Genomic DNA, 57671 nt, shown 5'->3' with positions numbered 1-57671 from the left:
TCGCGCTCGCGGGCCTGACGGTCGTCGGGATCCCGTTCCTCGGCGAGATGGGTGTCGCCGCCTCCGTGACGGTCGCGATCGCGGTGCTGATCGCGCTGACCCTGCTGCCCGCCCTGCTCGGTTTCGCCGGCACGAAGGTACTGGGGCGCAGGCGCGGCAAGCAGGACGTCGACGCACCCACCTTCGGCTCGCGGTGGGCGACCTTCGTCGCCAGGCACCGGGTACCCGTGCTGGCCGCGGCGATACTCGGCCTCGCCGTGGTCGCCATCCCGGCGGCATCGATGCAGCTCGGCCTGCCCAACGACAGCACCGCGGCTCCCAACTCGACCCAACGGCAGGCCTACGACCTGGTCAGTTCCGGTTTCGGCCCGGGCGCCAACGGACCGTTGACCGTCGTGGTCGATGTCGCCGACGCGAGCGACCCGCAGGGTGCCGCCGCACAGGCGGCCGCGAATATCGGCGGCCTGGACGACGTCGCGACGGTGGCGCCGCCACAGTTCAACCCACAGGGCGACACCGCGCTGCTCAACGTGATTCCGAAGAGCGGCCCCAGCAGCGAGGCCACCGAGAACCTGGTGAGCACCATTCGCGACCAGGGCGCGAGCCTGAGTGAGAGCACGGGCGCGACCCTCGCCGTCACCGGGCAGACCGCGATGAACATCGACGTCTCCGACAAGCTCGCCAACGCCATGCTGCCGTACCTGGCGCTGATCGTCGGGCTCGCGTTCATCCTGCTGATGCTGGTGTTCCGTTCGGTGATCGTCCCGCTCAAGGCCACCCTGGGATTCCTCGGCTCGGTAGCGGCCACGTTCGGGGCGGTCGTCGCGGTGTTTCAGTGGGGCTGGCTGAACGACCTGCTCGGTGTCGAAGCCAACGGACCCATCATGAGCATGCTCCCGATCCTGCTCATCGGCGTCCTGTTCGGACTCGCGATGGACTACCAGGTGTTCCTGGTGACCAGGATGCGGGAGGAGCACGTACACGGCGCCGCACCCGACGATGCGATGATCACCGGCTTCCGGCACGGCTCCCGGGTGGTCGTGGCAGCCGCACTGATCATGATCAGTGTGTTCGCCGGGTTCGTGCTCTCGTCCGAGACGCTGATCCAGTCGATCGGATTCGCGCTGGCATTCGGTGTCCTGGTCGATGCCTTCGTGGTGCGGATGACCATCGTGCCCGCGCTGATGTCCCTGCTCGGCACCGGGGCCTGGTGGCTACCGAACTGGCTGAACCGGCTTCTGCCCAATGTGGACGTCGAAGGTGAGGGGCTGAGCCGCGCGCTGGACGGTGAGGACCAACGCGACAAGCGCGTCCTCGAGCCATCGCACTAGTGCCCAGTAGCGGAAGGGCGGTGTCAGCTGGTCAGCCAGACCACGGCACCGCCCACCGCTATGACCGCGGCCGCGGCCAGCAGCATGGCCATGAACTTCATGGACTTCCACGTGCTGTACACCCCGCCGACCAGAAACCCGGCCAGGGTGAGCAGCAGAACGGCGACGATCTCCTTCGGCACGGTTCGCGACGCTACCAGCGCTCACCGCTCGTCCGAGAACTCGGGCCCGCGATCGAGTCGCCCGCTCAGAGCACTCCCTTGGTCGAGGGGATGCCGCCCGCCCTCGGGTCGGGCTCGGTTGCGGCACGCAGTGCCCTGGCCACGGCCTTGTACTGGGCCTCGGCGATGTGGTGCGGGTCGCGCCCGTGGACCACTCGAACATGCAGCGCGATCTGGGCGTGGAAGCTCAGCGAGTCGAACACGTGCCTGGTGAGCACGAACGGGTAGTTCCCGCCGATGGTGAAGGCGTTGAACTGCTCCGGCTCACCCACGTGCACACAGAACGGCCTGCCCGACACGTCGATCGCGGCGTGCGCCAGTGTCTCGTCCATCGGGATCCAGCAGTCACCGAACCGGCGGATCCCCTTCTTGTCGCCGAGCGCCTCGCGAATCGCCTGGCCGAGCACGATCGCGGTGTCCTCGACGGTGTGGTGCGCGTCGATGTGCACGTCCCCGCTCGCTTGGATTCGCAGATCCAGCGAGCCGTGCGCACCGAAGGCGTGCAGCATGTGGTCGTAGAACGGGACCCCGGTGGAGACGTCCACCTTTCCGGAGCCGTCGAGATCGACCTCGACCAGGATCGAGGACTCCTTGGTGGTTCGTTCCACCTTGCCGATCCGGCTCACCTCGGCACCTCCTTGCTCGCGGTCAGAAACGCGTCGTTCTCCTCGGGCGTACCGATACTCACCCGCAGGTGCCCCGCGATACCGACGTCGCGGATCAGCACTCCATTGTCCACGTAGGCCTGCCACGCCGCAGCGGCGTCGGAGAATCGTCCGAACAGGACGAAATTCGCGTCACTGGGGACCGGCGTGAAACCGAGCCCCAGCAACGATTCCATCACCCGGTCCCGCTCGGCGGCGAGTGTCGCCACCGAGGCGAGGGTGGCGTCGGCGTGCCGCAGCGCCGCCCGGGCGGCAGCCTGGGTCAGCACGGAGAGGTGGTAGGGCAGGCGGACGAGTTGCAGGGCATCCACCACGGCGGGAGCCGCGGCCAGATAACCCAGGCGGCCGCCGGCGAAGGCGAACGCCTTGCTCATCGTGCGGGACACGACCAGCTTCGCGGGATAGTCGTCCAGCAGTCGCACCGCGCTCGGCCGGGCGGAGAACTCGGCGTAGGCCTCGTCCACCACCACGATGCCCGGCGCCACTCGCAGTACCGACTCCAGGCCGTCGAGCGGGACCGAGCCGCCGGTCGGATTGTTCGGACTGGTCAGGAAGACCACGTCGGCTGCGCTGCGGGCGACGAGGTCGGCCGCCTGATCGGTGTCCAGTGAGAAGTCGTCGCGCCGCGGCGCGGGGACCCACTCCGTCCGGGTTCCCGCCGCGATGATCGGGTGCATGGAGTACGACGGCTCGAAGCCGAGTGCGGTCCGGCCCGGCCCGCCGAACGCCTGCAGAAGCTGCTGCAGGATTTCGTTGGATCCGTTGGCGGCCCACAGATTGCGCTCGGTCAGCGGAACGTCCGTCGACTCCGAGAGGTACGCGGCGAGGTCCTGCCGCAGCCCGACGGCGTCTCGGTCCGGATAGCGGTGCAGCTGCGCCGCGACCCGGCGCGCGGCGTCGGCGACGTCGGCGACCAGCTCGTCCGGCGGCGGATACGGGTTCTCGTTGGTGTTGAGGCGCACCGGAACGTCGAGCTGTGGCGCACCGTACGGACTGCGGCCGCGCAGGTCCTCGCGCAGCGGCAGCTGTGCCAACGTCACGTCATCGGCGGTCACGAGTTCTCCTGTGCGAAACGGGCGGTCACGGCCTCGCCGTGCGCGGGCAGGTCCTCGGCGCCGGCCAGCGTGACGACCTTCCCGGCCACCTCGCGCAGGGCGTCGGCGCTGTAGTCGACGACGTGGATGCCGCGCAGGAAGCTCTGCACCGACAGCCCCGACGAGTGCCGGGCGAACCCGCCGGTGGGCAGCACGTGGTTGGATCCCGCGCAGTAGTCGCCGAGGGACACCGGCGCATAGGGGCCGACGAAGACGGCACCCGCGTTGCGCACCCTGGCCGCGACCGCGGCGGCGTCGGCGGTCTGGATCTCCAGGTGCTCGGCGGCGTAGGCGTCCACCACCCGCAGCCCGTCGTCCAGTGTGGACACCAGCACGGTGCCGGACTGCGGACCGCGCAACGCCTCCGCGACCCGGTCGCTGTGCTTCGTGGCGGGCACGCGGCGCACGAGTTCCGCCTCGACCGCGTCGGCGAGTTTCTCCGAGGTCGTGACCAGCACGCTCGCGGCCTGGGTGTCGTGCTCGGCCTGGCTGATCAGATCGGCCGCGACGTGGACCGGGTCGGCCGTCTCGTCGGCGAGGATCGCGATCTCGGTGGTGCCTGCCTCGGTGTCGATGCCGATCAGCCCACGCAGTGTCCGCTTCGCCGCGGTGACGTAGATGTTTCCCGGTCCGGTCACCATGTCGACCGGGTCCAGCGGCGACCCGTCGGTGTCGGTGCCGCCGTGGGCGAGCAACGCGACAGCCTGCGCGCCGCCCGCTGCCCAGACCTCGTCGACCTCGAGCAGTGCCGCGGCGGCGAGGATGGTCGGGTGCGGCAGGCCGCCGAACTCCGCCTGTGGCGGCGAGCAGACCACCAGCGACTCCACGCCTGCCGCCTGGGCGGGCACGACGTTCATCACCACGCTGGAGGGGTAGACGGCGAGTCCGCCTGGCGCGTAGAGACCGACCCGGGACACCGGGACCCAGCGCTCGGTCACCGTGCCGCCCTCGACGACCTGCGTCGTGACGTCGGGCCTGCGCTGGTCGGCGTGCACCTTTCTGGCTCGGAGGATCGACTCCTCCAGTGCCTCCCGAACGCCGGGGTCGAGCTCGGCGAGGGCGCGGTCCAGCTCGGCCGAGGGCACCCGGACGGACTTCGGCCGCACCTTGTCGAACCGCTCGGTGAACTCCAGGACCGCGTCGACACCACGATCGCGCACCGCCTCGATCACCGGCCGCACCTGATGCATGGCGGCGTCCACGTCGACCTCGGCGCGCGGCAGGGTGGCACGCAGCTCGGCAGGCGAAGGGACACGGCCACGCAGGTCGGAGCGGTTCAGCATGCCCTAGAGGGTACGAGGTCGCCGACCGTACGCCGCGCCGGCAGTGTCTACCCTCACTCGACCTGCCGCGAGCAGCCTCCGGGCCACCCCCGTCCGGCCGATCGTGAACAACCCGCACAATCGCGTATACCTGTTGTGGACAAGTCCGGGAAAGGAGCGGCCGTGCTGCGCGTCGCACTGTGTCAGCTGACGTCGAGCGCCGACCCCGCCGAAAACCTCGGCACACTCAGGACCCGGGTGGCGGAGGCCGCCGCGCAGGGTGCGCGCGTCGTCGTGTTCCCCGAGGCGATGATGGCCCGCTTCGGTACCTCACTGGCCCCACTGGCCGAGCCGTTGGACGGCCCGTGGGCGAGCGGGGTCGCCGCGATCGCCGTCGAGCACGACGTGCTGGTCGTCGCCGGGATGTTCACCCCTGCCAGGGAACAGGGCCCGGGTGGTGACCGGGTGCGCAACACCATTCTGGCCACCGGGTTCGGACAGCATCTCGGCTACGACAAGATCCACCTCTACGACGCGTTCGGCTTCCGCGAATCCGACACGGTCGAGGGCGGATCGGAACCACTGACCGTCGAGGCCGACGGCACCCTCCTCGGTGTCACCGCCTGTTACGACGTGCGCTTTCCCGAGCTGTTCCAGGAACTGGCCGACCGGGGGGCCGCCGCGGTGCTCGTCCCCGCGTCCTGGGGAGCGGGGCCCGGCAAGCGGCAGCAGTGGGAGCTGCTGATCCGGGCGCGCGCCCTGGACTCCGGTTCCTGGGTGCTCGGTTGCGGGCAGGCCGATCCGGCCGAAACCGCCGCGGACGTGCATCCGAAGGCGCCGACGGGCATCGGCTACTCCACCGTGGCGGAGCCGTTCGGCGAGGTGCACGCGCAGCTCGGTCCGGCACCGGAACTGCTGCTGCTGACCGATATCGACCCCGAACTCGCGGCGAACTCCCGCGCGGCCACGGCTGTGCTGCCCAACCGGCGCCTCGGCCGCACCCCAGGGTGAGGCAGGCGGTCACAGCGAGGCGAAGCCCTCTTCGATCGCCATGCGGGTCAGCTCGGTGCGGCGCCGGAGCCCGGTCTTGTCCCGGATCCGATCGAGGTAGGAACGCACAGTACGGACGCTGATCTCCATCTCATCGGCGATGTCCTGGTCACGTTCGCCCGCGGCGACGAGTGCGAGCACCTGCCGTTCCCGCACGGACAGGTCCAGGCGGGCGCTCTCGTAGCGATGCCGGGCGGAGTCCAGGGCGACACCGGCCAGTTCCGGCGAGATGTACGAGTCGCCTGCCCCGATCGTGCGAACGGCGTGCAGGATGTCCTCGGCGTCCGCGTGTTTCGAGAGGTATCCCCGCGCACCTGCCCCGATGGCTCCGAGAATGTCGGCGGGGGCGGCGTAACCGGACACCACCAGCACATGGTGTCCCATCGCGACCACCTCGGAGACCGCCGCCGCGTCGGCGATGCCACTCAACTTCAGGTCCAGGACGACGACGGTGCTCGCCGGCTCGTGCTGGGCGGCGAACTGCTCGACCGACTCCGCCACCGCGCCGAGCTCCAGGTCGACGGCGTTGGCGAGCACCCGGGCGAGCGCCGCGCGGTACAGCGGGTGGTCTTCGATCACGCCGACCCGGGTTCGCCCCCTCGGGCCGGACATCGGCACGGTCACGCTCCTGATTCTTCCGCACAGCGGCGGGGATGGGATGCCGCCGGACGGACGACACAGTAGCTCGTTCAGCGCATATCCATACCGAGATCCAGCGCGGGCGAGGAGTGGGTGAGCGCACCGACCGCCAAATAGTCCACTCCGGTGGCGGCATATGCCTTGGCGTTCTCGAGCCGCAGCCCGCCCGAAGCCTCGAGCCGGGTACCGGGAGCACGCTCGTTCCGTAGCCGCACAGCCGCGATGCACTGCTCGGGGGTGAAGTTGTCCAGCAGGACCTCGTCCGCCGCCGCCGCCAGCGCCTCCGCCAGCTGCCCGAGGTCGTCGACCTCCACCTCACACGCCAGGTCGGGCGCGTGCTCCCTGGCCAGCCGGAGTGCCTCGGTCACCGAGCCCGCGGCGACGACGTGGTTGTCCTTGATGAGCACCGCGTCGCCGAGGGCCATCCGGTGGTTCACGCCGCCACCGCAGCGAACGGCGTACTTCTGCAGCGACCGAAGGCCGGGCAGCGTCTTACGGGAGTCCCTGATCGCGCAACCCGTACCGTCCACCGCGGACACCCACGCGGCGGTCGCGGTCGCGATTCCGGAGAGGTGACACAGCAGGTTGAGCGCCGTGCGCTCGGCGGTCAGCAACCCGCGCACAGACCCGTGGACGACGACAGCGGGTTCGCCCACGTCGAGACGCTCACCGTCGGCACGGGACTCGCGCAGCTCCCAGCCGCTCCCGAGCACCGCTTCGAACACCGCCAGCGCGGCGGGGACCCCGGCCAGGACTCCTGCTGTGCGCGGGGTCAGCTCGGCGGTGGCCACGGCGTCGGCGGCCACCGTCGACTCGGTGGTCGCGTCCGGCCCGTAGCGCAGGTCCTCGTCGAGGGCCGTGCGTACGACCCTGGCGAGGTCTTCCCGGTCGAGTTCCACCGGCTCCCTGCTCATGCCGCGCACATCCTGTCCAGTGAATCCGTCAGCACGGCCTGGCCGGACGGGCTGAGCCGCAGCGACTGTGAGCGCTGCCAGGTGGCGTCGTCACGCTGCGGGAAGTCCGAGCGGACATGGCAGCCTCGCGACTCGGTGCGCCGGGCGGCCGCGGACAGCAGTGCGCCGGCGATCAGGGTGAGCGCGGCGTCCTCCACGGCACTTTGCGTCCACAACGGACTCTCGACGGTGGCCAGGTCGAGCACGGACCCCGCGACGGCCAGTCCTTCGGCGTCCCTGCCGATGGCGGCGTAGCGGCTCATCACCCGCTGCAGGGAGTCGCGTTCGGCGATGTGCACCAGTTCCCCGCCCGGAACCAGGCCGTGCCCGGGGTCGGCGAGCAGCCCGCCCGCGAGGTCGGCCGCGACCGCCTCCGCGGCCCGCTCCCCCACGACGAGTCCTTCGAGCAGGCTGTTGGACGCGAGCCGGTTCGCCCCGTGCAGGCCGGTGCGCGCCACTTCGCCCGCCGCGTAGAGGCCGGTCACGGCGGTGCGCCCTTCGGTGCCGGTCACCACGCCGCCGCAGGCGAAGTGGGCCGCCGGAGTCACGGGGATGGGGTCGCGAACGGGATCCACGCCGATCGCACGGCAGGCCGCGTGCACGGTCGGGAACCGGTTCGCGAAGTCCGCGATCATGGTGGCGTCGAGGAACACGTGGTCGTCCACGCCCCCGGGAGCCTGTGCCATACGCCGGGTGATGGCCGCCGAAACCACGTCGCGGGGCGCGAGGTCACCGAGCGGATGCACGCCACGCATGACCGGCGCGCCGGTGACGTCGAGGAGCACGGCACCCTCGCCGCGGACGGCTTCTGTGACCAGCGGGCAGCGGCCGCGGGCACCGGGGGTGTAGAGCACGGTCGGGTGGAACTGGACGAACTCGACATCGGCCACCGGGGCTCCGGCGCGCAGCGCGAGCGCGAGCCCGTCGCCGGTGGCGATCTCCGGGTTGGAGGTGGCCTGGTAGAGCTGCCCGAGCCCGCCGGTCGCGAGTAGGACGGCGGGGGCACGCAGAACGCCCGGCACGCCGTCGGGGTCGAGCACGGTCACGCCCGCGACGGCGCCGAGCGGGGTGCGCAGGGCGTCCACCGCGATGTGCCGCTCAAGGACGGGTACCTGCCTGCCGGTGCTCTCGGTGACGAGGGCACGTTCGACCTCGGCGCCGGTCGCGTCCCCGCCTGCGTGGATGACCCGGAACGCACTGTGCCCGCCCTCGCGGGTACGCGCCAGCGCACCATCCCTGGCGTCGAACCGCGCGCCGAGGGCACGCAGGCGGGCGACGGCGGACGGGCCACCGCCGAGGATGGCGCGAACGGCGTCGGAGTCGCACAGGCCTGCCCCTGCGGTCACCGTGTCGGTGACGTGGCGCTCGACGGAGTCGCCGTCCTCGTGTTCGTCCTTCAGGACGACGGCGACGCCACCCTGGGCCCACCGGGTGTTGCCGTCCTCGACCCCGGCCTTGGTGACCACCAGCACCCTGAGCCCGAGCTGCTGGGCACGCAGAGCGGCGGTCAGGCCCGCGACACCACTGCCGAGCACGACAAGGTCGGCCTCCGCCTCCCAGCGGGCGGAATCACCCACAACGGGAGTTTTCGCCCCGGAGTTGGGAACCGCCGTGGTCATTCTCCGCCGCCTGGCTGGCCGATCTCGATCATCCGCCGCACCGAGGCGCTGGCCCGCCGCGCCGTCTCGGCGTCGACGTGCACCTCGTCGGCCCCTTCACGGAGGGAACGCAGCAGCGCGGCCGGGGTGATCATCTTCATGTACCGGCAGGAGGCGCGGTCGTTCACGGCGCGGAAGTCGATCTCCGGGGCGGCCTTGCGCAACTGGTGCAGCATGCCGACCTCGGTGGCGACGAGCACCGACGTCGCCTTGGTGGAGCGGGCGGCGTGCACCATGTCGCCGGTGGACAGAATCCGCACCTTGTCGGCGGGCACGGTGCCCTCGCCCGCGAGGTAGAGCGCCGAGGTGGCGCAGCCGCACTCGGGGTGGATGAAGAGGTCCGCGTCCGGGTTCTCGGCTGCCCGCTCGGCCAGTTCAGGGCCGTTGATGCCGGCGTGGACGTGGCACTCGCCCGCCCAGATGTAGAGGTTGTCCCGGCCGGTCTCCCGCTTGACGTGCGCGCCGAGGAACTGGTCCGGCAGGAACAGTACGTCCTGGTCGGCGGGGATCGAGGCGACCACGTCGACGGCGTTGGACGAGGTGCAGCAGATGTCCGTCTCGGCCTTCACCTCGGCCGTCGTGTTGACGTAGGAGACGACGACGGCGCCGGGGTGCTCGGCCTTCCACTCCCGCAACTGGGCGCCGGTGATCGAGTCGGCCAGCGAGCAGCCCGCCCTGGCATCGGGGATGAGGACGGTCTTCTCCGGCGCGAGGATCTTGGCGGTCTCGGCCATGAAGTGCACGCCGCAGAAGACGATCGTGGAGGCCTCGCTGGCGGCGGCGATCCGGCTCAGGGCCAGGGAGTCGCCGGTGTGATCGGCGATGTCCTGGATCTCCGGCACCTGGTAGTTGTGCGCGAGGATCACCGCATCGCGTTCCCTGGCAAGGCGGCGCACCTCATCCGCCCAGGCCGCGTCGGCTTCGACGCCGCCGTAGGGAACGAGATCTTCCATCTGCAAGGTCATGGCGGGCCTCCTGGACGACATCTCAGTTTTCGTCTTATAATCGAAAACCGTGCACAGTCATATTAACAGCAGTGCCCCCCTGGCACACGAGGTCCTGGGGGCCGTCCTTCAAGTGCGATGCGCCACAGCGCCGGCTCCTGGCCCCTCCAGCCTGCAGGTGCTGTTGTGGCGACGGGCGCTGGATCCGCACGTCGGACGGTGGTCGCTGCCGGGTGGCCGGCTTCGGCCGGACGAGGACGTGGAGACGTCGATCCGCAGGCAACTGGCGGAGAAGGTGGACGTGACCCATCTCACTCACGTGGAGCAACTGGCCGTTTTCAGCGCGCCGGACCGGGTACCGGGACCGCGAGTGGTGGCGACGGCGTTCCTGGGTCTCGTCCCCGCCGGGGTTGATCCGGTGATCCCGGAGGACACCGCGTGGCACGACCTGGACGCGCTGCCGAGGACGGCGTTCGACCACGAGGCCATCGCCCTGCGGGCGCGGAACCGGCTGCGGGCGAAGCTCTGCTACACCAACCTGGGATTCGCGCTGGCACCGGAGGAGTTCACGATCTCGTCGCTGCGGGAGCTGTACTCGGCGGCACTGGGCTATCGCGTTTCGGCGACGAACCTGCAGCGCGTGCTCGCCAGGCGAGGTCTGCTGGCGCCGACCGGGGGCACCGCTCCCCCAGGTCGAACCGGCGGCAGGCCGGCGGCGCTGTTCTCGTTCACCGGTGACGGCATGCAGGTCACGGACCCGTTCGCGGTGTTCCGGCCGCCCGCGAGGCAGCGCGACGGCAGCAAGCGCCAGCAAGCGGGACGCCCGCACGCGTCGTAACGTGTGCGCGTGGCCGACAGATCACCGGAAAGCGAGAAGCGGGCAACGTTGCCGTTGTTCCCGCTTCAGGCGGTGCTCATGCCTGGTGCGCACCTGCCGTTGCACATCTTCGAACCGCGATACCGGCAGCTGATCGTTGATCTGATGAACGAGGTGCTCCCCGACCGGCAGTTCGGGATCATCGCAATCAGGACCTCGATGGTGCGAGAGGTCGAGGGACCGCAGGACCTGTTCGACGTCGGCTGTTCGGCGGAGTTGCGCGAGGCCGAGCGACTGCCGGACGGCCGGTTCGACATCGTCACGACGGGCAGGCGCCCGTTCCGGTTGCTGGACGTGGCAACGACGACGGCGCCATACCTGATGGGGACCGTCGAATGGCTGAACGACACCCCGCTGCCCACGGGGGCGGAGGAGGCCACCGAGCGGCTGTCAGCCGTCGCCCGCTCCGCGCACCGCCAGTACTGCGACTCGGCCTGGGAGCGCGACGACTGGAACACCCCACCGCACGACACCCCGGTCGAGGACCTCGCATACCTGCTCGCGGCGGACTGCCTGCTCCCCTTGGCCGACCAGCAACGGCTGCTCGAGGAGCGCCAGCCCCTGCGCCGCCTGCGCCTGGCCTGCCGCCTGCTCACCCGCGAGGCGGGCTTCCTCTCCACCCTCCGCGCCGTCCCGGTCCCACCCGCCGACCAAGGCGCCCTAAGCACCCCCGCGAGCCTGAACTAGCCCCGACCCCGAGTTGGCAGTTTCGGGGTCCGAGTTGGCAGTTCCGGACAGGCTAGGGGCGGGTTGTCCCCTCCCCATTCCCGTCGTCGCGGTTGCCGAATTTACCCCACACCTTCCCCGCGGCGCCGGACACGGCCTCGCCGACGTCGGCGAACACTTTGGACAGTGGGTCCGCCGAAGCCGAGAACGAGTCCTTGTAGGACTTCGCCGCCGACTTCACGTCCCCGGACCACGTGCCATGTGGTTCGTCGGTGTCCCGGCGCGGGTAGTCACCGGCGAGGATCGCCCGGTACTCCTCCGAGGCGGCCCACTTCTGCAACTGCGAAGCACGGACAACGGCGAGCGGGTGGGACATCTCCTGGATATTGCGCAGCTTCAGCACGCTGTCCCTGATGTCGTCCACCGAGTCGTACTCCTCGGCCTGCTGCAGGAACGACGGAATGTCCACCTTGGCCGGATCGACTCCGCCCGCCAGCAGCACATGCGCCCGCAGGGCCGCAGCCGGGTCCTGCCCGCACAGCAGGCCCGCGCGGTCACAGGACAGCTCGGCCTTGCGGTACCACTCGTTCAACGCCGCGAGAATCGCGCGCAGTCCCAGTGCGCTCACCGGCATCCACGACATCGAGAGCTGCAGGCTGAGCAGCCTGCGCATCATCGTCCGGTACACCGCATGGCCGGACAGCACGTGCCCCATCTCGTGGCCGATCGCGAAGCGCAGCCCCTCCGCGTCCAGCAACTCGACCAGGCCGGTGCTCAGCACGATGAACGGCTCGTCCATCCCGAGGGTCATCGCGTTCGCATCAGGACTCCTGGCCACGAACACGTTCGGCACCGGGTCGACGTCGAGCGTTTCGGCACACTCCCGCCGGAACCGGTCGAGCTCCGGGTACTGCTTCGGCCCGACCCTGATGGCCGACCCGAGCGCCATCAGCCGCTCGCCGCGCTCACTGATCAGGCCCGAAACCACCTTGAGCACCTCGGCGAAGCCGGGCACCATCCGCAACGTCGCCAGCGCACCCCTGTCCACCGGATGCTCGTAGGCGCGTGGGCTGATTCCGGGAAACCGCATCCGCGCGGTATCCGCCTGCTCGACCTGCCGTCCCTGGTCCGCCACAAATGACCCCCTTCGTCGGGTGTCACCGTAACGGCGCCCACCTGACGAGAGGTTGAGTTTTCCTCACGATCGTCAGCCGAGCCTGCGCCCGAGGTCGTCACGGCCGTTCCACGCCGCCAACAGGCCGTACACCAGCGCCAGCATCAGCGGCTGCGCCAGCAACACCCAGCCCGACTCCAGGACCGGTGCCCGCTCCACCACGTCACCGACGGCCGGAGCGTCGGCGACCGTGTACAGCCCTCCCGCGAACGCCGACGCCATCTGCATGCCGAGCCAGCCTGCCAGCAGCGATCCCAGCACCGCGGCGATCAGCACCACGGGGCCACGGCGCTCGCGCAGCAGCCACAGCACCACACCGGCGATCGCTCCCGCAGCCATGCTCAGCAGCAGGAAGATCGCGAGCGCGTCGAAGCGGTGCCAACTCTCCAACTGCAACGGCACCAGCCTGTTGTCGGCCAGCACGCGCACGCGCTCGGGCGGCGCGAGTCTCGACCAGATCCAGCCCACCGGGATCCCGAGCAGGCCGACCATGGACAACACGCTCACCGCGGGCAGCAGATCCGCCTTCACCACGACTCGCGGCCGCTGCCGCGGCACCCAGTGGAACACCTGCTGATCCCCTCCAGGAGCGCGCCGCGCCTCCACCGACGAACGACTCACTCCCGACCTCCCTCGTGAACTCCCCGTTCGGCGAGACTAGCGCCTGGTCCGGAAGGGACGCACTTCGGCTGACACCGTGTCGTGCACCGCCTGGCCGTTCTAGCCCGCGGTCGCCGCGGAACCGGCGGACGTCGACTCCCCGTGTCTGCTGCACCGAGCCGACCAGCCACTCGGCGTGATCTGCACGACCATCCTGCGGGCACACCGGGGACAGAACCTAGGCGGCTCCAGCGCCGTGCGCGGCGACCGGCACGCGGCGTGCTCACCGCCGAGGGCGGGCTGCCCACAGTGGATACAGAACTCGTCGACCTTCACAGGGTCTCGCTCAACGCCTTGATCGGCATCTTCAGCCCGGACAGCATCTCCAGGTCCTGACTCGCGGGCCTGCCCAGGTTCGTCAGGTAGTTGCCGACGATGATCGCGTTGACCCCGCCCAGCATCCCCTGCTCGGCACCGAGGTCGCCCAGTGTCAGTTCCCGGCCGCCTGCGAAGCGCAGCATCGTGCGCGGCAGCGCGAGGCGGAAGGCCGCGACGGTCCGCAGCGCATCCTTGCCCTCGATCACCTCGTACTTCTCGTACGGCGTGCCCGGCTGCGGGATGAGGAAGTTCATCGGCACCTCGTGCGGGTCGAGCTCGGCGAGCTGCACCGCGAACTCGGCACGCTGCTCGTCGGTCTCACCCATCCCGACGATGCCGCCCGAGCAGACCTCCATCCCGGCTTCGGAGACCATGCGCAGGGTGTCCCAGCGCTCCTCCCAGGAGTGCGTGGTCACCACGTTCGGGAAGTGCGAGCGCGCGGTCTCCAGGTTGTGGTTGTACCGGTGCACGCCCATCTCGACGAGTTCGTCGACCTGCTCCTGCGTCAGCATGCCCAGCGAGCACGCGATCTGGATGTCGTTGCCCGACTCCCTGATGGCGTTGATGCCGTCGCGCACCTGCGAAAGCAGCCTGGCGTCCGGCCCACGGACGGCGGCCACGATGCAGAACTCGGTCGCACCGGTGTCCGCGGTCTCCGCAGCGGCCTTGACCAGGCCGGGAATGTCCAGCCACGCCGAACGTACCGGCGTCGGGAAGCGGCCGGACTGCGAGCAGAAGTGGCAGTCCTCCGGGCAGCCGCCGGTCTTCACGCTGACGATGCCCTCGACCTCGACCTCGGGGCCACACCACCGCATCCGCACCTCGTGGGCGAGAGCCAGCAGGCCCGGCAGCTGATCGTCGTCGAGCCGCAGGATCTCGAGGACCTGCTTCTCCGAAAGGCCCTCCCCACGCTCGAGGACCTGCTCGCGGGCAGCGGTGAGGATGGCGGCCTCAGGGTCCCGCCTGTCGAGCGCGGTGTCCTGATGGGGTGCTGCGGTCACGACTGCTCCTCTTTGAGACGAAATCAACGTTGGGTGAGTGTGCACGACCAGCGGCGTGCGACACAGCGACCGTGGTCACGTCTGGGCTGACGCACTCGCGGTGAAGCATTCGGGGTCGAAGGTGCCGCCGAACCACGGCGAGAGCCCTCGGCGCGCCTCTTCGATGAACTCTTCCCTGGTCACAGCACCGAGCCCGGTCGGAAGCACACCCAGCAGCGGTCCCCCGGCGGCCACCGGCAGATCACTCAGATTGCTTTGCGCGGCCAGATCCGGATCGGCGGGCCAGGCCCCGATCACGACCCCCGCCACGTTCAGCCCCCGCCGGGTTGCGACCTCGGCGGTCAGGGCCGTGGCGTTCAGCGTGCCCAGACCTGCCTGCGCGACCACCAGGACCAGCGCGCCGAGCGACCAGGCGATGTCAGCGAGGGTGCCGCCACCGTCGTCGAACCGCACCAGCAGGCCGCCCGCGCCCTCGATGAGCACCAGATCGTGGGTGGCCTCCAGCTCACCCGCCGCCTGCGCCACCTCGGCGGGCCGGACGGGCCGCAGACCGGATCGGCGAGCGGCCGCCTCAGGTGACAGCGGGTCGGGATACCGCCGCAGTTCCCTGGTGGTCACGTCACCGGCGAGCCTGCGCACCTCGGCCAGGTCGCCGGGTTCGTCCAGTGCCACGCCCGTCTGCGCGGGTTTGAGCACCGCGACCCGGTCACCACGCTCACGGGACAGCGCCGCGATCGCCGCGGTCACCACCGTCTTCCCTACGCCGGTTCCGGTTCCGGAGATCACCAGCACGCTCACGACCTGCACACTAGAGCATCCGTCCGGCCCTTCGTCGTCGGCGTGAACGCCCCCTGTCACGCACGTGCTGCCGGACGCCTGCTGGCGTCCGCGGGCACGAACGCACCGGCTGGGGTGTCGAACAGGTACACCTGCGCCCCGCCCACGTCGAAGTACATCCCGGTCAGATGCAGGTCACCCCGCGACTCAGCCTCGGCGATCAGCGGATACTGGCGAAGGTTCTCCAACTGCTGCAACACATTGTGCAGAGCCAGCTGATCCGCTTCCGTCGGTGGCAGATGCCGGTGCAGCGGCACCGGCGCGGTGCTGTCCCTGCGCCGCACGCTCGACTCCGCGTGCCGCAGCCAGTTCGCCAACCCCGGCATGTTCTCCGGCGTCCCGCCGAGCAGCGCCTGCATCGCGCCACAGCCGGAATGCCCGCACACCACGACTTCCCGCACCCGCAGCACGCCCACCGCGAACTCGATCGCGGCGGCGACCGAATCGTCCCCCGCAGAGGGGCGCGCGGGTACGAGGTTGCCGATGTTGCGCACGGTGAACAGGTCGCCGGGACCGCTGGTGGTGATCAGGTTCGGCACGATCCGGGCGTCACCGCAGGCGATGAACAGCGTGTGCGGCTGCTGACCGCCAGCCAGCCTGCTCATGGTGGACTGCACCAGCGGCGCCGTGCGGCGCTGGAACTCCGAGGTTCCCCTGCACATCGCCTTGGTCGCCGTCGGCTCGGTCCGCTGCCCCGGCACCGCGACGCCCATGTGGTTGACCTGCCACTCCGACCAGGGCGCCAGCCAGCGCGGCACCACCTTGTCCGCGGCCTCCCGCCGAACGGTCGGCACACCCGACTTCCCGCGCTGGAACCACGGATGCCCGATCTCGTCGACGACGACGGTGCCTCCCGACCGCTCGTAGGACTGCTGCCACTCGGACAGGGTGTCGAAGGCGGCATGGTCGAGGTAGTCCACGACCAGCTCCAGCGTCACCGTCCCGCCCTCCGGCAACGAGCCGAGCACCTTGGAGAGCCGGGGCACCGAAAGGAACGTCAGCACCCCCTCGATCACCACCCGCCGCTGGTCGCCCTCACCCTCGGCGTGGATCCCGGACCAGATGGTCCGGCGCAACATGACGGCCAGCGACAGCGCGATCCCGATCAGCACCCCGCTGAGCAGATCGATCACCACCACGCCCGCCAGGGTCGCGACGTACACCCACAGATCGCCGTGCTCGCGGACCTGCCGGATGTGGTTGAGGTTCACGAGCCGCGCTCCGACGTGGACCAGCAGTCCCGCCAGCGCGGCGAGCGGGATGCTCTCGATGAGCCCGGCGAGCGCGACGGTGAACACCAGCACCCACACCGCGTGCAGCACGGCCGAGGCCCGGGAGCGGGCCCCCGCGCTGACGTTGGTGGAACTGCGGACGATGACGCCCGTGACCGGTAGCCCGCCGACCGCGCCCGACGCCATGTTCGCGACGCCCTGACCCACCAGCTCACGATCGAGGTTCGCCCTGGGACCAGTGTGCAGCCTGTCCACCGCGACCGCCGAGAGCAGGCTCTCCACGCTTGCGACCAGCGCGATGGTGATCGTGGCGATCACCAACTCACCCCACGGCCCGCCCTGGAGCCTGGGAACGAAATTCACGGCCAGGATGTCGCCGGGAAGATCCACGCGGTCCAGCGAGAGGTTCGCCGCGGTCGAGAACACCGTCACCGCGGCCACGGCCGCGAGCGGTGCCGGGACCTTCCGTACCGCGGCCGGCAGTTTGGGCCAGACGAGCAGGATCGTGATGGTCAGGATGCCGATTATCGCGGCGGTGTCGTGGTGACCGACGATCTGCTGCGGCAGTTCGGCGATGTTGGCGACCGCCGAACTCTGTGCTGATCCGCCGAGGATCACGTGCAACTGGCCGAGCACGATGGTGACACCGATGCCGGCGAGCATGCCGTGCACGATCGCCGGGGAGATGGCCAGTGCGGCACGCGCGGCACGACTCAACCCCAGCAACACCTGCAGCAGACCGGCCGCGACCGTGATGGCACAGGTGACAGCCCAGCCGAACTGGTTGATCGTCTCGGCCATGATGACCGTGAGCCCTGCCGCGGGCCCGCTCACCTGCACCACCGAGCCGCCGAGTGCGCCGGCCAGGATGCCACCGACGATCGCCGCGATCAGTCCCGCGATCACCGGGGCGCCGGACGCGAGTGCGATGCCCAGTGACAGTGGGACGGCGACAAGGAAAACCACCAGTGAGGCAGGCACGTCATAGCGCAGCACACTGCGCAGGGTCGGCCGGAGTTTCGCGCCCCCCGTTGGCTGACTCTCGTCCGAGGCCGCTTCCGTCATCAATTCCTCCCGCTTCGGATTCCGGCACGCGGAGACCTCTGTCCGCGTGTCGGGTCGGCGGCTGCGACGACCCGTTCGATCACCAGGAAACCGGAGGTTCGGTGAAATGTCCGCTATGCGAAAAGCCTCTCATGTTCTGTTCACATGGAGTTCGTCACAAAAACAGCATCACTGAGTAAGCAGAAATAGCGACACGTGGCTCAGATCTCATCAGATATAACAACTCTCGATCGCGAATCCCGCGCATTCGTGACAAAGAGTTGATCTTGATCCCATTAGATGAGGCGGTGATACCCGATCGGGTGAACTTGGTCCGACGCAGGTCTTCCGGCGACTCAGGCAACAACGGCCGCAGCCACCATCGCGTCGGTTATCGCCGCAATATCGGTGTTATCGGCCAGATACGGGGGCATGCAGTAGAGCATGTCCCGGAACGGCCGGAGCCAAACGCCGCGTTCGGTCACGGCGCGGGTCGCCGCGGCCATGTCGACTTCGTGATCGAGTTGCACCACACCGATCGCTCCGAGCACACGGACATCAACCACCCCCGGAACATCCACCGCGCATTCCAGTCCCGACCGCAGCGCGGACTCGATTCGGCGGACATCGGTCTGCCAACCCCCGTCGCGCAGGAGCCCGACCGAGGCATTGGCCACCGCTGAGGCAAGCGGATTCCCCATGAACGTGGGGCCGTGTGCCAGCACCGGAAGTTCGCCCTTCGAAATGCCCCGCGCGACGTCCTGCGTGCACAGTGTCGCGGCCATCGTGAGGTAGCCGCCCGTGAGTGCCTTTCCGAGGCAGAGCACATCCGGGGTCACGCCCGCGTGCTCGGCCGCGAACAATCTTCCCGTGCGCCCGAAACCCGTCGCGATCTCGTCGAAGACCAGCAGCACTCCGTGTGCCTCGGTGGCCTCGCGCAGCGCCCGTAGGTACCCCGGGTGGTGGAACCGCATTCCACCCGCTCCCTGCACCACCGGCTCGACGATCACCGCGGCCAACTCGTCCGCGTGGCGCTCGACCGTCGCATGGATTTGCTCCACATAGGACTCGTCGATCGTGGCCTCGAACCCCGGTGGCGGCGCGGGCAGGAACAGCTGCTCCGGCAGGACTCCGCGCCACAACGAGTGCATCCCGCCCTCTGGGTCGCATACGCTCATCGGATGGAAGGTGTCGCCGTGGTAACCGCCCCGCCACGTCAGCAGCCGCCGCTTCGCCTTGTGCCCCAGCGACTGCCAGTACTGCAGGCACATCTTGATCGCGACCTCGACCGAAACGGATCCGGAGTCACACAGGAAGACGTGGTGTAACCCATCGGGAGTGATGTCGACCAGAGTCCGTGCCAGCCGGATCGCCGGTTCGTGGGTCAGCCCGCCGAACATCACGTGACTCATCCGGCCGGCCTGCTCCGTGAGCGCGGCATCGAGCGCGGGGTGACGGTACCCGTGGATGGCCGACCACCACGAGGACATGCCGTCGATCAGCTCCCGGCCGTCGGACAACCGCAGCCGCACCCCAGACGCCTCGGTGACCAGCAGCGGAGACACCCTGCCGGGCATCGGAGCGTAGGGGTGCCAGACGTGTTCGGCGTCGAGTGCGAGCAGTTCCTCGGCGGTCATGGCGACTTACTGTACGGCCCGCGACCGTGCCCGCGATCTCGGTGAGATCCTGTCCGCGCCGGTAGGTAGCGTGAGCCCGGTGGCCAGAGTCGTCGAGCTGAAGTACTACCCCGTCAAGGGCTGCGCGGGCGTCTCGGTGCCCGAGGCCGTCGTCACACCCGCGGGCCTCGCCCATGATCGCACTTTTCTGGTCATCGGCGAGAACGGAGTGTTCCGCAGCCAGCGAAGAGATCCGTTGCTGGCCCGGATCCGTCCGGAGATCGACGAAACAGGGACGTTGCTGACCCTGCGGGCCGAAGGCGCCACGGTGATTCAGGTCGACGTCGACGTCACCGGTGCCCGGCGTGCGGTGGAACTCTTCGGCGCTCCCTATCGCGGAATCGACCAGGGCGAACCGGTGGCGGCGTGGCTGTCCGAGGTACTCGGCACGCCGAGCAGGCTCGTCCGCGTGCCACCAGAACACGACCGGGTCACCGACGGAGTGACGCCGGGCACGTCCGCCTACGCCGACAGTGCTCCCCTGCTCCTCACCACGGCGCTCTCGCTCGACCTGCTCACCGAACGCATCGCCGAGCGCGGTGGCATCGCGGTGCCGATGACCCGCTTCCGGCCGAATATCGTGGTCGACGGCTGGGGCGAGCCACACGCGGAAGACAGCGTCCGCACGGTCCGAGCAGGTACGGCTGAGCTCGGCTACAGCAAGCTCGCCATCCGCTGCGCGGTCACGACGGTCGACCAGCACACAGGCGCGAGGGTGGGCCCGGAGCCACTGCGCACGCTCGCGGGCTACCGCCGAAGCGGGCAGGGCGGCGTTGCGTTCGGAGTGAAGTTCTCGGTGATCCGTGCCGGCAGGGTGTCCGTCGGCGAAGAACTGGCGGTCACATCCTGGGGTGAACCGGAACTCTAGTATTCCGTCGAGGAAGGTTGGTGTGGTTACCGGTGGATGCAGGTGTTCGCAGGCAAGGCGCGGGAGTGTCCTCGTATTGGACATACTCGGACGCTTCCGCAACGCTGCCTGCGGAGAGCTGGGCCGCGGAGAACCGTGCTGAACCTTTCTTGACGGGTCACTAGTGCCCTGCGCCGGCCGTCCAGCGACTGAATCTGGACGAACCGGCGAGGTCACTTGGTCACGTGGAGCATGCGGTCAGCGGGCGAGGATCGTCCGCAGCGCGGACTCGAGTTCACTGGCGGAGGCCTCATCGTGCGCACGCCAGGCCACGAAACGGTCGGGGCGGATCAGGGAAGCACCGTTCGGCGTGACTCCGTAGCGGGCGGTCCAGTCGCCCACCGGCAGGTGTTCTGCATGGAGCGGCACGCCGAGTCGGACGGCGATCTCCTGTGCCGCGGTGATCCATCGGTGTGCGGCGGTGAGCAGGACGAAACCGCGGCCAAAGAGGTCCATTGTGGAACGCCCGTCGGGCAGCCAGACGTGCGGTGCACGCGACCCTGGACGCCCCGCGGCCGTCGCGGGGTCCTCCAGGCGGGCGCCGTCATCCCCCTGCTCCGGCACGATGGCACCGTCGGGGTAGCGGTAGCCGAACAAGAGCTCTTCGGGGGAAACGGGCGCGTCCTCGGTGCCGTCCGCGAGTTCGGGATTCGATCGCATGACCATGTTCGTGTACTGCTGTCCCGCGATGAGAGCACCGTAGGGTCGGCGCTCGGTGTCGTGACTCGACAGCAGGCCGGGGCCCGCCCAACCGTGCACCACGGCCGCCAACTTCCAGGCGAGGTAGAAGCCGTCCATGATCGCGGTGCTGCCGCCTTGCCCGCCGTGGGGTGGCATCGTGTGGGCGGCATCGCCGATCAGGTGCACCCTCCCGCACGTGAACTGATCGGCCACCTGGTGCGCGATCGTGGTCGGCGTGGCATCGAGCACCCTAACCGGGAGGGTCGACACGCCCACTCCGGCCCGTACGCACGCGATCAGGCGGTCCTCGGTGAAGTCGTCGGCACTTTCGCCCGCATCCGGGTCGAAGGGCACCATCAACACCCAGCGGTCCGGGCGGTCCGTACTCACGAGAGTCGCACCGTCAGCGAGCGTGGGGTTGTTCTGCAGGTAGAAGAGGGCGAACTCACGACCACGCACGAGGTCGCCGAGATCGGCCTCGAACTGCACCGCGACAGAGTGCCCCAGCGGTCCCCTCCCGTGCACGCCGATACCCAGTTCGTGGCGAAGCGGGCTGCGCCTGCCATCGGCAGCCACCACATAGTCGGCATGCACGGTGTATTCCGATCCCGTGCTGAGATCGGCAAGCCGGGCACGGACACCGTCCACATCCTGCTCGAGTGTGTCGAGCCTGGTGGAGAACCGCACCTGGGCACCGAGATCACGTGCGCGCTCCAGCAGGATCGGCTCCGTCTTCTCCTGACTGGCCATTCCCATCTCTTCCCGAGTCAGGTGCGACCAGTCCGGCCATGCCTCGCCGACGATCTCGTGTAGTACCGGACCGGCGACACTCTGGGCGATCACGATCGGCATACCCGCATCGACGTCGTACCCCGCGTCGCGCACCCGCTCGTGCACTCCGGCAATGCGGAGCGCCTCCATGGCGTGCCATGACTGGCCCCGGGCCTTTGGCTGTGCGGACGTACCGGCGTGTCGCTCCACCACCAGCGAAGGCACACCGTGCAAGCCGAGAAACACCGCGGCGGACGATCCGGCCAGACCCGCGCCCACCACCAGCACCGGCACTCGCTCATCAACTGACATCCAGAAACTCCCCACTCGACGAACACCGTTCGTTACGAACACCGTTCTATCATCGAACGGTGTTCTTGAAAAGTACGGTGTTCGCCCCAGCGGGTCCTGCCGTAGGCTTTTCGGCGTGACGACGGATCGCGAGTTCCCCGCTCCGCCCTGGCGGCGTGAGCGCGGCAAGCCACGCCGGCAGCTCAATGTCGACGTGATCGTCGACGCCGCGATGCGGGTCATGGGAGCCGAGGGCCTCGACGCGGTGAGCATGCGCAGGGTGGCCCACGAACTCGACACCGGACCGGCCTCCCTCTACGCCCACGTACGGGACAAGCGAGAACTCCACGAGCTGATGCTCGACGCCACGATGCGGGACATCCCCGTGCCCGAACCGGATCCTGAGCGGTGGCAACAGCAACTCAAGCAGCTGGGCCTCGACCAGGCCAGGCTCATGGCGCGGAATCCGGGCATCGCTCGAATCGCCATGGAGACCCTGATCCCCACCACTCCGGGCATCCTCGTGGCGATGGACGCGATGCTGGGGATCGTGCGTAGTTCGGGACTGCCCGCGCGCCTGATCCCCGCAGCATGCGACGGTCTCGCCCTGTACGTCACGGCCTTCGCGTACGAGGCCAGCCTGTGGTCCTCCGCGCAGGATTCCGAAGCCCGCAAACGTCTCGAAGAAATCAACGTCTACCTGGATTCCCTGCCTGCCGACCGGGTGCCGCACCTGGCCGCCATGCGGGAACACTTTCACGACGACGAGATCGATCACTTCGAGTTCATGCTCGACGTGTTCATCGCGGGTCTGGCCGCCCAGGTGAAGGCCAACGCAGCAACATCGTCAGCGGCCCCGGCAACCGCCCCCGGCGCCGACAGTCCCGGCCGGTGACCTGACCTCATCCCCACACAGGACACCAGAGTTCCGCCGAGAAAGGTTGCGCCGCCCGTGTGCGGCGAGGATCCCGAGACCCGGCGGGCCGGTGTCAGCCCACCCGCACCGGCAGGGTCTCCAGTCCACGCATCAGCGTGCTGTCGCGCCACCGCAGCGATTCCGGTTCGGCGGCCAGCCGGAGATCGGCGAAGCGTTCCAGGAGCCGCCGCACCGCGATGTCGGCCTCGAGCCGGGCCAGCGGGGCGCCCACACAGAAGTGGATGCCGTGCCCGAACGCGAGATGGCCGCCCGCGGGCCGTCGCACGTCGAACCGGTCGGGCTCGGCGAACCGGGTGCTGTCCCTGTTGGCCGCGAGCAGGGAGATCATCACGAACTCTCCCTCCGGGATCGTCACGTCCCCGACCGGGAGCGGCTCCGCCGTGAATCTCAGGGTCGCGATGTTCACCGGCCCCTCGTACCGGAGGAACTCCTCGACGGCGTTGGGCACGAGCGAGGGGTCGGCACGCAGCGCGGCGAGCTGGTCGGGATGGCGCAGCAGCGCGAGGACACCGTTGCCGATCAGGTTCACCGTCGTCTCATGACCTGCCACCAGCAGCAGGAAGATCATCGAGACCAGCTCGACCTCGGAGAGCTGATCTCCCTCGTCGGAGACGTGCACGAGACTGGACAGCAGGTCATCGCCGGGAGCCGCCCGCTTCGCCTCGACCAGCGAGAGCAGGTAGCTCGACATCTCGCCGGAGGCCCGCTCGACGTCCTCGGCGGGCGAGGCGGAAACCAGCGTGCCGGACCAGCGGCGAAAGTCCTCCTTGTCGTCGTCCGGGATCCCGAGCAGCTCGCAGATGACCGTGATCGGCAACGGGAACGCGAACGTCTCCAGCAGGTCCACCGTGCCGGACATGTCGTCGAGCAGACCCGCGGTGATCTCCTCGATGCGCGGGCGAAGCCGGGCGATCGTCCGGGCGGTGAATGCCTTGTTCACCAGCTTGCGCAGGCGCGTGTGGTCCGGCGGGTCGGAGTTGAGCATGTGTGCGGCGAGTGACTGCGTGAAACCGCTCGACGCTCCTCCCGTGGCGGTGACGTGCTTGTCGAAAAGCGTCCCCGCCGATCGGTAGTCCTTGCTCAGCCGGGGGTCGGCGAGCAGCGATCGTGCGTCGGAGTACCCCGTGACGAGCCAGACCCGCAGTCCGCGCGGCATGATCGCCTGCCGAACCGGTCCCTCGGCTCGCATCAGCTCCAGCGCGGTGTGCGGATCCTGGACGAAGTCGAGGTCGAGACGAATCGGTCCGTCGACGGCTTGACCGTCGTCCACCGGATCTACGGCACGCACGAAGTTCCTCCCCCTGTTCGTCCTGTTCCCTGTCCACGGCCAACGAACCGCGACGCCGAGTGGTGCCCCGCGCACCACGATGACCCTCGTCCGGCGTAACGGCGAGCAGGCCCTCGATGTGGATCACCGCGACGGTGCGTCAGGATCGGGTGATGCGCTATCGCCCGATCTCACCGGAGCGGCTCGTCGACGAGTTGGCGGACCGTCTCGCCGCCGGACCGGGCAACGGCTGGACGAGAGTGGCCGTGGACGGCGCCGATGACGCTAGCGACCCAGCCGCGCTGGCCGACGCGCTGGTCGATCCCCTGCGGGTACGGGGAAGGGAGGTCCTGCGCGTCTCGGCCCGGGACTTCCTGCGCCCTGCCTCACTGCGCCTGGAACGAGGCCGTACCGACCCGGACGTCCGCTACGAGGACTGGCTCGACGTCGGCGCACTGCACCGGGAACTGCTCGCCCCGCTGCAGGACGGCGGCAGCGGGTCCGTGCTGCCGGGGCTGTGGGACGCCGAGCGGGATCGCGCACTGCGGCGGCCGAGGGCCGCCCTCGCCCCGGGGTCGGTCCTGCTGCTGGACGGCGAACTGCTGCTCGGCCGGGGGCTGGAGTTCGACCTCTCGGTGCATCTGTGGTTGTCACCGGCCGCGCTGCGGCGCCGCATCCCCCGCGAGGCACAGTGGGCGCTACGAACCTACGAACGCTACGAACACGAAGTCCGGCCGGGTGAACTGGCCGACGTCGTGGTGCGGATGGACCACCCCACCAACCCGGCGTTGCTGGAGCGGGGGCACTAGTGCCCCGTGGCGACGGGATCGCCGCTCAGCATCGTGGACAGGGAGCCCGCGAGCACGTCCCATCGCCAGTGGCGGGACACCCACTCCCGGCCCGCCTCGCCCATCCGGTGCGCCCGGACGGGGTCGGCAAGCAGCGGCGACAGGGTGTCGACCAGCTGATCGAGCCTGCGCCCGTCCACCACGTGTCCGGTCACCTCGTCCAGCACGGTCTCCGGAGCTCCACCGGACTTGCCCGCCACCACCGGCAGACCGCAGGCCGAGGCCTCGAGATACACGATGCCGAGACCCTCGACGTCGAGGCCCTTGCCCCTGGTCCTGGCCGGCATCGCGAAGACGTCACCGGCGGCGTAGTGCGCGGGCAGTTCCTCCCATGGCACCGAACCGGTGAACACGACGTGCTCGGCAACGCCGTGCTCGCGCGCCAGCTCCGTCAACCGCCTGCGGTACGGGCCGCCACCGACGAGCAGCAATGCCGCATCCGGCACCCGCTCCCGGAGCAGCGGCAGTGCCCGCACCAGCATGTCCTGGCCCTTGCGCGGGACGAGCCTGGACACGCACACGACCGTGGGCCGGTCCGAGAGGCCGTATCTCCTGCGCAGTTCCTCCCGGCCCGCCTGGTCCGGCCGGAACAGCTCGGGGTCGACCCCGGAAGGCAGGTGTTCGAAGCCGGCCATGGGGCCGAACGCGGCGGCGAAGCGGGACCGCGTGTACTTGCTGACGTAGGTCACCACATCGCTGGTCTCGCCGATCCGACGCAGCGCCTGACGCGCTGCGGGCAGCATCGACCAGCCCACCTCGTGGCCATGGGTACAGGACACGATGCGGCGGGCGCCCTCCTCGCGCAGTGCACGTCCGAGGAGCGCGAGCGGTGCCGCGGCGCCGAACCAGACGGCCTCGCACTCTCGCGCCCGCATGATGCTCCTGGCCCTGCGCAGCACCCCAGGGGTCGGCAGCATCAACGGTGTCGGGTGCCGCACCACCTCGAAGGGTGCGTTGGCGTCGAACTCGCGGTGCGTACCGGATGCGGACTCCCAGGACGGCGCGTAGACCACGAGGTCGTCGGCGGGCACGCGGTGCGCCAGCGAGTTCAGGTAGTTCTGGATCCCACCGGGTCGGGGTGGGAAGTCGTTGGTCACCAGCAGGGTCCGCAGCACGTCGCTGAGGCTACCGGCCGAGGGTGGGAAAGACGCGAGCCCGGGTGGCCGCCGGTGTCGGCGACCACCCGGGCTCGGCCGGAGAAGTCCTCGGGGCAGCCCTGTCAGGCGACCCTGCGGGCTCCGCTGTACTGGTTCTGCAGCGGCGAGATCTTGACGACGTCGCCGGAGGTCGGCGCGTGCACCATCTGGTTGTTACCGATGTAGATGCCGACGTGCGACACCGGGGAGTAGAAGAACACCAGGTCACCCGGCTGCAGCTGGTCCCGGGAGACCGCCTGGCCGAAGGTGGACTGGGCCCGGCTGGAGCGTGGGATGGAGACCCCTGCCTGGCTGTAGGCCCATGACGTCAGCCCGGAGCAGTCAAACGTGCTGGGCCCGGTGGCGCCCCACACGTAGGAGCTGCCCATCTTGCTCAGCGCGGCGTCCACGGCGGCCTGAGCGGCCGGCCCCGGCGCCTTGACGGTCGGGATCGGGCCGCCGGTGTTGCTCTGCGCCTCACGGTCGGCCGCGGACAGCAGTTCGCTGGTTTCCTTCAGCTCCTCGATCTGCTCGTCGAGTGAAGCCTTCTGCGCCTCGATGTCCGCGGTCAGCTTGGCCGCTTCTTCCTTGGCGGCCTGCGCACGAGCCTGGGCGTCGGCTGCCTGACGCTCGGCCGCACCGGCCTCGTCGACTGCCTTGGTGAGGTTGCTCAGCGCGGCGTTCTTGTCCGCGGCAAGCAGGTCCAGCGCGGAGGAACGGTCCAGGAAGTCCTGGGCAGAACGTCCGGTCAGCAGCGCCGACAGCTTGTTGAGGTGGGCACCGCTGGTGAAGGAGGCGCCGGCGAACCGGTCGACCTCGGTCCGGAAACGCTCCTCGTCCTCGGCCGCATCAGCCTGTGCCTTCTCGGCACCGGTCAGATCGGCGTTGGCTGTCTTCAGCTCGGCCTGCCGAGCGGCGAGGTCGTCCTTCGCCTTGAGGTAGTCCTCGTTCAGCTTCTCTGCCTCTGCGGCCAGCTCGCGGTACTGCTTGAGGGCGTCAGAGGAGTCACTCGGGGGTTGCTGGGGGGCGGGGGATGGAGTGGCGGTGGCTGGGGTCTGGGCGACGCTCACGGCCGCGATTACGGCTGTTGCCGCCAAAGCACCTGACACCACACGTTTGACTGGATGCGACCGCACGTCGCGTGTGTCTCCTTCGCTCTCGGCCACCTACCGCGAGTCGCGCCGGACGAGGTCGGGGGCCCTCGTCTCGGCCTGGTCGCCCGGGCGGACACAACACCCGGCACGGCCACGACACCACCACCGTTTCCCGGGCAAGCGGTACCGCAGCTACGCGGTACGTCACCTGGAAGCACGTGGCGGTCCGGCACAGCTCCCCGACAAAGCTGTTTCGGTGGCAACCTCGCGTCGCCATCCCTGTGTGACGGCTGCCTGGCGCGAGATCTCGGCTAGGTTACGAAACAGAACGGCTCACGTCCACCGGCCCCCGAGCAAATTCCGCTCAGAAGCAGCCCTACCACCATTGGACCAGCAGCTAATCGCAGCGTGTGAGTGCGGTAACAACGCAGGTCAACAACGGGATTGACCGTTCGCCTGATCGGATGGACCGCTCAGCGCAAAGCATGCGCAGAGTGTCACCCGGCACGTCGGATTACCCGATCAGCGGTAGCCAGCGCGCTCCCGCCGGTGGGCACGAGGCGCAGCCTGGGCACCATCCCGCCGTCCACGAGCGCGTCCACCGCCCGCTGCTCATCATCGTCCCACTCCACCTCTGGCGGCGCGCCCAGCAGCACACTGATCACACAGTCGGAGCAGGCGTTCCCCCTGACCTGGCACCGATCGCAGTCGACGATCATCGTGTCGTCCATCGTTGCTCCTCGATTTCTCCGGTTCGGTCGCCTCTGGTACAGCCTCGATTCGCACGATAGGAAGGACCACCGACAGTCTTGCGCGGGAACCAGGGGAAGCCGACCGGCTTCAGTCCTGCTCGACCATCGGCGCGACCTCCCCGTGCTCCCCCGTTCGGCCGGCGTTCTCAGCACCGGGGCGCGGATGTCGCAGCATGGTCACCGCAAGGACAGCGAGGCCGAGGCTGAGCACGGCGCCGATACCTCCCGCCAGGTTCAGCCCCTCGGCGAACGCCGATCTGGCGGCCGCGGTCAGGTCGGCGGCGAGATCGGCAGGCAGGTCCTCCGCGACCCCCACCGCGTCGGCGAGGGAGCCACCGGCGGCTCCGGCTTCGTCGGCGGGAACCGCCGGGGGAACGGTCGCGGCGAACCGCGCACTGTACACCGCGGTTCCCACGCTGCCGAGGGTCGCGACGCCCAGTGCTATCCCGAGTTCGCCGCTGGTCTCCGCGACGGCCGATGCGGACCCGGACTTCGCCGGCGGCGCGACCCCGACGATCAGGTCGATACCGAGTGCCCCGATCGGAGCGGCACCGAAGAAGCCGACCGTCGTTCCGATGATCAGCACGAGCGGCCCCGTAGCGGGTTCGACCTGTGTGAGCAGACCGAAGCCGACAACGGACACCGCGAGCCCGGCGGCGATGACGACACCGGACCCCAACCGTCGCGCGAAAATCGGGGCAAGCAGTGAACCGGCGACCAACGCCAGTGCCGGCGACACCAGCAGCAACCCCGACGTCTGCGGCGAATTGCCCTCGACCAACTGCAGATACTGGCTGGCAAGCAGGTAGATCCCGCCCTGCAGGACCATGCCGAGCAGCAGAATCCCCAGCACGACGCTGAAGGCGCGATTGCCGAACAACCGCAGGTCGAGCAGCGGGTATGTCAACCTGCGTTGCCGCCGCACGAACGCGGTTCCGAACGCCACACCCGCCGCGACGCTCAGCACAGCCGTCGTGCTCGCCCCTTCGGCTGCCAGGTCCTTGAGCCCGTAGATGACCGGCAGGAGCGCGAGCAGCGAGAGGAGGACACTCACGAGGTCGACGCGGCCCGCGCCGGGATCCCGGTGCTCCGGCAGCAACAACGGCGCGGTGACCAGCAACAACACCATCACCGGCACGCCGAGCAGAAACACCGAACCCCACCAGAACCGTTCCAGCAGCAGACCGCCGAACATCGGGCCGAGCGCCGCGCCACCCATGAAGCAACTGACGAAGACGGCGATGGCGAAACCGCGCTGCCGGAGGTCGACGAACATGTTGCTGATCAAAGCCAGCGCGGAAGGCATGAGCGTGGCGCCTGCGATACCGAGCACGGCCCTGGTGACGATGAGGGTTTCCGCGCTGCCCGAGTAGGCGGCGAGCACCGAGGCGATCCCGAAGGCCGCCGCGCCGATCAGCAAGAGCCTGCGCCGGCCGATCCGGTCGCCGATCGTGCCCATCGTGACCAGGAAGCCGGCGATCATGAAGCCGTAGATGTCCATGATCCACAAGGACTGGGTGGGACTGGCCCCCAGATCGGCACTCAGGTGCGGGAGCGCGAGAAAGAGCACGCTGACGTCCAGCGAGAGGAGCAAGGTCGGCAGCGCGAGCACCGCCAGCCCCGCCCACTCCCGGGCTCCGGCGCGCGCACCGGAGCCCGGCGAACCGTTCGACGACATGTGAATCTCCTTCAAAGAGCGGTTCATTATTACGTTACGATGCGGATCGTAACGTAATGGGTAGGATGTCGTCCATGCAATCCCCTCGCCGGACCGCTGAGCCGCTCGCCCGGGCAGGCAGGCCGCGGGACAGCCAGATCGATCTGGCGGTACTCGACGCGACCCTCGCCGTGCTGGACCAGTCGGGTTACGGCCGGTTCACGCTGGAGGAGGTGGCGCGCCGAGCCGCCACGACGAAGCCGGCGATCTACCGGCGCTGGCCCACCCGGCAACGTCTCGTACTGGCCGCGCTCGCCCGCCGCCTCGGCGAGACGCCGGTGCCGAACACGGGCTGCACGTTGTGCGATCTCGACGAGTGCATCAGCGTCTTCGTGGCTGCTTTCCGCCGGATGCCCCCCGACGTGCTCGGCCCGCTGCTCGCCGACTGCGCCGCCGACACCGAACTACGCGCGGACTTCATGACCACCCTGTTCGACCCACCCCGGGCCGCGGTGAAGCAGACCCTCACCCACGCCATCTCCCGCGGCGACCTGCGGGCGGACGTCGACCTCGAACTCACGCTCGACCTGCTCGGTTCGCTGGTCCACTACCGCGCCCTGTTCGGCCACGCGCCCATCACCGACGCCCAGATCGAACGCACCGTGGAAACCCTGCTGCAAGGCATCGCGACTGACTACCCCACGCTTCTCGCCCACAGCAGGCAACTGTCCGGCGCCCCAGATGTGCACCAACTGCACACCGATCGTTAGGAGCTGTTGCGCAACGCTAGCCGCCGGTGAACTCCCAGTGCCACGGCTCCTCGCGGCCACCGCCCTGCCTGGCCCAACCGGGATGCACCCAGCCGAACGCATGCGAGTTCGCGGCCATCCATGCGTGCTCTGGCCTGGCGAATGACTCGACACCCCCGCACATGTCCAGCGCGAGGCCCCACCCGTGGTTGCTCGTGCCGGGCACCGCGGCCAGTGACGGCTTGCGCCGGTAGAGGTCGACCTGTCCGTCGAAAGTCCGGTAGGAATCGGTGACGCACAACGGCCTGCCGAAGGCCGCCGCGAACGCCTTGGACATCGCCTGGAACAGCTGCGCCGCGTCACAGCGCAGCACGTGCGCCCCGACGCCGATGGGACACAACGCGGCCGTGGGGATGAGTCCGTTCGGATAGCCGCCCCAGGCTCCGGCCGCCTGACCACCGGCTGCGCCCCCGCCAGGGCGAGCGGGCAGCTGCACGCCGCCACAACGCCAGTTCAGCTCCCCCTCCGCCCGCCGGGGAGCGGGTCGTGCCTGCCGGGGACCCAGCGCCGGTCTGGCGAACCCGAGCAGGCTCTCACCGGATGGCATGTCCGCAACGACCACTCCGGCCAGCCGCGCGTCGGCGGCGAGCATCGTCTTCTCGTCCAGGACGATGCCGACCGACTGCACGCCGTATCTGGCCGGGCCGACGAAAACGAGGTCACCCGGCTGGGCATCGGCGGCTTTCACCGGCGCGGACCGGGCGAACTGCTTCTTCGCCGACCCCGGCACGTCCAGTCCCGCTCCGGCGAAGACCGAGCGGACAAGGCCGTCACAGGAGTACGCGGTGGGCCCCTGGCCACCCTTGCCCGGCACGAACGGCCTGCCGAGCGCAGCCACCGCGGCACTCACCGCCTCGATCGTCTCCTTCGGCAGCACCAACAGCCGTGTGCCGTCCACACTCTTCTGTGCCACCCCCGCCTGCGGCCCACCGCCATCGCCTGGCAGTGTGGCCAGCCCAGGCGGCAGCGCGCTTGGGTCACGCATCGCCGCGGCGGGCGGCGGGGTGATTCCCGCCGCGGCCAGCTTGTCGGTGTACGCCTTCCAGTTGGCCGCGGTCTCCGCGTTCCGTTCCCGCTGCGCCCGTTGCTGCGCCACCACCGCGGCGTTGGCGGCGTCGATCGGTCCGCGCAGCTCCGAGGAGATGGCGTCGGCCCGATTGGTGGCATCGCCCTGCCGCCGCTCCAGTTCGGCAGCCCGCTCGGCGGCGGTCCGTTCGACACCGGCGGCCGCCTCCTCAGCCGTCACCGCGGCCCTGTGCCGCCGCAGTGCCTGTCCCAGCCGGTCGTCCTGCCCGCGCCGCAGCTGCTCGATCATGGTGCTCCCGTCGAGCAGGTCCTTGGGATTGGTCACGGTGAGCAGCAACCGGATCTCCTCCGGCCTGCCCATCGCGGTGAACACCGACCTGGAGAACTCGTCGACCTCCTGCTGCTGGGCGGCGACAGCCGCCTCGGCCTCGGCCCGCTCGGCCCGCGCCCGCCGCAGCACGGCCGAGGCGGTGTTCACCTCGTCCTGCGCGGCACGCACGCGACCGGCGAGGTCCCCGAGCTCGGCCTGCACCTCCGACGCCGTGCGCTGCAGGTCCGCGACAGCGGGGTCGGCGAACGCCTCACCGGGGCGTGGATCGGGCACCCCCGCCCCCGGCGCGACACCGGCCTCGACCCTGGGATCCCCTTGGTCTGTGGGCGGCCGGTCCTGCGCCCCCACAGTGCCCGCCGCTGGGGCGAGCAGCAGCCCGCCGACCAGCGCCAACGCCGTCAGGACGGCAGGGCCGGTCCGCATCGCACCTCCAGGGAGATCCCAGCCGCACGTGGCCGCGCGCTGTTGTCCTACCGTGAACAACGCCGCAGCCAGCCAATCGTCACGCCACCCGATCGAGTGGGCACGTTGCGGTTCCATCTCGTCGGGGCACAGCCCCGGCCGGCGCTGTGCCTGCCGGGGCTGCGGCGCGAACGGGCTACTCCGCGCGCAGACCGTCCAGCCTGGTCACCTGACGCAGCAGGGGAAGCGTCAGCACGGACACCACGAGCACCGCACCGACCGCCGTCGCGGCCAGCGTCGCGATCATGCCGGCGTCGAGCGCCATGGGCAGGTCGGCGAGCCGCAGAATCGGGGCTGTCAGGCCGATTCCCGCTCCCACCGCCAGCCCGACACCGACCAGCACGGGCACCGCCGTCTGCCACAACGACGCCTTGGCCAGCACCGAAATCGGCACCCCGGCCGCCGAAAGCGCGGCAAGCGGCCGCCTTCGTTCGGTGATCTGCTCCACGGACAACATCAGCAGGCTCAACGCCGCCACGGCGAGGACGAACAGCGAAGCGCCCAGCAGGATGTTGCGGAACATCTCCACCTGACGATCCGTCTGCGCGATGTACTGCTTCATGGAGTTCGACGAGATCGAGGCGCTCCACGAGAGAGTGTCACCCGCGGCGGCCACGCGGTCGGCCAGTTCATCGACGGTACCGCTTCCGGAGACGAACAGCGACACGTAGTCGTTTGGCAGCTGGACGGCCCCGATCACCCCTGGAGTCACCAGCAAGGTTTCCGTGTAGAACCCGACCGACTGCTCCGCCGGCACGTACCGGAGCGAGCCAGGCAGCTCCCAGGCCTCTCCGGATTGGTGCTCACCGTTCTCGTCGAAGGTGTTGAACTCGACCGAGCCGGGCTCCGACCCGTCCTTCCCTCGATTCGAGCCGGAGTGATTACCGACCAGGAATGCGTCGCCGTCGGTGCACGAGCCGATTCTGGCCCGAACCGCGAGCGCGGCACAGTCACCGATCTCCACCTGCACGAACGAGGTGACCGACTGGCCGCTTCGGGAGGCGGAGGCAGTTCGAATCGGATACACCGCGTCCACGCCTTCGACCCCGGCGAGCCGCTGCCGCACCTCCTGCATCCGCTCGGATTCGACCGAGACCTCGACCGGGGCGGCCTCCGGGATGGTGACCCGGTCACTGGAGCCAGAACGAGATTCGACGGACGCGACCAGGACCTGGATCAGAATCGTTCCGGCCAGCACCACCACGAGACCGGAAACAACCCGGCTCGCGGTACCGCTGTCGAGCTGCAGCCGCCGGATGGCGAACTGCCAGGATGGCGGCCCACCGCGCAGCGCACCGGCCAGCTTCTCCACCGCCCATGGCAACACCACGGCGATACCGATCAGCACCAGGACGCTGCCCGCGGTGAGGACGACCGCGACACCCTCGCTCCCCGACCCGACTTCGGCGAACAGCGTGCTGAGCATCAGCACCGCGCCGACACCGACGACCGCCCAGCGCCACCACATGCGTCGGCGGACCGGCTTGCTGTGCCGCACCATGCCGAGCGGTTCCACGATCGTCCTGCGCAGGCCGAACATCGCCGCTCCGACGGCCAGGCCCGGCACGAGCAACACGATGAGCACCAGCAACGAAGGGGACGGCACGAAATCCTCGCCGAACAGCCGGATCCCGAACAGTTCGGTGGCGCTGAGCAACGGGCGCAGCAGCAGGAACAGGCCGGCCCCCACAAGCAGACCCGCGAAGGCGCCGAGCAGGGATTCGGCCGCCGCGATCCGCCGGATCCGCCGCGCGTCCACACCGATCAGTCGCAGCGCGGCAAGCCTGCGCTCACGCTGGGCAGCGCCCATCCTGGACGCTGTCGTGACGAAGATCAGCAGCGGCAACAGCAGCACAGCCGCGATCGGCACGACGAACAGCAACGTGCTCGCCCCGACGGCGAACCCGTCGGTGGCACCGCCGTAGCCGTATATCTGTTCACCTGCCTCCGCTGGATTCGCCTGGCCGGCCGTGAATCCGGTGTAGACGACGAGGTCGTCCGCATCGACCAGCCCCGCCTTGCCGATGGTTCCGACGATCTCCCCCGGCAGCCAGGCCCGGAGCCCGTCGCCGTCCGGCGACGCCAGCAGGTCCTCGATCGCGGGCGAGACGATCAGCTCACCGGGCTCCGGAAGACGCTCCACCCCCGGCGGGATCGGGGAGTCGGGCCCGGAAGCAGCCACCGAGTTCCCGGCGATGCTCTCGCCCCGGAAGTGGATGTACGTAGATCTGCTGTAGAGCGGATCCACCCCGCGCGCGGGGTGTAGACCGGCTCGTTCGCGGCCGATCGTGCCTCGCGTTCGTGCACCACATTGCTTACCGAGGCAGCGGGGAGCAGCACGGCGACCGCGACCGCGATGCCGATCGTGGTCATGCCCAGCCGCAGCAACATCGCACCGGAGACCCGGCCACCCCCGACAGCCAGCCGGAGCCCCAATGCGAGATCCGCTAACAGATTTCCGCCCCAGCCGGGCGATTTGTTCCCGCGGCTCATGCGACCCGCTCGCGTTTCATGTCGTAACCACGGCGGGCGCCGAGTTCGAGCAGTCCCAGCAAAGTGCCGGACACCGACATCACATCGTCCTCTCTTGCGAAGATTGCCGAGCCACTCCTGACCGAACAGCCGAGGGCAGGGCGGCGGGCAAGGCAGAACACCCCATCCGATCGGCCACGACGGCCGGTTGGATGGGTGTGTTCCAATTCCGTCTCAACCAGTCCGGTTCCTACTCGGCGCGGAGGCCGTCCAGCTTCGTCACCTGCCGCAGCAAGGGCATGGTCAGCAGGGTCACCAGCAGGACCGCGCCCACCGCCGCCGCGGACAGGACAGCGATCAGACCGGCGTCGAGCACCATGGACACTTCGGCGAGTCGCAGAATCGGCGCGGTGAGGGCGATCCCGGACACCACCGCCAGTGTGACGCCGACCAGCACGGGCACCGCCGTCTGCCACAACGACGCCTTGGCCAGCACCGAGATCGGCACGCCGGACGCGGACAGCGCGGCCAGTGCTCGCCGCCGTTCGGTGATCTGCTCCACCGACAGCATCAGCAGGCTCATCGCCGCCACGGCGAGGACGAACAGCGAGGCGCCCAACAGGATGCTGCGGAACATCGCGAGCTCCTCGTCACCCTGCCTGGCGAGGGACGGCGTTTCGTTGGTCCAGACGGTTGCCTCCCAGGCCAAGGGAGCGACCGCCGCCGCTACCCTGTCGGAGAGGGCCTCAGGGCTTCCCGAACCGCTGACGTAGACCGTCCCCAACAGGTCCGGTGGTGTGATGTCATCCAGGGCGCCAGGGGTCACCAGGAACGTGCTGGAGTAGTAGCCCATCGACTTCTCCGCCGGAACGGTGACCACCGACTCCGGGAACGTCCACGGGATCCTGGACACGGAACCATTTTCCTCGATCGACTCGAAATACACCTGGCCGGAGCGGATCCCACGGTCTTCCTGCCAGGACCCGGAGCCGGCAACGGCGGATTCGACCGCGAAGACATCTCCGTCGGTGCAGGGACCGATCTCGGCCCGTACCCTCAGCGCGGCACAATCAGCGATCTCCACCTGCATCGCACCTCTACCGCTGGCCGAATCGCTCATGAGGTAGGCGCGCTGAATCGGGAATACACCGTCTACGCCTTCCACCCCTTCCAGCCGCTGCTGGACCTCTCCCAGGTGCTCCGGCTGTGTCGTCACCTCGACCGGCGCCACGGAAGGCAGGTTCGTCACGGTCTGCGGCGTCGCACGGGCCTCGGCCGAACCGATAATCACCTGGATCAGGATGGTGCCGGCCAGTACCACGACGAGTCCGGAGACCACCCGACTTGCCGTCCCGCTGTCAAGTTGCAGCCGACGAATGGCGAACTGCCACGACGGGGGTCCGCCGTGCAGGGCCCTGGCGAGCTTCTCCACCGCCCAGGGCAACACCACCGCGATTCCGATCAACACCAGGACACTGCCCGCCGTGAGCAGGTAGGCGATGCCCTCACCATTTGTCCCCCGCTCGGCGAAGAGAGTGCTCAGTGTCATCAGCGCACCAGTACCGACGACCAACCAGCGCCACCACATCCGCCGCCGTGTCGGTTTGCTGTGCCGGACCACCCCGAGCGGTTCCACGATCGTCCTGCGCAGACCGAACATCGCCGCACCGACAGCCAGGGCGGGCACGAGCAGCACGATGAACAACAGCATCCCGGGCGACGGGACGAAGTCCTCACCGAAAAGCCCGATTCCGAACACGTCCAGGTTGCCGATCAACGGCCGGAGCAGCAGGAACAGGAGCCCGCCCACCAACAGACCCGCGACGGCTCCCAGCAAGGACTCGGCCGCGGCGATGCGGCGGATCCGGCGGGCGTCAACGCCGATCAGCCGCAGTGCGGCCAACCGACGGTCCCGCTGTGCCGCACCCATCCTGGATGCAGTGGTGACAAAGATCAACAACGGCAGCAGCAACACCGAGACGATCGGGATGACGGTCAGGAGAGTGGCACCACTCAGCCCGAACGACGCTTCGGCCGCGCCGTACCCGTACACCTCACCGACTCCCTCTACGGCCGTCAAACGCTCCACCGGATAACCGGTATAGACGATCAGGTCATCGGCATCGACGAGGCCGGCCTTCCCGATGACGCCGACCTCCGTCGCCGGCAGCCTGGCTCGAAGCCCCTCGCCGTCCGGCGACGCCAGCAACTCCGACACCGCGGGCGAGACGAACATCTCGCCGGGGTCGGGGACGCGGTCCAGCCCTGGCGGCACCGGAGCATTCGGACCGGACGCGGCCACACCGTTCGCCATGATGTAGTCGTCCCGGAACTGGATCTGCCAGGGCGTCTCGAGCAGTGGGTCGACATCGGAGCGTGGTGCGACATCGGCCTGGACCGCGGCTGTGCGGGCCTCGCGTTCGCTCACCACATTGCTTACCGACGCCGCGGGAAGCAGCACCGCCACCGCCAACGCGATGCCGATCGTGGTCATCCCAAGCCGCAGCAGCATCGCACCAGAGATCCGGCCGCCCCCGACAGCCAGCCGGAGACCCAGTGCGAGGTCCGCGAAGAGGTTTCCGCGCCCGGCGGCCGACTTACGCGACCGGCTCATGCGACCCACTCATGTTCACTCACCCTGCCGTCGCGAACGACAATCTCCCGGTCGGAGTACGCGGCGACCCTGGCCTCGTGCGTCACCAACACCACCGCGGCATCGGTGTCCCTGGCCGCGGTCGTCAGCAGCTGCATCACCTTCTCCCCGTTGAGCGAGTCGAGCGCACCGGTCGGCTCATCGGCGAACACGACCCGAGGCCCGGTCACGAGCGCACGAGCCACTGCGACGCGCTGCCCCTGACCGCCGGATGCGTCTCCCGGCCGCTTGTCCCGCACGTCGCCGACTTCGAGCCGGTCCAGCCACTCAACGGCCTTGCTCTCCGCGGGCTTGCGCTTCATGCCGGACAGGCGCAGTGGAAGGGCGACGTTCTCCAAGCAGGTCAGCTCCGGAACCAGCTGCCCGAACTGGAACACGAACCCGAACTCCGTACGCCGCAACTCGCTGCGTTCCCTGTCGGACATGCCCAGCAGATCCCTGCCCGCGTAACCGATCGCGCCCGAATCAGGCCGCACGATCCCAGCCAGACAGTGCAGCAAGGTCGACTTCCCCGACCCGGACGGACCCATCACCGCCAGCACCTCACCCCGAGACACGACGGCATCGGCCTCCCGCAACGCAACGGTCGGTCCGAACGCCTTCGTCAGGGCGGTCGCGGTCAGTAGTGCCTCAGTCATGAACAACCGCCTTTGCTAGTTCGTCCAACCTGGCGGTGGTCAGTTCCAGCCACCGCAGGTCGGCCTCCAGATGGAACAGTGCGTGATCACAGATGAGCCGGTCGGCGAGGTCGCCCTCGTTCTTCCGGCGAGTCAGCTTTCGCATGAGACTCAGGTGCTCGGCGCGCTGCGCGTCGAGCACGTCACCGGCCCTACGACCGGAGAGCAGTGCCAGTACGACCTTGGTGTACAGCGTGTTCTGCAGGTACGGCTCGGGGCTCTCCGGCGTCGACAGCCACGTCTCGATGTCGGTGATGCCCGCGTCGGTGATCGTGTACCGCTTGCGCTCCGGGCCTTCGCCCTGTTCCACGCCCGCGACCTCGACCATGCCGTTGCGCAACAGCCGCGACAGGGTGGAATACACCTGCCCGTAGGCGAGGGGTTTACTCTGCCCGAACTGCTCGTCGTAGGCCCGTTTCAGGTCGTAACCATGGCGCGGGCCGGGTTCGAGCAGTCCCAGCAGTGTGTGGGACACCGACATTGCGTCGTCCTCTCTCATGAAGCTTCCGGCGAGGCTCAACTAGGCCTTCCGTGTATACGTGTCATGTATACACGACGTACCTAGCCGGGAGAGAGCTACCCCCTGTAATCAGAAGGGTGAAGATATCTACACGCGGCCGAGCCGGGCGAGCAGCACGGCCGACGCGACTGGATAGGCGCCGTCTCCACGGACCGAGTCCACGACCGCGCGGTCCGACGTCGCCACGACGACCGGACGACCAGCCGGCTCCGCGGCGACGAGCGACCTGATGACGTCGTCGGCGAGTACTCCGGGGTCGGAGAACAGCACCCGCACGCCACGGGGCGCGGTCGCGGGCACCGAGACCACACCGGCACCGTCGAACACCACGGTCACCTCGGCGCCGGTGCGGGCCGTCAGCGCCGCAAGCTGGTGGATCAGCCGCTCGCGCTGGTCGGCCAGCGCCAGCTCCGCGTAGCCCGTCTTCGTGACGTTGTAACCGTCGACGATCAGGTGGACACTCGGCAGCGCGAACAGCCGGTCGAGGGTGACCGGATCCTGCACACGGCCGACCGACCCAGGGCCCGCACTCGCGCCACGGACGGTGTCGGCAGGGCGAAGCCCTCTGCTACCGAGCGAGAGCTCCCTGCGCAGGCCACCGACCGCGCCTTCGATCGTGTCCACCAGCAGCGCGAGCCGCACCTCGTCGGCCTCCCGTGCCTCTCGCGCGGACTGTCTGGCGACTTCGGCATCGGCGACGGCTCGCTCGGCCCTGGCTCGTTCCGTGGCGGCCCGCTGGCGTTCCCGCTCCAGTTGTGCGGTCAGGTCCCCTATCTCGGCTGACCGCTGCTGTCCTGCCTGCTCCGCCTCGCCGCGAGCCGCCTCGGCGGCGTCCTTGGCCTTACGCAGGACGACACCCTGTTCCCGCAATCGGCCCCGCAGCCGGTCGATCTCGGCCTCACGCTCACCGCGGGCCTGCTCGGTCTCTGCGTGCGCCCGGTCCAGTTCGTCCCGCAGCCGCGCGACCTCGGCCTCCAGCCGCTGTGCCCGGGCCATCGCCGCGTCGCGCTCGGCACGCAGCGTGGTCTCCTCGGCGTTCTTCGCCACGAGGCGCACCCGGGACGCGGCACTGGACTCGCCGAGCAGCACGGCCGCGGCCGCGGCCGCCACGGTGTCCTCCGCGTTGGGGTCGAGCGCGTCCTGGCGGTGCTCGCGCAGCCACTCCAGGACCGCGGTGCGAAACCGCGGGGTGTCCCCGAGCGAGGTCAACAGCGGCACCGCGCCCAGCTTCGCGCGTTTCGCCGGCGCGAACCGCGCCACCGGCCGAAGCTGGCGGGGCACGTCGGCCGGGGGAAGTTTGCCCAGCGCCGACGCGGCGAGTTCGGCTATCCGGTCCCGGACCGCGTCCGGCAGCGCCAGCCAGTCCGCGGACGAGTCCGCGCTGCCCTGTCCGCGCTCACCCGGCTCGCCGGACTGACCGGACTTTTCGGACTGTTCCGGCTGGTCAGCGGCTGGAATCGGCGCAGCTGCCGGTGGCGGCCCGAAGGTGATGTCCCCGGGCCGTTCGGGGTTCACCGACGGCAGCATCCATTCAGGGTAGTCCCCACGTCACCAATGCCGCGCACTGTGCGGACGCGCCCACCCTGAATTGTCGGTGGCCGTCCATAGGGTTCGCGATCATGGATGACGGACGCCGGCTCGATCAGGGGCAGCTGACGTTCGACGAGTTGGGGACTCCCTTGCGGGACACCACCTTCGTCGTATTCGACCTGGAAACCACGGGGACCAGCCCCGGCTCGGACGGCGTGACCGAGATCGGCGCGATCAAGGTCCGTGGTGGAGAAGTGCTCGGCGAGTTCGCGACGCTCGTCGATCCCGGAAGACCGATACCGCCGCAGATCGTCGAGCTGACCGGCATCACCCAGGCCATGGTCTACGACGCTCCGACGATGGACCGGGTGCTGCCGGCGTTCCTGGAGTTCGCCTCGGGCGCGGTGCTCGTCGCACACAACGCCGGGTTCGACACCGGCTTCATGCGTGCCGCCTGCCAGGTCCACGGCTACCCGTGGCCGCGACCGGCCGTCGTCTGCACCGTACGGCTGGCGCGCAGGGTGATCTCCCGCCAGGACACGCCCAGCTACCGGCTGTCCGCGCTCGCGGCCCTGTTCGGTTCGGCCACCACGCCCAACCACCGCGCCCTCGAGGACGCACGGGCCACCGTCCACGTGCTGCACGCCCTGCTGGAGCGGGTCGGCGCGGTGGGGGTGCACTCGCTGGAGGAACTACTCGACTACCTGCCGGAGGTCACCCCCGCGCAGCGCCGCAAGCGCGGCCTCGCCGCACACCTGCCCGGCGCCCCCGGGGTGTACCTCTTTCGCGGTCCGGGCGAGGAGGTGCTCTACGTCGGTACCGCGGCGAACCTGCGGCGCAGAGTCCGGCAGTACTTCACCGGCTCGGAGAGCCGGGGCCGGATCAGGGAGATGGTCGCACTGGCGGTCCGCGTCGACGGGATCGAGTGCGCCCACGCGCTGGAGGCGCAGATCCGGGAACTGCGACTGCTCGCGGCGCATCGGCCCGCGTACAACCGGCGTTCGAAGAACCCCCGTAACGCATGGTGGATCGCGTTGACCGAGGAGGCGTTCCCCCGGCTGTCCGTCGTGCGCACGCCGAGGGACGGGACGCTGGGGCCGTTTCGCACGCAGGCGGCCGCCAAGGCCGCGGCGGACACGCTGGCGGGCGCGGCCGGGCTACGCACGTGCACGGATCGCATCCCCGCACAGGGCGGTTCGGCCGCGCCCTGCGCGCTCGCCGACCTCGGCCGGTGTGGCGCCCCGTGTGCCGGGCGGCAGAGTGTGGCGGCCTACCGGCCCGCGGTCGTGTCGGTCGATGATCTTTTCGCCGGGCACGGTAGTGCTCCGCTGCGCTCAGCGCTGACGCATCTCGACGACCTGGCAGCGGGCGAGCACTTCGAGCAGGCCGCTCGGCGGCGGGACGAGCTGGCCGCGTTGGTCCGGTCCGTGGGCAGGGCACACCGCCTCTCCGCGCTCGCCCGGATAACCGAACTGGTGGCGGCCGCACCGGACGGCAACGGCGGCTGGGAGTTCGCGGTGATCCGGCACGGCAGGCTCGCCTCTGCCGGAGTGGCGCGCAGGGGCGTTCCGCCGATGCCCGTGGTGGAGGCTCTGGTCGCCTCGGCCGAGACAGTGCTCCCGGGAGTGGGCCCGTTGTACGGTGCGGGCGCCGAGGAGGTCGGCCTGCTGCTGCGCTGGCTCACCCGTCCTGGTGTCCGGCTGGTCCGCACCACGCACCCCTGGGCCGAGCCGGCGCGGGGTGCCGCGGGCTGGCAGAGCTGGCTCGAGCGCGTGTCGGCGGCGACCGGTCTGGAACGTCCTGTCGGGGTGTAGTCACCGCCGTTGTCGATCTTACTCGGTGGTACTTGCGGGCACACCGTCCTCCGCTGCGGGATACGATCAGGCTCGTCGAGCAGTCCATGCAGTGCTAGGAGGAACACCGTTGATCACCGCGATCGTGATGATCCACGCCGAGGCGGACCGAATCCCCGAGACCGCGCAGGCGATCGCGGACATCGGCGGAGTGTCCGAGGTGTACTCCTGCGCGGGTGACGTCGACCTTGTGGCCATCGTCCGGGTCACCGCACACGAGGATCTCGCCGACCTGATTCCGGCAAAGATCGGCAAGGTGCAGGGCGTGGTGGACACCGACACCCACATCGCGTTCCGCTCGTACTCCCGCGCCGACACCGAAACGGCCTTCGACATCGGCGCTGACGGCGACTGACCCCATACCGCGCACTTTCCTGGGAAAGTGCGCGGCCTGAAGCTTCCGGCTCCAGGTCACGGGCTTACCCAATCGCACTTTTCCGGGAAAGTGCGAGGAGGGGCCGCACTCAGTGTGAACTGAGTGCGGCCCCTCGTCGTTGGTGTCGTCCGTCCGGGTCAGACCTCGGGGTTGTTGCGTCCCGTCGTGACCTGGTCCGGCTCGTCCCCGCCGGGGCTTTCCACGGCGGTGTTGCCATTGCCGTGGCCGTTGCCCTGTGCGGCCTCCAGCGCCCTGCTCTCCTCGATCGGGTCCGGGGACCACAGACCACCGGCAACCGGCTTGCCAGCCGAACCGAGCTTGTTCATCTTCTTCGGCACCGGTGCGCCCTGGTACTCCAGTGGCAGCGGGTGACCGTGCTCGTCCACCGGCCCGAGCGGCTGGTGGATCTCGATGAACTCACCGTGCGGCAGGCGCTTGATGATGCCGGTCTCCACCCCGTGTTCCAGAACCTCGTGATCCGCGCGTTGCAGACCGATGCAGATCCGGTAGGTGATGAAGTACGCCAGCGGCGGCACGAGCAGGACACCGATACGACCAGCCCATGTCGTCGCGTTCAGCGAGATGTCGAAGGCGAACGCGATGATGTCGTTGAAGCCGGACATCTCGATGATCATGAAGAAGCTGATCGCCATCACACCGATGCTGGTCCGGACCGGCGAGTCCCTCGGCCGTTGCAGCAGGTTGTGATGCGCGGTGTCCTTGGACAGCTTGCGTTCGATCCACGGATACGCCAGTAACAGTCCCAGCAGGATCGGCATGCCCAGCGCGCCGATGAAGAACACCGGCGGAATCGTGTAGTTGCCCAGGTACAACTCCCAGGCAGGCCAGATCCGGAGCATGCCGTCCGCCCAGGCCATGTACCAGTCCGGCTGGGATCCCGCGGACACCTGTGACGGGTTGTACGGCCCGATGTTCCAGACGGCGTTGATCTGGAAGATGCCCGACATGAGCGCGGTGAACCCGGTGACCAGCGCGAAGAACGCACCGCCCTTGAGCGCGAAGACCGGCATGATGCGCACGCCGACGACGTTGGTCTCCTTGCGGCGCACGCCGGGGAACTGGGTGTGCTTCTGGTACCACACCAACCCGAGGTGGACCGCGAGCAACGCGATCATGATGCCCGGGATCAGCAGGATATGCAGCGTGTAGAGCCGGGGGATGATTTCCGTGCCAGGGAACTCACCGCCGAACAGCGCCCAGTGGACCCAGGTGCCCATCACCGGCACCGAGAGCACGATGCCCGACAGCGTCGCGCGGATGCCGGTACCGGAGAGCAGGTCGTCCGGCAGCGAGTAGCCGAAGAAGCCCTCGAACATACCCAGGATCAGCAGCAGCGCACCGATTACCCAGTTCGCCTCACGCGGGCGGCGGAATGCTCCGGTGAAGAAGATCCGGAACATGTGCACCATCATCGCGGCCACGAAGATCAGCGCGCCCCAGTGGTGCAGCTGCCGGATGAACAGTCCGCCGCGGACCTCGAAGGAGATCTCCAGGGTGCTTTCCAGCGCCCGCGACATCTCGATGCCCTGCAGGTTCGGGTACGGGCCGTTGTAGATGACCTCCTCCATCGAGGGGTCGAAGAACAACGTCAGGTACACGCCCGACAGGATCACGATGATGAAGCTGTAGAGCGCGATCTCACCGAGCAGGAACGACCAGTGGTTCGGGAACACCTTGTTCATCTGGTGCCGCATGCCCTTGGCGAGGCGGTACCGCTGGTCCGCGTTCGTCGCGGCCTCGGCCGCGGCTTTCTCCGCGAAGCCGGTCCCCTTCGTGGGAGTAGTCAGTGAACTCATGCTTTCAACTCCCAGAACCCAGGACCGACCGGCTCGACGAAGTCACTGCGCGCGACGAGGTAGCCCTCGTCGTTCACCGTGATCGGCAACTGGGCGAGCGCGCGGGCCGCGGGCCCGAAAACCGGCTTGGCGTACTGCAGCAGGTCGAACTGCGACTGGTGACACGGGCAGAGGATCAGATTGGTCCGCTGTTCGTACAGCGACACCGGACATCCGACGTGACTGCAGATCTTGGTGTAGGCGTAGTAGTCGCCATAGTTGAAGTCCTCCTGGCCCTTGCGCTTGACCACCTTGTCGGCGTCCGCGGGCCGCAACCGGAAGAGCATCACGGGGTTGTCCGACCGCTTCAAGGCCACCGACAGCGCGTGGTGATCGCCCCGCTCGGACTCGCGGAAGGGGAAGACCGTCTCCATGGCGCCCGCGTCCAGATCCTCCGGCCGGACCAGCACGATCTCCTCGGGGTCACCGGTGTGCCTGCGCAGGTAGACGGTCTCGCCGTCGATCGGCTGCCAGCCGGTGTGCCAGAGGGAGTCCTTGTTCTCCGAGTTCTTCCACGGGTCCCGGACGAATCCGGCCAGTGGCAGCGCCACGGCGCCGAGGCCGAGCACGCCTGCGCCGAGACCGGCGGTGCGCTTGATCATCGACCGCCTGGCGATGGTGCTGTCGTTGCCGGAGTGGGCCAATTGAGCGACGATGGTCTTCTTGTCGACCTCGGGCGAACCGGCGCCGCCCGCATCGGAGCGCTCCTGTACCGCGGTCTCGTGCGGGATGAACTTCTTCGTGTACAGCAGCACACCGACGGCCAGTGCCGTGATCGCCGTGCCCAGCGTCAGGCCGAGCATCGGCGTGTACAGGCTGTACCAGAAGTGGGCCGACGACTGCTCCGGCGGCTCGTACTGCCACGGCCACCAGATCAGTGCGACGACGAAGGCCAGCCCGGCCACCGCCGACAGGGCGAACCACATCGCGACGAGCCGCTCGGCTCGCTTCTCCGCCCTGGTGCCCTCGACCGGCCACGGCTTCGGGTAGTCGACGATCTCGACCCCGTCGAGGCTGGTCCCCAGCTTCACCAGCTGGTCGCGGTCCATCTCCGCCAGTTCCGCCTCGGTGGGCGGCTGCGGTGCGCCTGGCTCGTTACCGCTACTCATTTATGCCCTCGATCCGATCCACAGGGTCGCACCGATCAGCGCACCGATCCCCACGACCCACGCGATGACGCCTTCGGAGGCCGGCCCGAATCCACCCAGGGAGTTACCACCCGGGTTGTTGTTGCCGTCGGACACCGACTTGACGTAGGCGACGATGTCCCGCTTCTCCTCGGGGCTGAGCTGCCGATCGGAGAACTTCGGCATGTTCTGCGGCCCCGTGAGCATCGCGGTGTAAATCTGTTCCTCCGTGGCAGGGCCCAGCTCCGGCGCGAACTTGCCCGAGGAGAGCGCGCCCCCCTGCCCGGTGAAGTTGTGACAGGACGCGCAGTTGAGCCGGAACAGCTCCCCGCCCCGTGCGGGATTGTCTCCGCGCAGCGCGGCGCCGGTCTCGTCCGGACGCACCGGTCCGCCACCGTTGGCCTGGATGAACGCGCCGAGCGCGTCGATCTCCTCCGGGGTCAGCTTCGGCGGCTTGCGCTGCGCCTGGGCTTCCTGCCGCGCGAGGGGCATCCGGCCGGTCGAGGTCTGGAAGTAGACCGCGGCGTCACCGATGCCGATCAGGCTGGGACCGCGGTCCTGCACGCCTTCCAGATTGGAGCCGTGGCAGGAGATACAGGTGTTGTTGTAGATCTCCTCGCCCTTGCGCAGCAGCGCCGGGTCTACCTGGGCCTGTGCGGTCTGCGGCTCCGGCGCGAAAACGGCGTAGAGCCCGCCCGCGCTGAGCAGCGCGAGGCCGAGCGCGAGCGCGCCGGCCATCCGCCGCCGGAACTTGGAACGGCGACCGCTCCGCCGCGTGGTGGCGGCGTCGGTGTTCTTGCTGGTGGTCATCTCTGCGGCAACCCTTGCTGTCAGTTCGGCCGATAGGAGCTGGCTGTGCCGATTCCGGTGATCATGGGAGGAAGTAGATCACTGCGAACAGCCCGATCCAGACGATGTCGACGAAGTGCCAGTAGTAGGAGACCACGATCGCGGAGGTCGCCTGCGCCGGCGTGAACTTGCTCATCCTGGTGCGCATGAGCAGGTAGACGAAGGCCATCAGCCCGCCAATGACGTGCAGGCCGTGGAAACCTGTCGCCAGGTAAAACACCGTGCCGTACGCGCCGGAGGGGATGGTCACGCCCTCGTGCACGAGGTTGACGTACTCGTACGCCTGCCCGGCGACGAAGATCGTCCCCATCAAGAGGGTGATCAGGTACCAGCGACGGAGCCCGTAGACGTCTCCCTTCTCGGCCGCGAACACACCCAGCTGACAGGTGAAGGACGAAGCCACGAGGATGATCGTGAACGGGATCGCATAGGGCACGTTCAGGTGGATCGGTTCGCCCGTCGACTCCAGAATCGGTGGCCACACGCCACTGTCGTTCTGGGCCTTGACGGTGAAGAACATCGCGAACAGCCCAGCGAAGAACATGAGTTCGCTGGAGAGCCACACGATCGTGCCGACACTGACCATGTTCGGCCGGTTCAGCGAGTGCACACGCTGGCTGATGGTGGGAGCTGCCGTCGTCACGAGTCGCATTATGTCCTCTCAACACGTGACCCCGCCGGTCGGGGTCCACGCCCGTGCCCGGTCCGTCTCGATCATCATCGCGACCAGCCCGCCCGGCCGACATGCGAAGGGTTACCGATGAGTTTGCGAAATCGACTCCTCCACCTGCTAAGACGCCGGCCGGAACCGGTCCTCGAACTCGACTCGCCCGGACTCGCCGTCGTGGCGCGGTCGTTCGATCCCGCCGAGGCTGACTCCGCCGCGCTGGCCCGTGCGGGCGACAACGTGACGCAGATCCCTGCCGTGCTCCGCCATCACCTGCTGTTGCCCGCCGACCGGGTCGAGGAGGCTGCCCGGATCCTCGCGCAGGACGGCTGGGAGCTGCGCCCGGCAACCGGCACGGCCGACGAGCCCGACCGTGCCGACGACCCCCCGGAACTCCTCCGCGTACACGCGCTGCGTGTCCAGCGGCTCACCGCGCTCAGCTGCGCTCAGGAGAGCTCGCGGATGGCCGGGCTGGCCCAGCGGCTCGCGGGTGATTCGCTCGGCTGGGACGCACTTGCGCCACCTACTCCCAACTGAGCGGCCGGGGCGGATAGCATCACCGGCAAGCCAACGACCACCACCACAATCGCCGGAGGCAAGCCTCAATGACCGAGCAGCCGATGCGGATCCTGGTTTTCAGCCACCGGCCCGAGGTGCGCGAGTCGATCATCAACGCGATCGGCCGCAGGCCCGCGACCGACATCGGCCGCGTCGAGTACGTCGAGACCGCGGGCATCGCGGACGTGCTGACCGAGATGGACGGCGGCGAGATCGACCTCGCGATCCTCGACGGCGAGGCCCAGCCCACCGGTGGCATCGGGCTTACCCGTCAGCTCAAGAACGAGATCGACGACTGCCCGCCGATCGTGGTGACCGCGCGGCGCAAGGACGACCGTTGGCTGGCCACCTGGTCGCGGGCGGACGCGGTGCTGGTGCACCCGCTCGACCCGCTGACCGCCGCCGAGACCGTCGCCGAGGTGCTGCGCGCACGTTCGGTCGCGGTCGTGCACGGCTGAGCACCGGCGCCAAACTCGAAGACCCCACAGACGCGAGGACACCGTGATGCACGACAGTCACTCCTGGCCGGAGCTGCTCAACCAGCTCATCGCGCGGTCGGATCTGTCGGAGCGCGACACGGCCTGGGCGATGGACCAGGTGATGACCGGGGCCGCCACGCCCGCGCAGATCGCCGGTTTCGCCGTCGCCCTGCGGGCGAAGGGTGAGACGCCCGCCGAGATCGCCGGGATGGCCGAGGCGATGCTCGCGCACGCCAAGCTGGTCGACGTCGACGTGCACGCGGTCGACATCGTCGGCACCGGCGGTGACAGGTCCGGCTCGGTGAACATCTCCACGATGTCCGCACTCGTCACCGCGGCCGCGGGCGCACCCGTGGTCAAGCACGGCAACCGGGCGGCGTCCTCGAAGTCCGGAGCCGCCGACGTGCTGCAGGCACTGGGCATCGCGATCGAGCTTCAGCCCGACGCGGTGGCCAGCTGCGTGATGGAACTGGGGATCGGCTTCTGCTTCGCCCCGGTGTTCCACCCCGCACTGCGGCACGCGGGAGCACCCCGTCGCGAACTGGGCGTGCCCACCACCTTCAACCTGCTCGGCCCGCTCACCAACCCGGCTCAGCCATCGGCCAGCCTGATCGGCTGTGCCTACCCGGACAAGACCAGGGTGCTCGCCGAGGTCTTCGCCCGCAGGGCGGCCAGCGCTCTGGTCGTGCGCGGCGACGACGGACTCGACGAGATCACCACGACCACCACGAGTTCGGTCTGGGTGGTCGCGGGCGGCGAGGTCCACGAGACCCGCGTGGACCCGGCCGACCTGGACATCCCACGGACGACCGCGGAAGAGCTTCGCGGTGGCGACGCGGAGGCCAACGCCGACGTCGTCCGTCAGCTCGTCGCGGGCAAGACCGGTCCGGTGCGCGACGCCGTCCTGATCAACGCGGCGGGAGCGCTGGCCGCGCACACCGGCTTCTCCGGCTCACTGACCGAGGACCTGCGGGCAGGTGTCGCCAGGGCCGCGCAGGCCCTCGACTCCGGCGCCGCAGCCGAGCTGCTCACGCGCTGGGCCGAGCGGTCCCAGCAGCTGGCTCAGCACTGAACGCACGCCGGTAGGCGGTCGGGCTCGTACCCCTGCGCTTGCCGAACTGGTGTCGCAGCGCGGCTGCGGACGCGTAACCACACGCCACCGCGATGTCCTCGACGGGCAGGTCACCGGCCTCCAGCAGCGCCTGCGCCCGGTCCAGTCGCCGCTCGGTCAGCCACCGACGCGGCGTGGTGCCGGTAGCGGCCGAGAACCGGCGGAGGAAGGTGCGCTCCCCCAGACCGCTGCGGCGGGCGAGCTCGGCGATCGTCACCGGCTGGTCCAGTCTGCGCTCGATCCACTCGAGGACCTCGCCGACGAGTGCGTCGTCCGGAGCCGAAGCCTCCGGCACGGGCGCCTCGACGAACTGGGCCTGCCCGCCGACCCGATGCGGCGCCGCGACCATCCGGCGGGCCAGCGCCGTCGCCGCAGCCACCCCGCGCAGACGCCGCACGAGGTGCAGGCACAGGTCCACGCCGGCCACGGTTCCCGCGCTGGTGAGCACACCACGGTCGTCCACGTAGAGCGCGTGGGGATCGACCCGCGCCGCGGGGAAACGTGTGGTGAATTCCTGCTCGTACACCCAGTGCACGGTGCAGCGCCGATCGTCGAGCAGTCCCGCGTAACCGAGGGAGAACACCCCCGCGCAGAATCCGGCCACCCAGGCCCCGCGCGCCGGTGCGGCGCGAAGCACGTCGAGCACCGGCTCCGGTGGTGGCGCCGTCCGAGGTGCACAGGTGGGCACGATCAGCAGGTCCGCGGTGGCCGCGAAGTCCAATGTGGCGAGACCGTTCACCCTGAATCCGGACCAGGTCTCGACCGCTGACCCGCCAGGGGAACACACCGCGAAATCCCAGCCCCGCATTCCGTCCGCACTGCGATCGGTGCCGAAAACCTCACACGCCACACCGAGTTCGAACGGCGAGACCTGATCGGCGACCACCACGGCGACACGCTGCACATCCATCCCGACAGAATGTCATGAGTTTTGCGGTCGCTGTCATTCTTGCCACTCGTGGTCTCGCCGACAACGCCGGAGGCTGGGGCGATGACAACGAACACGGTGGGCCCGGGCGCCCCGAATGCTGATCTGCCTGCCCGACGGCGATCCGCGCGGAACGCGGGCGACTCACGGGCGTTGCTGCAGTGGACGACGGCGATGACGTTGTCCGGGACCATCGGTGCGGTCGTTCTGGAGAGCGGCGCCGAGGCGACCGCGGTTGCCTTCGCCCGCTGCCTGGTCGGCGGCCTGCTCCTCGCCCTGTGGTGCGCGGCGCGCGGCTGGTTGCGACCCGCGGCACTGCGCGCGGGGCTGACCCGGCGGGATCTGGCGCTGGCGGTGCTGGGCGGCGTCCTGCTGGTGGGCAACTGGGTACTGCTGTTCGCCTCCTACTCGCTGTCCTCGATCTCGATCAGCACGGTGATCTATCACACCCAACCCCTGCTGCTCGTGGGGCTGGCCGCAGTACTGCTGCGCGAGAAGATCACCGGCAGTCACCTGGTGCGCGCGCTCATCGCGTTCGCCGGAGTGGCACTGATCTCACTCGGCGCGCAGGGCAGCAGCGGGAAACCAGTGGGAATCGCCGGCATCGCGCTCGCGCTGGCGGCCGCGGTGCTCTATGCGGGCGCGTCCCTGATCGCCAAACAGCTCGCGCATCTCCGTCCGCACCTGCTGGCGGCGATCCAGTGCTCGGTGGGTGCGGTGCTGCTCGCACCCGCGCTCGCCGTCACACCTCTACCCTCCGACACCGGCGGACTGCTCTGGCTCCTGCTGCTGGGAACCGTGCACACTGCGGTGCTGTACGTCCTGATGTACGCGAGCATCGGCAAACTGCCGACCGGCACCGTTGCGCTGGTGTCCTACCTGTATCCCGTGGTGGCTGTCGTGGTCGACGTCCTCGCCTACGGCCACCGGATCACCCTCGTCGAGGGGATCGGAATGCTGGCCGTGCTGGGCGCCGCCATGGCGCCGAGACGGCGAGGTGGAGTGGGACGAACTCAGTCGTGACTGGGACCGGTGTGGTACTCGAAGACCAGTCCGCCGATGGCGACGATCACCAGCACCCCACCCATGATGAGCAGCCAGATCTGGAAGAACGCCAGTGCGACACCACAGACCGCAGCGGCCGCGGCCAGCGCGATCGGCCAGTAGCTGCCCGGGCTGAAGAAGCCGAGCTCACCTGCGCCGTCGCTGACCTCGGCCTCTTCCCGGTCCTCGGGGCGAGGCTCGATGCGGCGGGCGATGAACTGCAGGTAGCTGCCCGCCAGCAGCGCGAGACCACCGACCAGGACCAAGGACACGGTGCCGACCGGTTCGACGCCGTCGTCGGTCATGTACTTGGTCATCACCGCGTAGATGACGGCCACCGCAAAGGAAAAGAACATCACGATGGCGAAGATGCGGGCTTCGACCTTCACGGGCTTGTCCTCACTGCTCTTGCTGCTGGTAGGTCCGCGGACTCGCCATCGCTCAGTCCGACGCCGTCCGCGCCGTGCGGTCGGTGTTGAACGGCGAGGTGGTCACCGCGTTGGGCGCGCACAGTTCGCCACAGCCCTCGGACTGCAGCTGGGACAGCGCCTCAGAGGCGGTGTTCGGCCGCCCGGTCGCCGGGTTCACCTGGGTGCGCAATGCGATGTACCGGTCGTACATGTCCGGGGAGAGCGCGCGAACCTCGAAGTTCATCACCGCGTGGTAGGCACCGCACAGCTCGGCGCAACGGCCGACGAAGGAGCCTTCGGTGTCGATCGTGTTCTGGAACGTGTTGTCCTGGTTGTTCTTCTCCGGGAACGGGAACACGTCGCGCTTGAAGTTGAACTCGGGCACCCAGAACGAGTGGATGACATCGGTGGAGCGCAGGTTGTACTGGATGGTGCGGTCCGTCGGCAGGACGAGCAGCGGAATCTCGCTGGAGGTGCCGACCGTGTTGATCGTCTGCCCGTCGGCGGTCTTCGCCTCATCGGGGTAGCGGAACTCCCAGTTCCACTGGAAGGCGACCACGTCGACGGTGATGTCCGGGTTCTCGTCCTCGTCGAGCACGCTGCTCTCGGTGGTGGCGGTGAAGAAGAACAGCCCGCACACGATGATCACCGGCAGCACGACGCAGAAGAGTTCCAGCGGCACGTTGTACTGGAACTGCCGCGGCAGCTGCTCGGGGCCGTCGGTCTTCTTCTTCCTGAAGAAGAGGACACACCAGAAGATCAGGCCCCAGACGAGGACACCCACGACGAGCGACGCGATGACCGACCAGGTCCACAGCGTCCGCATCTCATCGGCCTGCGGGGTGACACCCTCCGGCCAGCCGAATCGCAGTACCTCTTCGCCGGAGCAACCGGTCGCCAGAATCACGACCAGTCCGACAAGCGCGGCGACCTTGCCGACCCTCGCCGGCCGTGTTGCCCGAGAGCGCTCCGCGCTCCGTGCGCCGTGCCGATTCACACAGCCTCCTTGCCCGATCTCTGTTCGTCGCCTCACTCGCCCGCGAGACCGCACGAGGTCCCGTGCCGCCCCCGGCTGACCGACGGTGCCGGTCGCGCTGTGACAGCTCGGAGCCTAGCCGAGTTACCGGATCCGGCTGACCAAGGGGTAACCCATCGGCGTTGCCACCCACCGGCCCGGAGCGGGGTCACGGACCGGCATACTTGGGCACTCGATTGCCCGGCCACGACCTCGAAGGTGTGTGAAGACGCGTGTGCGGCCTGCTTGGACTGGTCTGTGCCAGTGAGAACGACGCGGCGAAGGCCAGGGACGCCGTGGGCCGCGCGCTGCGCTGCCAGCGGCATCGTGGTCCCGACGAGACCGACACCTGGGCCGACGGCGAGGTCGTCTACGGGTTCAACCGGCTCGCCTTCATCGACCTCGAGCACTCCCACCAGCCCCTGACCTGGGGTCCGCCGGAGTCGCCCGAGCGCTACACGATGAACTTCAACGGCGAGATCTACAACTACCTCGAGCTGCGTGCCGAGCTGGCCGAGAAGTTCGGTGCGAAGTTCGCCACAGAAGGTGACGGCGAGGCGATCGTCGCGGCATACCACTACCTCGGCACCGCCGCCGTCGGCAGGCTTCGCGGCATGTTCGCGTTCCTGATCTGGGACTCCGAGCGCAAGGTGGTCTTCGGCGCGCGGGACCCGTTCGGGATCAAGCCGCTGTACTACTCCAAGGGCCCCGGCGGCATCGCCTTCTCGAGCGAGAAGAAGAGCCTGCTGGAACTTGCGGAACCGCTCGGCGTCGAAGAAGAGCTGGACCGCACCGCACTGCAGCACTACCTGGTGCTGCAGTACGTGCCGGAGCCCGCGTCGCTGCACACCGGGATCCGGCGGATCGAGTCCGGCTGCTCGTTCACCGTGTCCCCCGGCGGGGAACTGGTGACCGAGCGGTACTTCTCCCCCGAGTTCCTCGCGCGCCCGGTGACCAGCCCGGCCGGGGCGAAGGCGCTGCACACCGAGATCGCCGAGGTGATGCAGGACTCGGTGGCCAAGCACATGATCTCCGACCCCGACATCACCGTGGGCGCCTTCCTCTCGGGCGGCATCGATTCCACGGCCATCGCGGCGCTGGCCAAGCAGCACAACCCGAACCTGATCACCTTCACCACCGGCTTCGAGCGGGAGGGCTACTCGGAGGTGGACGTCGCGGCCGAGTCCGCGGCCGCGATCGGCGTGAAGCACGTGATCCGCACGGTCTCCGCCGACGAGATGATGGAGGCGCTGCCGCTCATCGTCTGGTATCTCGACGACCCGGTGGCCGACCCGGCACTGGTCCCGCTGTGGTTCATCGCACGGGAGGCCCGCAGGCACGTCAAGGCCGTCCTGTCCGGTGAGGGCTCCGACGAGCTGTTCGGCGGCTACACCATCTATCGCGAGCCGCTGTCGCTCGCGCCGTTCGAGAAGGTCCCCGGAGCCGTCCGCTCGCTGCTCGGCAAGGTGTCCGCCCGGATCCCGGAGGGCACGCGGGGCAAGGACCTGCTGCGCAGGGGCTCGCTGTCGCTCGAGGAGCGCTACTACGGCAACGCCCGGATCTTCCGCGACGACCAGTTGCGTGGAGTCCTGCGCACCTTCACCGAGGGCGTGGGGCACCGCGACGTCACCGGCCCCTGGTACCGCGCCTCGGCGGACTGGGACCCGGTCGCGCGGATGCAGCACGTCGACCTGTTCACCTGGCTGCGCGGGGACATCCTCGTCAAGGCCGACAAGGTGACCATGGCCAACTCGCTGGAGCTACGGGTGCCGTTCCTGGACTCGGAGGTCTTCCGCGTGGCCTCGCGCATCCCGCTGGATCAGAAGATCACCAAGGAGACGACGAAGTACGCGCTGCGTAAGGCGCTGGACGGGATCGTGCCCGCCCACGTGCTCAACCGGCGCAAGCTCGGCTTCCCGGTGCCGATCCGAGTCTGGTTGCGCGACGAGATGTACGACTGGGCGCGCGGCATCATCGCCGACTCCCGTACCGAGGAGCTGCTGGACAAGCGGGCCGTTCAGGCACTGCTCGACGAGCACAAGTCCGGCGCGCTGGATCACAGCAGGCGGTTGTGGGCACTGCTGGTGTTCATGATCTGGCACGGCATCTTCGTCGAGAACCGGATCAAGCCGGAAATCCCCGAACCGCAGTACCCAGTCCACGTCTGAGCCCGGCACTTTCCCGGGAAAGTGCCCTGGGCCACGCCCGTGACCTCCGGCGGGACTGTTCGGCCTCGCACTTTCCCGGGAAAGTGCGAGGCCGCTCACTGCGACGGGGTCAGGCCGGGAGGGCGGCGCCGATCGCCTCTGCGGCCTCCGGGCCGAACGCCTCGCCGATCCGGCGCAGCGCGGTATCCCGGTCGAACGTCCATTCCTGGGTGCCCACCGTCTCCAGCACCAGCACGGCGATCATCGACCCGAGCTGCGCGGCTCGCTCGACGGTCAGCCCGTAGTGCAGTCCGGCGAGGAACCCGGCCCTGAAACCGTCGCCGACGCCGGTCGGGTCTGACTTCGTCAGTTCGGGGACGGCTCCGACCTGCAGCGCCGTGCCGTCAGCCGAGACGATCTCCACGCCCTTGTCCCCGAGTGTGGTGACCCGCACGCCGACGCGGGAGAGCACGTCGGACTCGGCCCAGCCGGTCTTCTGCAGGAGCAGTTCCCACTCGTAGTCGTTGCTGAAGAGGTACGTGGCACCGTCGACGAACGACCGCGCCTGCTCGCCGTCCATCCGGGCGAGCTGCTGTGAGGGGTCGACGGCGAAGGTGTAGCCGCGCGAGCGGCACTCCTCCGCGTGACGCAGCATGGCCTGCGGGTCGTCGGGACTGATCAGTACGAGATCGAGCCCGCCCGCCCTGGCCGAGACCGGCTCCAGTTCGATGTTGCGGGCCTCGGCCATCGCGCCCGCGTAGAAGGTCGCGATCTGGCAGAGGTCGTCGTCGGTGGTGCAGACGAACCGTGCGGTGTGGGCGACCTCGGAGACATGTACCCCGGTGGTGTCCACACCGTGCCGCTCCAGCCAGGAGCGGTAGTCGGCGAAGTCCGCGCCCACCGCCCCCACCAGCACCGGCGCGACCCCGAGCACGCCGAGCCCGAACGCGACGTTGGCCGCGATACCGCCCCGACGAACGACCAGGTCGTCGGCGAGAAAGCTGAGCGAGATCCGGTGCAACTGCTCGGCGACCAGTTGCTCGGCGAATCTGCCGGGAAAATGCATCAGATGGTCCGTCGCGATGCTGCCAGATACCGCGATGCGCCCCATGGCTGCCACCGGCTCTCCTTGTGGTCGACTGTCGGTCAGGGCGCGACAGAACCGGCTGGCATAACCCTTCCGGGTAGTTCACACCCGTTGCCCGACACTACCGGTTGGTAAGGGTTCCCGGCTGCTCAAGCAGTACATACCGTCAAATACGTGAACCTCACCACTGAACCGGAAACCATGGGCGAGCTGATCGCCGACTGCAGCGAGATCCCGCGGGACCTCCGCCGCGAAGGCGTCCCCACGCCTCGGCACGAATCAGCCCGTCCCTGGTCGGTCGACGACGCATGCCACGCCCAGGTCGCGGACCTCGACGCCTACGTCTGAGAGACCCATAACAGCCTGCACAAACGACAAGAGCGGGCGCTGGTCACGTTGACGTGACCAGCGCCCGCTGTCTCGACCAGCCCGCGGGGGTCCCCCCGCGACAAATCAGTGGAACGAGTCGCCGCAGGCGCAGGAACCGCCCGCGTTCGGGTTGTCGATGGTGAAGCCCTGCTTCTCGATACTGTCGACGAAGTCGATCGAGGCGCCCTGCACGTAGGGCGCGCTCATCCGGTCGACGGCCACCTGCAGGCCGTTGAAGTCGCGGAACAGGTCACCGTCGAGCGTGCGCTCGTCGAAGAACAGCTGGTAGCGCAGCCCCGCACAGCCACCCGGCTGCACGGCGATGCGCAGGTGCATGTCGTCGCGGCCTTCCTGCTCGAGCAGGGCCTTGGCCTTGGCCGCCGCGGTGTCGGTCAACGTCACGCCGTGCGTGGCTTCACCGGCCTCGGCCTGCGTGGTGCCGGTCTGCTCAGCGGTCGTCATGGCTCTCCCTCGGGGTGTTGCTGTGGCGGGTACCGGTGTCCTCCGTGAGGAGAACATTCCGGGCGCCCGATATGTTCCACGCTGCTCCGATGAGAGCGTGGCGCTACCTCCATGGTGACACATCTGCGGACCAGCTGAACATCACCGGCCGAGCCTGCAATACCCTGGACGCGTGAGGTTCCTGCGCCGTAACAGCACCGAAGAGGCCGAACAGGCCGACAGCACCGCCGTCGACGTCGACGAGAGCGGCGAATCTCACGCGGTCAGGGGGTATACACCCGCCAAGGGCAGGGCGACGCCCAAGCGCAGGGAGGCCGAGGCCAAGCGGCGCGGACCCGTCGCCCCACCGCCGCGCACCACCCGCGAGGCCATCAAGCGCAGCCGTGAGCTGCGCAAGAAGAACCCGGTCAGCAAGGAAGAGCGGCGCGCCGCCGCCAAGGAACGCCGCGAGCGCATGAAGGCGGGCGACGATCGTTACCTGCTACCCCGCGACCGCGGACCGGTGAAGGCGTACGTCCGTGACGTGGTCGACTCGCGCAGGCACGTGCTCGGCCTGTTCATGCCGCTGGCGATCCTCGTCTTCGTGGCGCTGCTCGTGCCGCACCCGCTCGTGCAGCAGTACGCCACCCTGGTGACCACGTTCATGCTGCTCGGCATGATCGTCGAGGGATTCCTCACCGGCAGGCGGATCGCGGCGCAGGTACGCGAGAAGTTCCCGAACGAGGTTGTCAAGGGCCGCTCGATCGGCTGGTACGCCTTCATCAGGGCGAGTCAGCTGCGCAAACTGCGGATGCCGAAGCCGAGGGTGAAGCCCGGCGCTTCGGTGAGCTGAGAGCCTGGAGCCGACTCCAGGTCGTTAGCTTGGCGAAACGTTTCAGGCTAGGGTGACGGCATGGAGTTTCGTCGTCTCGGCCGCAGTGGCCTGAACATCAGTGAGATCTCGTACGGCAACTGGCTCACCCACGGATCGCAGGTGGAGGAGGACCAGGCCCAGGCCTGCATCAGGGCGGCACTGGACGCCGGCATCACGACCTTCGACACCGCGGACGTGTACGCCAACACCGCCGCGGAGTCGGTGCTCGGGCGCGGCCTGGCCGGACAGCGCAGGAAGAGCCTGGAGATCTTCACCAAGGTCTTCTGGCCGACCGGTCCTGGCGGCCCGAACGACAGGGGCCTCGGCCGCAAGCACATCATGGAGTCGGCGAACGCG

Annotated in this window: 54 protein-coding genes (2 of these 54 cut by a window edge); 18 read left to right on the top strand and 36 right to left on the bottom strand. The window is 69.0% G+C overall.

Annotated elements, in window-relative coordinates:
* On the top strand, window positions 1-1331 hold the 3' portion of the coding sequence (locus BM199_RS16465) for an MMPL family transporter (RefSeq protein WP_091674111.1). The gene continues 856 nt to the left of window position 1, outside the view; only the last 1331 of its 2187 coding nucleotides appear in the window; its start codon lies beyond the left edge, outside the window; it ends in the stop codon at window positions 1329-1331.
* A gap of 23 nt (window positions 1332-1354) precedes the next feature.
* On the opposite strand, the gene BM199_RS33895 is transcribed toward BM199_RS16465, so the two are convergent.
* The 4 genes from BM199_RS33895 to hisD all read right to left on the bottom strand — a co-directional run bounded on the left by BM199_RS33895 (window position 1355) and on the right by hisD (window position 4594).
* Complete coding sequence (locus BM199_RS33895) at window positions 1355-1513, bottom strand: hypothetical protein (RefSeq protein ID WP_177242643.1); 159 nt, start codon at window positions 1511-1513, stop codon at window positions 1355-1357.
* Between the two features lie 65 nt (window positions 1514-1578).
* Window positions 1579-2178, bottom strand: coding sequence for an imidazoleglycerol-phosphate dehydratase HisB (hisB, locus tag BM199_RS16460; protein ID WP_091674110.1), 600 nt, complete (start codon window positions 2176-2178; stop codon window positions 1579-1581).
* Window positions 2175-3272, bottom strand: coding sequence for a histidinol-phosphate transaminase (locus tag BM199_RS16455; RefSeq protein ID WP_091674109.1), 1098 nt, complete (start codon window positions 3270-3272; stop codon window positions 2175-2177). The genes hisB and BM199_RS16455 overlap by 4 nt, the downstream gene beginning before the upstream one ends.
* Complete coding sequence (gene hisD / locus BM199_RS16450; RefSeq protein WP_091674108.1) at window positions 3269-4594, bottom strand: histidinol dehydrogenase; 1326 nt, start codon at window positions 4592-4594, stop codon at window positions 3269-3271. The genes BM199_RS16455 and hisD overlap by 4 nt, the downstream gene beginning before the upstream one ends.
* Before the next feature lie 162 nt (window positions 4595-4756).
* On the opposite strand from hisD, the gene BM199_RS16445 reads away from it, so the two are divergent.
* Window positions 4757-5584, top strand: a complete 828-nt coding sequence (locus BM199_RS16445) for a carbon-nitrogen hydrolase family protein (RefSeq protein WP_091674107.1) — start codon at window positions 4757-4759, stop codon at window positions 5582-5584.
* A 9-nt stretch (window positions 5585-5593) separates the two neighbouring features.
* Here BM199_RS16445 and BM199_RS16440 read toward each other — a convergent pair whose 3' ends face one another.
* The 4 genes from BM199_RS16440 to nadA all read right to left on the bottom strand — a co-directional run bounded on the left by BM199_RS16440 (window position 5594) and on the right by nadA (window position 9859).
* Window positions 5594-6235: a LuxR C-terminal-related transcriptional regulator gene (locus tag BM199_RS16440; protein ID WP_091674261.1), complete on the bottom strand. Its 642-nt coding sequence runs from the start codon at window positions 6233-6235 to the stop codon at window positions 5594-5596.
* Between the two features lie 77 nt (window positions 6236-6312).
* Window positions 6313-7176 carry a carboxylating nicotinate-nucleotide diphosphorylase gene (gene nadC, locus BM199_RS16435; protein ID WP_091674106.1) on the bottom strand — a complete coding sequence of 288 codons (864 nt, stop codon included), beginning with the start codon at window positions 7174-7176 and terminating at the stop codon, window positions 6313-6315.
* The gene (locus BM199_RS16430) at window positions 7173-8834 is read right to left on the bottom strand and encodes an L-aspartate oxidase (protein ID WP_091674105.1); all 1662 of its coding nucleotides are present in this window, start codon (window positions 8832-8834) and stop codon (window positions 7173-7175) included. The genes nadC and BM199_RS16430 overlap by 4 nt, the downstream gene beginning before the upstream one ends.
* Complete coding sequence (gene nadA, locus BM199_RS16425) at window positions 8831-9859, bottom strand: quinolinate synthase NadA (RefSeq protein ID WP_091674104.1); 1029 nt, start codon at window positions 9857-9859, stop codon at window positions 8831-8833. The genes BM199_RS16430 and nadA overlap by 4 nt, the downstream gene beginning before the upstream one ends.
* A 73-nt stretch (window positions 9860-9932) precedes the next feature.
* On the opposite strand from nadA, the gene BM199_RS16420 reads away from it, so the two are divergent.
* Window positions 9933-10655: an NUDIX hydrolase gene (locus tag BM199_RS16420; RefSeq protein ID WP_281245710.1), complete on the top strand. Its 723-nt coding sequence runs from the start codon at window positions 9933-9935 to the stop codon at window positions 10653-10655.
* Between the two features lie 9 nt (window positions 10656-10664).
* The gene (locus BM199_RS16415; RefSeq protein ID WP_091674102.1) at window positions 10665-11381 is read left to right on the top strand and encodes an LON peptidase substrate-binding domain-containing protein; all 717 of its coding nucleotides are present in this window, start codon (window positions 10665-10667) and stop codon (window positions 11379-11381) included.
* A 52-nt stretch (window positions 11382-11433) separates the two neighbouring features.
* Here the strand turns inward: BM199_RS16415 and BM199_RS16410 are convergent, their stop codons facing one another.
* The 7 genes from BM199_RS16410 to BM199_RS16380 all read right to left on the bottom strand — a co-directional run bounded on the left by BM199_RS16410 (window position 11434) and on the right by BM199_RS16380 (window position 19263).
* Entirely contained in the window at window positions 11434-12450 is a 1017-nt protein-coding gene (locus BM199_RS16410) for a M48 family metallopeptidase (protein ID WP_091674260.1), read from the bottom strand.
* A 117-nt stretch (window positions 12451-12567) separates the two neighbouring features.
* On the bottom strand, window positions 12568-13104 hold the full coding sequence (locus tag BM199_RS16405; RefSeq protein ID WP_245788415.1) for a DUF2567 domain-containing protein: 537 nt from the start codon (window positions 13102-13104) through the stop codon (window positions 12568-12570).
* Window positions 13105-13254: 150 nt separating this feature from the next.
* Complete coding sequence (gene bsaP / locus BM199_RS34560) at window positions 13255-13470, bottom strand: biotin synthase auxiliary protein BsaP (protein ID WP_425425534.1); 216 nt, start codon at window positions 13468-13470, stop codon at window positions 13255-13257.
* Window positions 13467-14513 (bottom strand): biotin synthase BioB, encoded by a 1047-nt coding sequence (gene bioB, locus BM199_RS16395; RefSeq protein WP_091674101.1) that lies wholly within the window; start codon window positions 14511-14513, stop codon window positions 13467-13469. Before bioB ends, bsaP begins: the two co-directional genes overlap by 4 nt.
* A gap of 75 nt (window positions 14514-14588) precedes the next feature.
* A complete protein-coding gene (gene bioD, locus BM199_RS16390; protein ID WP_091674257.1) occupies window positions 14589-15311 on the bottom strand; it encodes a dethiobiotin synthase in 723 nt (240 codons plus the stop codon).
* A gap of 56 nt (window positions 15312-15367) precedes the next feature.
* On the bottom strand, window positions 15368-17647 hold the full coding sequence (locus BM199_RS16385; protein ID WP_091674100.1) for a bifunctional SulP family inorganic anion transporter/carbonic anhydrase: 2280 nt from the start codon (window positions 17645-17647) through the stop codon (window positions 15368-15370).
* Between the two features lie 335 nt (window positions 17648-17982).
* Complete coding sequence (locus BM199_RS16380; RefSeq protein WP_091674099.1) at window positions 17983-19263, bottom strand: adenosylmethionine--8-amino-7-oxononanoate transaminase; 1281 nt, start codon at window positions 19261-19263, stop codon at window positions 17983-17985.
* Window positions 19264-19342: 79 nt separating this feature from the next.
* On the opposite strand from BM199_RS16380, the gene BM199_RS16375 reads away from it, so the two are divergent.
* The gene (locus BM199_RS16375; protein WP_091674256.1) at window positions 19343-20170 is read left to right on the top strand and encodes an MOSC domain-containing protein; all 828 of its coding nucleotides are present in this window, start codon (window positions 19343-19345) and stop codon (window positions 20168-20170) included.
* 237 nt (window positions 20171-20407) lie between these two features.
* Here the strand turns inward: BM199_RS16375 and BM199_RS16370 are convergent, their stop codons facing one another.
* On the bottom strand, window positions 20408-21973 hold the full coding sequence (locus tag BM199_RS16370; RefSeq protein ID WP_091674098.1) for an FAD-dependent monooxygenase: 1566 nt from the start codon (window positions 21971-21973) through the stop codon (window positions 20408-20410).
* Window positions 21974-22088: 115 nt separating this feature from the next.
* Here BM199_RS16370 and BM199_RS16365 point away from each other — a divergent pair, with 115 nt between their 5' ends.
* A complete protein-coding gene (locus BM199_RS16365) occupies window positions 22089-22847 on the top strand; it encodes a TetR/AcrR family transcriptional regulator (RefSeq protein ID WP_218160350.1) in 759 nt (252 codons plus the stop codon).
* 94 nt (window positions 22848-22941) lie between these two features.
* Here BM199_RS16365 and BM199_RS16360 read toward each other — a convergent pair whose 3' ends face one another.
* On the bottom strand, window positions 22942-24177 hold the full coding sequence (locus BM199_RS16360) for a cytochrome P450 family protein (protein WP_245788398.1): 1236 nt from the start codon (window positions 24175-24177) through the stop codon (window positions 22942-22944).
* Window positions 24178-24329: 152 nt separating this feature from the next.
* Between BM199_RS16360 and BM199_RS16355 the strand changes: the two genes are divergently transcribed.
* Window positions 24330-24965, top strand: coding sequence for a nucleoside/nucleotide kinase family protein (locus BM199_RS16355; RefSeq protein ID WP_091674253.1), 636 nt, complete (start codon window positions 24330-24332; stop codon window positions 24963-24965).
* Here BM199_RS16355 and BM199_RS16350 read toward each other — a convergent pair.
* From BM199_RS16350 to BM199_RS16335, 4 genes are all read right to left on the bottom strand, one after another.
* Window positions 24962-26119: a glycosyltransferase family 4 protein gene (locus BM199_RS16350; protein ID WP_091674097.1), complete on the bottom strand. Its 1158-nt coding sequence runs from the start codon at window positions 26117-26119 to the stop codon at window positions 24962-24964. The genes BM199_RS16355 and BM199_RS16350 overlap by 4 nt on opposite strands.
* 104 nt (window positions 26120-26223) lie before the next feature.
* Window positions 26224-27276: a C40 family peptidase gene (locus BM199_RS16345; RefSeq protein ID WP_091674096.1), complete on the bottom strand. Its 1053-nt coding sequence runs from the start codon at window positions 27274-27276 to the stop codon at window positions 26224-26226.
* A gap of 455 nt (window positions 27277-27731) precedes the next feature.
* Complete coding sequence (locus tag BM199_RS16340; protein WP_091674095.1) at window positions 27732-27965, bottom strand: hypothetical protein; 234 nt, start codon at window positions 27963-27965, stop codon at window positions 27732-27734.
* Window positions 27966-28074: 109 nt separating this feature from the next.
* Complete coding sequence (locus BM199_RS16335) at window positions 28075-29664, bottom strand: MFS transporter (protein WP_091674094.1); 1590 nt, start codon at window positions 29662-29664, stop codon at window positions 28075-28077.
* A 74-nt stretch (window positions 29665-29738) separates the two neighbouring features.
* Between BM199_RS16335 and BM199_RS16330 the strand changes: the two genes are divergently transcribed.
* Entirely contained in the window at window positions 29739-30413 is a 675-nt protein-coding gene (locus tag BM199_RS16330) for a TetR/AcrR family transcriptional regulator (RefSeq protein WP_091674093.1), read from the top strand.
* A 16-nt stretch (window positions 30414-30429) separates the two neighbouring features.
* On the opposite strand, the gene BM199_RS16325 is transcribed toward BM199_RS16330, so the two are convergent.
* From BM199_RS16325 to BM199_RS16300, 6 genes are all read right to left on the bottom strand, one after another.
* Window positions 30430-32232 carry a D-alanyl-D-alanine carboxypeptidase family protein gene (locus BM199_RS16325; RefSeq protein ID WP_091674092.1) on the bottom strand — a complete coding sequence of 601 codons (1803 nt, stop codon included), beginning with the start codon at window positions 32230-32232 and terminating at the stop codon, window positions 30430-30432.
* A 175-nt stretch (window positions 32233-32407) separates the two neighbouring features.
* The gene (locus BM199_RS16320; RefSeq protein ID WP_342741715.1) at window positions 32408-34453 is read right to left on the bottom strand and encodes an FtsX-like permease family protein; all 2046 of its coding nucleotides are present in this window, start codon (window positions 34451-34453) and stop codon (window positions 32408-32410) included.
* A 540-nt stretch (window positions 34454-34993) separates the two neighbouring features.
* Window positions 34994-37357, bottom strand: coding sequence for an FtsX-like permease family protein (locus BM199_RS16315; RefSeq protein WP_091674091.1), 2364 nt, complete (start codon window positions 37355-37357; stop codon window positions 34994-34996).
* Window positions 37354-38034 (bottom strand): ABC transporter ATP-binding protein, encoded by a 681-nt coding sequence (locus BM199_RS16310; protein WP_091674090.1) that lies wholly within the window; start codon window positions 38032-38034, stop codon window positions 37354-37356. Before BM199_RS16310 ends, BM199_RS16315 begins: the two co-directional genes overlap by 4 nt.
* Entirely contained in the window at window positions 38027-38554 is a 528-nt protein-coding gene (locus BM199_RS16305; RefSeq protein ID WP_091674089.1) for a PadR family transcriptional regulator, read from the bottom strand. The genes BM199_RS16310 and BM199_RS16305 overlap by 8 nt, the downstream gene beginning before the upstream one ends.
* A 126-nt stretch (window positions 38555-38680) precedes the next feature.
* Window positions 38681-40120, bottom strand: coding sequence for an NYN domain-containing protein (locus BM199_RS16300; RefSeq protein ID WP_091674088.1), 1440 nt, complete (start codon window positions 40118-40120; stop codon window positions 38681-38683).
* A gap of 92 nt (window positions 40121-40212) precedes the next feature.
* Here BM199_RS16300 and BM199_RS16295 point away from each other — a divergent pair, with 92 nt between their 5' ends.
* Together BM199_RS16295 and BM199_RS16290 are read left to right on the top strand one after the other, a co-directional pair.
* Window positions 40213-41937 carry a DEDD exonuclease domain-containing protein gene (locus BM199_RS16295; RefSeq protein ID WP_091674087.1) on the top strand — a complete coding sequence of 575 codons (1725 nt, stop codon included), beginning with the start codon at window positions 40213-40215 and terminating at the stop codon, window positions 41935-41937.
* 109 nt (window positions 41938-42046) lie between these two features.
* The gene (locus BM199_RS16290; RefSeq protein ID WP_091674086.1) at window positions 42047-42331 is read left to right on the top strand and encodes an Lrp/AsnC family transcriptional regulator; all 285 of its coding nucleotides are present in this window, start codon (window positions 42047-42049) and stop codon (window positions 42329-42331) included.
* 158 nt (window positions 42332-42489) lie between these two features.
* Here the strand turns inward: BM199_RS16290 and qcrB are convergent, their stop codons facing one another.
* The 4 genes from qcrB to ctaE all read right to left on the bottom strand — a co-directional run bounded on the left by qcrB (window position 42490) and on the right by ctaE (window position 46836).
* A complete protein-coding gene (qcrB, locus tag BM199_RS16285; protein ID WP_091674085.1) occupies window positions 42490-44169 on the bottom strand; it encodes a cytochrome bc1 complex cytochrome b subunit in 1680 nt (559 codons plus the stop codon).
* Window positions 44166-45317 carry a cytochrome bc1 complex Rieske iron-sulfur subunit gene (gene qcrA / locus BM199_RS16280; protein ID WP_091674084.1) on the bottom strand — a complete coding sequence of 384 codons (1152 nt, stop codon included), beginning with the start codon at window positions 45315-45317 and terminating at the stop codon, window positions 44166-44168. Before qcrA ends, qcrB begins: the two co-directional genes overlap by 4 nt.
* Complete coding sequence (gene qcrC / locus BM199_RS16275; protein ID WP_091674083.1) at window positions 45318-46145, bottom strand: cytochrome bc1 complex diheme cytochrome c subunit; 828 nt, start codon at window positions 46143-46145, stop codon at window positions 45318-45320.
* Window positions 46146-46206: 61 nt separating this feature from the next.
* A complete protein-coding gene (ctaE, locus tag BM199_RS16270) occupies window positions 46207-46836 on the bottom strand; it encodes an aa3-type cytochrome oxidase subunit III (protein ID WP_091674082.1) in 630 nt (209 codons plus the stop codon).
* 108 nt (window positions 46837-46944) lie between these two features.
* On the opposite strand from ctaE, the gene BM199_RS16265 reads away from it, so the two are divergent.
* From BM199_RS16265 to trpD, 3 genes are all read left to right on the top strand, one after another.
* Window positions 46945-47388, top strand: coding sequence for a hypothetical protein (locus BM199_RS16265; protein WP_091674081.1), 444 nt, complete (start codon window positions 46945-46947; stop codon window positions 47386-47388).
* A 68-nt stretch (window positions 47389-47456) separates the two neighbouring features.
* Window positions 47457-47867: a response regulator transcription factor gene (locus BM199_RS16260; RefSeq protein ID WP_091674080.1), complete on the top strand. Its 411-nt coding sequence runs from the start codon at window positions 47457-47459 to the stop codon at window positions 47865-47867.
* 46 nt (window positions 47868-47913) lie between these two features.
* Window positions 47914-48960: an anthranilate phosphoribosyltransferase gene (gene trpD / locus BM199_RS16255; RefSeq protein WP_091674079.1), complete on the top strand. Its 1047-nt coding sequence runs from the start codon at window positions 47914-47916 to the stop codon at window positions 48958-48960.
* Here the strand turns inward: trpD and BM199_RS16250 are convergent.
* Window positions 48917-49909 carry a GlxA family transcriptional regulator gene (locus BM199_RS16250; RefSeq protein WP_091674078.1) on the bottom strand — a complete coding sequence of 331 codons (993 nt, stop codon included), beginning with the start codon at window positions 49907-49909 and terminating at the stop codon, window positions 48917-48919. The genes trpD and BM199_RS16250 overlap by 44 nt on opposite strands.
* 192 nt (window positions 49910-50101) lie before the next feature.
* Between BM199_RS16250 and BM199_RS16245 the strand changes: the two genes are divergently transcribed.
* Window positions 50102-50950 carry a DMT family transporter gene (locus BM199_RS16245; protein WP_091674077.1) on the top strand — a complete coding sequence of 283 codons (849 nt, stop codon included), beginning with the start codon at window positions 50102-50104 and terminating at the stop codon, window positions 50948-50950.
* On the opposite strand, the gene BM199_RS16240 is transcribed toward BM199_RS16245, so the two are convergent.
* Both BM199_RS16240 and ctaC read right to left on the bottom strand, forming a co-directional pair.
* Window positions 50941-51360 (bottom strand): cytochrome c oxidase subunit 4, encoded by a 420-nt coding sequence (locus BM199_RS16240; protein WP_091674076.1) that lies wholly within the window; start codon window positions 51358-51360, stop codon window positions 50941-50943. The genes BM199_RS16245 and BM199_RS16240 overlap by 10 nt on opposite strands.
* A gap of 52 nt (window positions 51361-51412) precedes the next feature.
* Window positions 51413-52378, bottom strand: a complete 966-nt coding sequence (gene ctaC / locus BM199_RS16235; RefSeq protein ID WP_091674075.1) for an aa3-type cytochrome oxidase subunit II — start codon at window positions 52376-52378, stop codon at window positions 51413-51415.
* Window positions 52379-52629: 251 nt separating this feature from the next.
* On the opposite strand from ctaC, the gene asnB reads away from it, so the two are divergent.
* Window positions 52630-54564 (top strand): asparagine synthase (glutamine-hydrolyzing), encoded by a 1935-nt coding sequence (gene asnB, locus BM199_RS16230; protein WP_091674074.1) that lies wholly within the window; start codon window positions 52630-52632, stop codon window positions 54562-54564.
* A 109-nt stretch (window positions 54565-54673) separates the two neighbouring features.
* On the opposite strand, the gene BM199_RS16225 is transcribed toward asnB, so the two are convergent.
* Entirely contained in the window at window positions 54674-55663 is a 990-nt protein-coding gene (locus tag BM199_RS16225) for a carbohydrate kinase family protein (RefSeq protein ID WP_091674073.1), read from the bottom strand.
* 141 nt (window positions 55664-55804) lie between these two features.
* On the opposite strand from BM199_RS16225, the gene BM199_RS33890 reads away from it, so the two are divergent.
* A complete protein-coding gene (locus BM199_RS33890; RefSeq protein WP_177242642.1) occupies window positions 55805-55978 on the top strand; it encodes a hypothetical protein in 174 nt (57 codons plus the stop codon).
* Window positions 55979-56083: 105 nt separating this feature from the next.
* Here the strand turns inward: BM199_RS33890 and BM199_RS16220 are convergent, their stop codons facing one another.
* Window positions 56084-56461 carry a HesB/IscA family protein gene (locus tag BM199_RS16220; RefSeq protein ID WP_091674072.1) on the bottom strand — a complete coding sequence of 126 codons (378 nt, stop codon included), beginning with the start codon at window positions 56459-56461 and terminating at the stop codon, window positions 56084-56086.
* 172 nt (window positions 56462-56633) lie between these two features.
* On the opposite strand from BM199_RS16220, the gene BM199_RS16215 reads away from it, so the two are divergent.
* Window positions 56634-57293 (top strand): DUF3043 domain-containing protein, encoded by a 660-nt coding sequence (locus BM199_RS16215; RefSeq protein ID WP_091674071.1) that lies wholly within the window; start codon window positions 56634-56636, stop codon window positions 57291-57293.
* A 60-nt stretch (window positions 57294-57353) separates the two neighbouring features.
* A protein-coding gene (locus tag BM199_RS16210; protein WP_091674070.1) for an aldo/keto reductase family protein crosses the window boundary here: on the top strand, window positions 57354-57671 show its 5' portion. 672 nt of this gene lie beyond the right edge of the window; only the first 318 of its 990 coding nucleotides appear in the window; the start codon lies at window positions 57354-57356; the stop codon falls past the right edge of the window.

It is taken from the genome of Amycolatopsis marina, assembly GCF_900111885.1.
Classification (GTDB): Bacteria; Actinomycetota; Actinomycetes; order Mycobacteriales; family Pseudonocardiaceae; genus Amycolatopsis; species Amycolatopsis marina.
Note: the sequence above shows the minus strand (reverse complement) of the source record. Positions and strands in the feature narration are given on the sequence as shown.

Coding starts and splice junctions, on each gene's coding strand:
- BM199_RS16305 (WP_091674089.1), bottom strand. CDS start 38,554: ATGTCGGTGTCCCACACACTGCTGGGACTGCTCGAACCCGGCCCGCGC.
- BM199_RS16355 (WP_091674253.1), top strand. CDS start 24,330: ATGCGCTATCGCCCGATCTCACCGGAGCGGCTCGTCGACGAGTTGGCG.
- BM199_RS16220 (WP_091674072.1), bottom strand. CDS start 56,461: ATGACGACCGCTGAGCAGACCGGCACCACGCAGGCCGAGGCCGGTGAA.
- BM199_RS16370 (WP_091674098.1), bottom strand. CDS start 21,973: ATGTCAGTTGATGAGCGAGTGCCGGTGCTGGTGGTGGGCGCGGGTCTG.
- BM199_RS16340 (WP_091674095.1), bottom strand. CDS start 27,965: ATGGACGACACGATGATCGTCGACTGCGATCGGTGCCAGGTCAGGGGG.
- BM199_RS16430 (WP_091674105.1), bottom strand. CDS start 8,834: ATGACCACGGCGGTTCCCAACTCCGGGGCGAAAACTCCCGTTGTGGGT.
- BM199_RS16410 (WP_091674260.1), bottom strand. CDS start 12,450: ATGCGGTTTCCCGGAATCAGCCCACGCGCCTACGAGCATCCGGTGGAC.
- qcrA (WP_091674084.1), bottom strand. CDS start 45,317: ATGAGTAGCGGTAACGAGCCAGGCGCACCGCAGCCGCCCACCGAGGCG.
- ctaE (WP_091674082.1), bottom strand. CDS start 46,836: ATGCGACTCGTGACGACGGCAGCTCCCACCATCAGCCAGCGTGTGCAC.
- BM199_RS16440 (WP_091674261.1), bottom strand. CDS start 6,235: ATGTCCGGCCCGAGGGGGCGAACCCGGGTCGGCGTGATCGAAGACCAC.
- BM199_RS16245 (WP_091674077.1), top strand. CDS start 50,102: ATGACGTTGTCCGGGACCATCGGTGCGGTCGTTCTGGAGAGCGGCGCC.
- BM199_RS16315 (WP_091674091.1), bottom strand. CDS start 37,357: ATGAGCCGGTCGCGTAAGTCGGCCGCCGGGCGCGGAAACCTCTTCGCG.
- nadC (WP_091674106.1), bottom strand. CDS start 7,176: ATGAGCAGGGAGCCGGTGGAACTCGACCGGGAAGACCTCGCCAGGGTC.
- qcrB (WP_091674085.1), bottom strand. CDS start 44,169: ATGAGTTCACTGACTACTCCCACGAAGGGGACCGGCTTCGCGGAGAAA.
- BM199_RS16385 (WP_091674100.1), bottom strand. CDS start 17,647: ATGACGGAAGCGGCCTCGGACGAGAGTCAGCCAACGGGGGGCGCGAAA.
- BM199_RS16265 (WP_091674081.1), top strand. CDS start 46,945: ATGAGTTTGCGAAATCGACTCCTCCACCTGCTAAGACGCCGGCCGGAA.
- BM199_RS16380 (WP_091674099.1), bottom strand. CDS start 19,263: ATGACCGCCGAGGAACTGCTCGCACTCGACGCCGAACACGTCTGGCAC.
- BM199_RS16250 (WP_091674078.1), bottom strand. CDS start 49,909: ATGGATGTGCAGCGTGTCGCCGTGGTGGTCGCCGATCAGGTCTCGCCG.
- BM199_RS16310 (WP_091674090.1), bottom strand. CDS start 38,034: ATGACTGAGGCACTACTGACCGCGACCGCCCTGACGAAGGCGTTCGGA.
- BM199_RS16300 (WP_091674088.1), bottom strand. CDS start 40,120: ATGCTGCCGTCGGTGAACCCCGAACGGCCCGGGGACATCACCTTCGGG.
- BM199_RS16335 (WP_091674094.1), bottom strand. CDS start 29,664: ATGTCGTCGAACGGTTCGCCGGGCTCCGGTGCGCGCGCCGGAGCCCGG.
- BM199_RS16325 (WP_091674092.1), bottom strand. CDS start 32,232: ATGCGGACCGGCCCTGCCGTCCTGACGGCGTTGGCGCTGGTCGGCGGG.
- BM199_RS16295 (WP_091674087.1), top strand. CDS start 40,213: ATGGATGACGGACGCCGGCTCGATCAGGGGCAGCTGACGTTCGACGAG.
- qcrC (WP_091674083.1), bottom strand. CDS start 46,145: ATGACCACCAGCAAGAACACCGACGCCGCCACCACGCGGCGGAGCGGT.
- nadA (WP_091674104.1), bottom strand. CDS start 9,859: ATGTCGTCCAGGAGGCCCGCCATGACCTTGCAGATGGAAGATCTCGTT.
- BM199_RS16260 (WP_091674080.1), top strand. CDS start 47,457: ATGACCGAGCAGCCGATGCGGATCCTGGTTTTCAGCCACCGGCCCGAG.
- hisD (WP_091674108.1), bottom strand. CDS start 4,594: ATGCTGAACCGCTCCGACCTGCGTGGCCGTGTCCCTTCGCCTGCCGAG.
- trpD (WP_091674079.1), top strand. CDS start 47,914: ATGCACGACAGTCACTCCTGGCCGGAGCTGCTCAACCAGCTCATCGCG.
- BM199_RS16330 (WP_091674093.1), top strand. CDS start 29,739: ATGCAATCCCCTCGCCGGACCGCTGAGCCGCTCGCCCGGGCAGGCAGG.